The organism is Micromonospora sp. NPDC047740 (assembly GCF_043204735.1).
Lineage (GTDB): Bacteria > Actinomycetota > Actinomycetes > Mycobacteriales > Micromonosporaceae > Micromonospora.
On record NZ_JBIDCT010000014.1, the window covers coordinates 1 to 55759 of the forward strand.

Consider the following 55759-nt stretch of genomic DNA (forward strand, 5'->3'; position numbering starts at 1 on the left):
CACACAACCGTCCATGATCGACGGTGGCTGCCCTCGTTCCCGCGCCGCATCACGCCACAGCTCAGCCAAGGTCAACATCCCCGGCTGGAGTACTAGTTGTTGGAGAACGACCCCAACCAGTCGAGGCGATAATCAGTGGAGTCAATGCGATATCCACCGTAGACATGCTTCGCGGAGTCTTCCACCCAGTCAAAGTTGCACTCGGCCCACGTGCCGGCTCCGTGGGGGTTACGGCAATACCGGTCATTGACCGAGCCTGCCCCGGTGAAGACGTTCCCCAATGCCGAATGGCCGTCGCTGGCGCCGTCAAACACATAGACCTTGTCGCCGGTGAATTGGATGCAGACCCTGGTGTAGTGGCGGTCGGCAGGAGCCTCCTCGCACCAACTAAGCAGCAGGGGAGGGTCCACCTTGACTCCGGTCTGGCACGAGACGTCGGGCCGGGAGCACTTGTCGAGGTAGGTGCCGTCGGCCGCCCAGCTCGCTGACGGCAAGCCGAAGACCGCGGTGCCGACGGCAACAGCACCCACCGCGAAACGAGATACTGCGCTGCCTCCGGCGGCGGACGGGGTGAGCCATTGCTTCACGGACATGGTGCTCCTTCTCTTACTGCTCCGGCCTGGCCGTTGTGGCCAGGCGACTACTTCCGAGGGAATTCAGCTCTCCCTCGGTCGGCCATATCGGATAGGTCAGCCGATCTCGGCGAGCGGGACGGCGAAGACCGCGCGCCGGTCGATGAGGTTGCCGGCACCGTCGTACGCGTGCTCGGTCGCGGTCCAGAGCTTTCCGGCGCTGATCCCGGCGCCGTGCTCGTGGTAGAGGTCCTCGCCACCGATCGCCCAACTGTTGGCGACCACCGTCGAGCCGGGCAGCCCGGTATTCATGAAGCTGTGCTGGTACAGCGAGCTGCGCCCGAGGTAGTAGCGCCCCTGCCAGGTCTGCACGCCCTGGACGTTGCTCTTCGGCACGGTCACCGCGTCCCGTGGCACCGCCTTACCGGACGTGAGCACCAGCTTGCGGGTGTCCGACACGACGTCGTAGCGCACCACCCGGCCCCCGTCGATCGCCGGGTCCGTGCTGCGGCCGTCGCGGTACTCGCCGACGACCAAGGTGTCCGGCGTGGTGCTGCGGTCCAGTGAGATCGACGAGAAGCACAGCTGGTCCGGCTGCGGGGTACACGGCGAGTTCCGGACGGCCTGCTGATACGACGCCACCTGCGGGACCACGTACTGGTACGTGTGCGCGTAGTAGGTACCACTGTGCCGGCCGATCAGGTCCTGGCTCGCGTCGACTTCGAGGATTCGATCCATGTCGAACACTCGGAGGCCCTTCGCCGAGTCCGCCACGTACAGGTAGTGGCCGAGCCAAGCGAGGCCACCGGCGTGGATCGGCACCGCCGTGTAGTTCGGCGTCACCGTCCGCGTCGGCTCGACCAACAACACGTGCCGGTACTTGCCGGTGGTCAAGTCGACGAGCGTCACCCGGACGCCCTTGTCCACGGTGGTGCCGGCGACGGACTTGTCGTAGTGCCAGCTCACGGCGAGGAACCGCTTGGTGCCCCAGAGCCCGTCGTCGTCCGCGTCGGACGACCCGGTCACCCCCTGCGGCATCCAGTACGTCGCCTTGCTGTCGCCGGGGTCCCAGCAGAACGATTCGGTGCTGCGCAGGATCTGGTCCGGGGAGAGCGGGTAGTCAGTGCGGGCGTAGTACTCCGGTAACGCGCCGCGCTGGCTCGCGTTGCACGCCGCCGTGGACCGGTTCGCGGCGTCGAGCACCGCGGTCACCGACCGGCGGGTGCCCAACTCGTTCTGCAGTGCCACCGCGTACGCCTCGAGGCTCCAGTCCGAAGTGAGGGTGAACGCGGTGGTGCTGCGGGGGTTGATCTGGTCGTCCGCCGCGCTCGCTGGCGAGGACACCGCCATCGCCGCGGCGAGCGCCGCGATCAGTGCGATCGCCGACCGTACGCATCTCGTCATACGGGCTCCCATGAAGTCGATACCTGAATGCGTCAAGGTGTACCGGCCAAGGGATTGCGACGGGTTATGCCATCGCCTCCGGTGGAAACGATTTTGCCGATCGCCGAATGCCCGTCGGATTGGTTTTCCTTGACGGAGACGTATTCGCCGTCGCCTTTGACGCGGACCTGTGTACGGTGGGAGTCGTCATGTCTTTCAAGGACCGCATCCTCTCTGGATCTGGTGCGATCTCATCCGCACACGAAGCACGCTATGGCCCGGCATCTTGCCGGAGCTACCGTGCACGATGCTCAATTTCCTCATCAGGTTGTGCACGGTGCCCGCTCACGGCGCGGAGGGCGTGGACGAGGTCGTTGATGCCCGACCCGGTCGTCAGCAGGTCGCGGTTGAGCGAACGCTCGGCGACGCGCAGGTGCGCCCGGACGGTGTTGCGGCTCAGGCCCAGCTGCGCGGCGGTCTGCTGGGCGTCGGTGTTGGCCTCGATCCAGGACCGCACGGTGCGGTGCACGCCACGATGCTCGGCGTCGCGCAGGGGCCGGAGGAAGGTTTCCGCCCACGTCGTCGCGGGCCGGCTGCCGAGCAGTTCACCCAGGCTCGGCGTGGCCTGCTGGGTGGCTGGCGGGTCGGGCTGGAGGCCGCTGTGGAGACTGCTGAGCGACAGCGCCAGGTCGAGCGTGGCGCGGGCCTGGACGTCACTGAGGTCGAGCCCCAGCGCCTCCTCCGCCCGCCGGCAGTGCGCGGCGACGGTGTTACGGCCGATGTTCAGCAAACGTGCCACTGCCGAGCGCGGGAACGTCAGAGCCAGGCGGGTGATGTCCAGGGTGAGCTTCGGGACGGCATGCAGGGGCGCCACATACGTGCGGGCCCACACGACCGCTGCCTGGCGGGGCAGCAGGTGCACCAGCGAGGGCTGGCCGCGGTAGGCGGCCATGCGTTTCGGGGAGTTACGCGCGACGGCCAAGGCGTGCAGGGCCTCGCCATAGGCGGCGGCCGTGGCGTCAAGCGGGTGGAGCCTGCTGGCCCCGAGCGCGTACGACGAGTTCTCCCTGACTAGGCGCCGTAGCACCGAATCCAGGTCGAGGTGCCCGTCGGCGCCGGAGTTCTCGGCGATCGGGCAGATCAGGTGCTCCCTGAATGACGGGCAGTGCACCATCAGGCCCGGGCCGTGGTAACCGGAGGTGTCCTGGTAGGCGCGGGCGAGCCGGTCACGGTCGGCGGGAGGGCAGTGCAGCAGGTACACCCGCACCCGCTCGTCACCCAGCAGCGGGGGCACGTCACTGGCGGTCATCCGCCTGGCGAGGGCGACATCCCCCGCCATCAACGCGCTCAGCACGGCGAACCGCAGCTGCCGCGCTTTCTCCTCGTACCCGCGCAAGCTGTCGTCGGCGGCCAGTGCCCGCCCCAGAAGCTCCACCAGCCCCCCGGCCCGCGACGCCAACGCCGCAGCCTCACGCGACAGCTCCACGCCGCTGACCGTGACCAGGACCGGACGAGGCACCCGCTCCCCGAATGCCTCGAGATGCACGTGCGCTCCGCCGACCTGCGTCGTGACCGCGGCCAACCGCCCCACGGCCAAGCGCCGCAACTGCTCATCGAGCGCGGCGAGGATCGTCCGGCGGAACCCGGCGGTCGCCGCCTCGACCGTGGACGTGCCACCGACCCAGGCAACCTCTGCCCCGATCCGCCGCCCCAGCCAGTGCAGGACCTCCCCCAGCGACCCCTGCCGCCGCACCACCCGCAAGAGCTCATCAAGCTCCTCGACCCACCCCAAAGGCCCCACGATCCGACCTCCCGATCCAAGCCGACAACGTCAGCATTCTGGTGGGTATGGGATCTAACGGTGTTTCCGGCCTGACCCAGTGGACGTTGTGCCTGGTGAGGAGTGCCGTGATGACCACGACAATGAACGATGCGACCAACCGGAAGGCCAGGGCCGACCAGTAGGCGGAAACGAAGGCCGGCGCCGGCCGTACCGAAGCGATACGGCCGGCGCCGCAGGGCGAGTGGTCAAATTGTGGCGGGCTTCCCGCCGCCGCGCACCCCCGCTACGCCTCCGCCACGGTCACCGGCTCCGGTGCAGCGTGCCGGCCGCGCGTCGGCCGCTGGTCGCCGTGGCCCGGCCACCACGCCTTGTGTCCGATCAGCGCGGTGAGGGCGGGGACGAAGAACATGGACATGACGAACGCCGACAGCACGATGCCGATCGCCACCGCGAAGCCCATCTGCTGCAGGAACGAGATCGGCGCGAGCATCAGCACCCCGAACGTCCCGGCGAGGATCAGGCCCGCCGCGGCGACCGTCGGGCCGGCGTGTTCCACGCCGATGGCGGCGGCCTCGTGTGGTTCGTTGCCCTCTCGCGCCTCCTCACGTAGTCGAGCGATCATCAAAATGTTGTAGTCGGTGCCGATCGCCACCACGAAGAGGTAGAGGATGATCGGCAGTTGGAACGTGACCCCGGGCTTGTCCTGCAGGCCTTGGAAGAGGTAGACCGTGGCGCCCAGGGTGGCGGCGAAGTTGAGCAGCACCGCGATCACGAGGTAGATCGGCGCGACGAGGCTGCGCAGCAGCAGGGCGAGGATGAGCGCGATCAGGCCGGCCGCCACCGGCAGGATCACCGACAGGTCCCGGTTGTTCGCCGAGTTGATGTCCGCGAAGATCGCGGTGGTGCCGCCGACCAGCGCCCGGGTGCCGGGCGGGGCCGCCTTGTGCACGGCGTCACGCAGGTCGTCACGGACCAGGGTGATCGCCTTGTTGGAGACCGGGTTCTCATTAAGCAGCAGGTTGACCCGGGCCACGCTCGGGTCGCTGCTGCGCTCCGGCGGCTGCACCCGGCCAACTCCCGGGGCGCCCGCCGCGGCCGCCGCGAAGTCGCTGATCTGTTGCTCGGTCAGCGGCGACCCGTTGCCGGTGGTCAGGTAGACCTCGGTGGGGGCGAGCGCACCAGCGGCGAACCCGCGCTGCAGGTCCGCGGCGGCCTTCGCCGACTCGGTGTCCTGCGGGAAGCCGGCGCTGAAGTCGTAGTCGGCCTTGTAGCCGAGCACGCCTGCGGCGAGCGCGACCAGCAACGCGCCGGACGCTGCCGCGACGAGCGCCGGCCGGCGTCCGATCGCGGTCCCGAGTCGGTGGGACATGGTGGCCTTGGGGGCACGCTGCCAGGCCTTGGACGGCCAGAAGACGTACCGGCCGAGCAGCGACACGACGGCCGGAATGAGGGTGAGGGAGGTGACCAGCATGACGCCGACGGCGATCGCGAGCGCCGGGCCGAGCGACCCGAAGAAGCCCAGGGAGGCCAGGAGCAGCACGAGGAACGCGACGATGACCGCTCCCGCGGCCGAGGTGATGACCTCACCGACCCGCTCGACGGAAACGACCATGGCGGTGCGCTTGTCGTCACCGGCACGTAGCCGCTCGCGGTAGCGGAAGAGCAGGAACAGGATGTAGTCGGTGCCGATGCCAAACAGCACGATCAGCAGCACCGTCTGCAGATCCTGACTCACATTTAGATCGAACGCCTTGCCCGCCGCGGCGACGAGCCCGCTCGTGACGGCCATGACCCCACTGATGACCACCACGGGCAGCAGCGCGGCGATGGGGCTGCGGAAGATGATCAGGATCAGTCCGATGATCAGGATGATCGTCGCGACGCCGACCACGGCGAAGGCCTTGTTGAAGGTGTCCTGGTTGTCGACGAAGCTCGCCACGTCGCCGGCCACCCCCGCGCTCAGCCCACTGCCCGCCAGCTCCGGGCCGATGGCCGCCCGCAGGTCGCGTACGGCGTCGAGCAGCGCCGGGTCGTCCGGGGCGACCGACGTGAGGCCGACGTTCACCACCTGCACCGACTTGTCCGGCGCCACGGCCGGCGGGCCGGTCAGGTAGCCGGTGGTGTGCGCGATGTTCCGGGCCTTGAGCGACTGGGCGAGCTGGCCCACCTTCGCCTCGTCGGCCGGCGTGAGCGGCTGCCCGTCGGCGCGTTTGACCACGATGATCGCCGTCGCGGTGGCCTGCTGCGGAAACGCCTTCTTCCCGAGTTCGGTGGCCTGCACCGACTCGTACGAGTGCGGCAGGAAGCTTTCCTGATCGGCGGAGGTGATGTCGCTCAGCGACGGTGTGGTGAAGACGATGGCGGCTGCCGCGAGCAGCCAGCCGCCGATCACCCACCACGCTCTGCGTACGACGAATCTGCCCAGCCGCTCGAACATGATTACCCCCGTTTGTGTGGCATCACCGATGCCTGAGGCCTGGGGCGCTCTTGTGCGCCCGCCCGTCACCCGCCGGACAGCCTCGACTACCCCCTGTCACACCATAGCGCTGGCTGTCACTCCTTTCGGATGGCGCGACGGGCAGGATCAGGCCTTTTGAGTTTTCTTCGAGAGGTATCCGGAGTCGGGCGCCCGATCCGGCCGCGTCCATGCTTGCCGAGCGCCACCCGCTCCCGCGCCGTGCGCCGCTCCGCCTCGACCAAGCCGCTGACCTGGCGATTATTTCTCCGAATAGTCCACTGGAAGATCACTGGACGAAGATCGCTTGGTGCCGGCCCGCGCCGCCTGGCAGCGTCATTCGCGGCAATCCACAGTAGAAAGGGAACTTCGTGCGCATTTCGAAGAAGATCGCCGCGCTGGGACTCACGGCAGCCGCCGCGACGGCGGGAGCCCTGGTCAACGCCTCACCCGCCTACGCCGCGCTCTACGGCGGGCAGTGCGGCTCCGGCTACGGCGTGGTCAACCTGATCGACCTTCCCGACCTCCGCGGCACGGTGTACCTGACCTACAGCTCCTCCACCGGGAAGAACTGCGTCGTCACCATCCGGGAGAAGCCGGGGACCGCCACGCTCATGGAGGCGTACCTCCGCCGTTCCGGCACCTCCACCTGGCAGAAGGACAGCGGCAACTACACGACCTACGCGGGACCGGTCTACGTGTCGGCGGCCGGCTCGTGCGTCGACTGGGGCGGCACCATCGGGACGGCCTCCAAGACCCGCACCGGCACCAACTGCGGCTGACCCGACCACCAGCAAGCACCGGAGGACAGTGCAATGAAGCTCGTCAAGACCACCGCCGCAACCGTCGCCCTGACCGCCACCGCGATGGCCGGAGCCCTGGCCGCAGCGACCCCGGCGTACGCAGCCACCTACGCGGGCGAGTGCGGGTCCGGCTACAGCGTCGTGAACTCCGCCCCGATCGGCACCAAGGGAACGGTGTTCCTCACCTACAGCTCGTCCACGGGCAAGAACTGCGCGATCGCCAAGCGGAACACCGCCGGCTCGGCCGTGCTCATCGAGGTGGGCCTGGGCATCAACCCGGTCGGCAGCCACTGGCCGGCATACGAGGGCAACTACTTCACGTCCTACGCCGGCCCGGTCTACCTGTCGGCGGCGGGCAAGTGCGTGGACTGGATGGGCCGCATCAGCGGCACCGAGGGCGGCAAGCGCGGTACCAACTGCGGCTGACCCATCCGGACGGGGACGCGGAGCCCTGCCGGTGCGATGCGGCACCGGCAGGGCTTCGCCGCCTCACCGTGCGGTTCGTGGCTGACTGGACCGATGGGGTGAGAAGGAAGCCGTGCAGGTCGGCGCGGAACCTACGAGCCGCCGACCCGTACGTCCAGGAAGACCGGACGCTTGAGCGGGAAATACATTCGCCCGTCCTCGTCGGCCATCTTCCAGTAGATCTTGCAGCTTCCGGGCTCGCCGGGGGTCCGGACGGATACCGCGATGTCCACGGTCTCTCCCGGCATTGTCTGCGGGATGGCGACCGCCACCGGCGCCTGGCACGGTGTTTCGTTGACCCGCGCCAGAGAGCGGTTGGCCCAGACCACCGTCCCCGTGTTGCGGATCCGCCAGATCTTCGTGAACGACGTGTTCGGCGGCACCAGAGTCCCGTCGGGATAGGTGATGTCGCCCTCGAACCGAGAGTCGTCATGGTCGGGTGGAGCGACGACCGCGCGTGTCACGCTGCCGTCGCTCTCAACTCTCCGCCGATCTAGGACGACGAAGGTGACCCCGGCACCGGTGAGCGCAGCCATGGTCGCAGCCACGCCGGCGATGCCGATGTGCCGGCGGGCGCGCAACCGGGGTGGTGAAGGCTCGACGGCGGCCGGAGCCGCCCGTCCACGGCCGCGCTCGGCGTTGTCGCCGGTTCGGTCGGTCTCCCCGGTCCGCTCTGTCTCCTCGACCTCGCTGGTCTCGGGTTGCGGCGTCTCCTGGACGGCCGGGGGTGCCTCCGATGCCGCAGGCCGCTCCGGCACCGCGCCGGCCGTCGACGCGGTGCCCGCCGAATGCCCGGCAGCCTTGGCCTGCATCCAGCGCTCCCGCCACTCCTGCTCGGTGTCCACCGGGTCGTGGCCCAGCCGGTCGACGGCGAGCACTCGCACGAACTCCCATGTCATCTCCCAACTGGGAAGCCTCCGGCCCCGGGCCGCGGCGGCCAGCGACGACCTCGAGGCAGCCGCGCCCAGGCGCACCGACATCTCCTCGTACGAGGGATTGCCCGCCTCCTGCTTCAACCGCAACAGGCGGTCGGCGAAGGCGCCCACCAGGCCCGAATCCGGATCGGGACGTGTCGATCGTCGCCCCCGCCGTCGCGGTACCCGATGCTGACCTTGCGTTTCTCTTTCCATTCCCCCACCTCGTCAGAACCGACCACGCACGCGCGGCCGCGCATCCGGCGCATGGGGACCATATCCGCGTATATCTACTTACGGGCCGCCGACCCTCCCGCCGCCGGGGCCGTCCCGAGTTGACCGTTTGGGATAGCGTGTCGTCCGTCTCTGGGGGCGACCCCCAGAATCCTTCGGGGGAAAGAAGCTGTCACGTGTCACTGTGGAAGAAGACGACTGTTCTGGCGGTCTCCGCCCTGACGGCGCTCGCGGTGACTGCTTGCGCGAAGCCGGGCTCCCCGAACGCGCCGAAGCAGCCGAGCGTGCTGGAACTGCTCGCCAGTGATCTCAAGGGTTCGTTGCAGAAGACGATTGAGACCACGGACAAGGCCGATTCCGTGGCCGTGACGGCGGAGGGCACGGCGGCGGGCCAGAAGGTCTCGATGCAGGGTGTCATGGACCTGGGCAACCCGGTCAAGCTCGAGATGTCGACAACGGGCCCCGATGGCACCCCGGTGATCGTCCGAATGATCGGCGCGGTGTGCTACGTCGAAGTGCCGGAGGCGCAACGCTCGGCCCTGGGTGGGAAGCGCTGGATGAAGCTGGACCTGTCCGCCATGGGCGCCCAAGCGGGGATGGACTTCTCCAAGCAGTTCGAGGACATGGACCCGACCAAGCAGGTCAAGACGCTGCTCGCCACCGAGGGAGTCACCGTCGTCGGTGAGGAAACGGTAAACGGGGCGAGGACGGTCCACTACACCCTCACCACTCCGGTGGCGACCTACCTCGGGCAACTCGACGCCGAGACGCGGGCAAGTGTCGAGGAGCAAATGGCCAAGCAGGGCGTCAAGGAGATCACGATCGAGCTCTGGGTCGACGAGCAGTACCAGCCGCGCCGGGTGCACATGATCATGGGCGTGATGTACGACCTGACGGTCAACTACACCGACTACGGCAAGCCGGTGAACATCGAGACGCCGCCCGCGGCGGAGACCGGCGACCTCGCCGAGATGCTGAAGGGCCTGCCCATCGGCAACTGACCAGAGCCAGGAAGCTGCCCGGCCGGTGACCTCATCACCGGGTAGCGCCGCCTCAGGGACCTGCTTCCTACTCGTTGCTCATTGCTGAGTGGTTCGGATGTTTCGCTCTCGGCCCAGCGGTGGCTGGGCTGGAGTCCTGGACCGGCAGTCTGGTCCGGTGGCGATCGATCCGGTCCTGCAGGATCTGCTTCACCACCTGGTGTGGGGTGCGCAGGGCGACGTCGGGGTCGCCGGCTCGGTGCAGGATGTTGATCGCGGCGTTCACGTCAGCCTGCCACACCACCCCGCACCGGGTGCAGTAAGACCTGTCCCCGCTACGGCGGCCGAAGACGCCGCAGCGGTGGCAGGTTTGTGAGATGTAGGCGGCGTTGACAGGAACATGCGCAGAACCTCTACGCTCCGACACGCTTTTCAGCGCCTCCGCGGTGACCCCTTTGGTCCACGCCGCGAGACGCGAGGACCACCGCGTTGGTGACCATCTTCCACTCCCACCGGTGGGTGGAGCCTGCTACCGAGAGGCGGTCAGGCTCAGTCGGCGCCAGAATTCGTCCTCGCCGATCGGTTCAAGCGCCCGCAGAGTCACCGGGATGTCGAACACGAGCAGGTGTGCGCGGTGCTCGCTGCGCTTGCGGTCGCGAGTGACGATGCCGCACAGGGCTCCGGCACCGGAAAGCCTCCAGGGCTTGATCGACCTCGGCGCCGTTGCGTGCGAAGGCGGTGTCTCTGATCATTACGGCACACCGGGGCCGGCGGCGGGCACCCGCCACCGGCCCCGGGGCGTGGCTACCGGTAGCTCCAGACCACCGGCCGGGCCTTGTAGATCGCCGCCCCGGAGAGGTAGCGGTTGCCGACGTAGGAACCGTTCAGCCGGTACAGCCAGACGTTGCCGTCGCCGTACGTGTCATCCTTGGTGTTCTTGCCCGTGACCCGGGTCGTAAAGACCAGTCCGCCGGAGTGGTTACCAACACTCTTGATCTTGTCTGTGTCGATATATCCGGGTGCCCGCTGGAATCGGTTGCGGTTGATGTCGTACCGGTAGACGTGGCTGGTGTTGCTCACCCACAGGTTGGCGGAGGTGCCGTAGACCGGTGACAGGTCGTGCACGTTCCCGGTGACCGTCCGGCAGGCAGCGTTGGTGAGTTTAGGAGCGGTGGCCGTGCCGCTCACCTTGTAGCTGCACAGCCGGGTGCCGCCGGCGGCCCAGAGGCGCTTGATGGCGCTGTCCCAGTAGACGGCATGCGCCTTGGCGAACGCCTTCGTGGCGGCCGGGCTCGTCCGGCCCTTGCCGTAGAGGGTGAGCTTGCCGGGGTCGGAGGAGGCGACTACGACAGCGCCGTTGGGCAGCAGCTCGATGGCGTGCGGGTTGCCGCCCGGCGTGACCTGGTACCGCACCTTGCGGGTAGCGTAGTCGACGATCCCGGCCCGGCCGCCGGAGGCGGCCACCAGGACCACGTACCGCGAGCCCTGCTTGCGGAACTTGACGTCGGAGAGGTTCTTCCAGCCGCTGCCGGCGGGTCGCTTCCACGACCACTGGGCCGACCCGGCTGTCCACCGGCTGGCGCCGGCGCTGAAGATCCTGACCCCGTACCGCTGGTCGACCACCGCGACCCGGTCGCTGGCCGCCTGCGCGCCGGTCGGCGCGACCAACACTCCCACCATGCCCACCGTCGCCGCGCCGAGGGTTGCGCCGACCAGGCGCCACCGCCGTCGCGTCTTGTCTGCCGATCGCATCATCGTCATAAACCTCCCGTGTGACGAGCCCCGTTGGGGGCGTTGACGGGTGCGGCCCACCTAATGCAGCCGATCCGCACCACGACTGATGGTGTTCGAACGTATGCGGTTGGTGACGATCTGGCAATGGGCGGCAGGCCGGAAGGTCAGGGCCCGGCAGCGCTCCCTCCAGCTGTGACTGACACGACGTGAGAGACCACTGCCGCCAGCCCAGCCCGGCCCACACGGTGGCGACGTGGTCGTCGCGGACCGCCCAGTAGTCCTCGAGTGCGGCGTCCTGGATCTGACGCCAGCCCCTGCCCATCAACGGCGGTGTTGTACTTGTCGGCGCGCACCACGATCTGATCATGCGTGCGGTTACGGCCCCGCTTCCAATGCTTGCGCATCTGCCGAGCCAGGAACGGATCCCCAGCCCATCGGTCGGCCTTCAACGCGGTGAACATCGGCTTGCGCTCGGCCGGATCGTTGGTGCGCCGAGAGATCGCCCGCCGGACGTCAACCTTGGCCGCCTCCATGTTCGCTCCGATGTCGGCCATGGCGTCGCGGACGGTTTCCTTCCACGCATTCGCCAACACACCAAACCGGGCGTGTGTGCCGTCGGCCAGCCACCGGTCCCGCACCTGCCGGTCCCGCAACCCAGACCCGACACCGAGAATCGAGCCGTAACGCTGCCACACCTCACTACGTACCCGACCCAACCGGCGGGCCAGCTCCACCAGAGCGGCGTACTTGCCAGGATTCAGTCGGGCCGAGTAGGCGATCCGGGTGACCTTCACCGGTCACCCTCCATGGCCAAGTCCGCCCTTTCCAACTCCTTCTCGTAGCGGCGCAGCCCGTACAGCCGGCACGAGAAGGAGCCGACGACGGCCAGGAAGTCCTCGACCATCTCCCGCTGCGGGGACAGCGACTCCTGGTTCGCGACGACGATCTCGCAGCCACCGCGCGCCGCCACATGCTCCACCAGGTCGAACCCGAACCGGGCCAACCGGTCCTGGTGCGCCACCACCAGCGTGGCGACCTCACCCCGGTCGACCGCGTCCATCAACGCCAGGAACTTCTCCCGGCGCAGATCCAACCCGCCGCCGACCTCGCTGACCCACTCATCCACGGCCAGACCGCGAGCGAGGCAGAACTGCTGCATCGCCGCCACCTGCGACGCCAAATCCGACTTCAGGCCCGGCGACGACACCCGGCAGTACACCACCACCTTCCGCCGCCCGGCGTCAAACCCGGCTGCAGCACCCGGCGCACATCCGAATCGTCGAAATACCGCTGCCCCGACGGCAAACGACGAGCCACCCACGACCGTCAATCGTGGACAGCTCTAGAAAGGAAAGCAACCACTAGTCGCTCCTCCTCCTGCCCCGCAACGCGGCTCCCGGGCATCACCCGGAGTCGTAGCATCGACAGGCGGTCGTTCGGTGGATCGGGAAACCCGCCCGGCGGGGGCAACCTTCTGGATCGACCCTCGGGTAGTAACCGGCGACCCACTAAAAAGGAGAGCCGGTGGCACCCAGCGACACGTTCGCGGAGTTCGTAACGGCCCGATCAGCTCGGCTTCTGCGTACCGCCTATCTGCTCACGCATGACTGGGCGCACGCGGAGGACCTGCTGCAGACGGCGCTGGTACGCGCGTGGGGCGCCTGGGGGCGGATCGACGCCGACCCGGAGCCGTACGTACGAAGAATCCTGGTCAACGTCTACGCCTCCTGGTGGCGGCGCAGGTGGCGCCAGGTCGAGCAGCCGACGTCACAGCTTCCGGAACGACCGACGGCCGACGAACTGTCGCACCTGGACCAGCGGGACCAGGTGTGGCAGGCGATCGGCAAGCTGCCCCGCCGCCAGCGGACGGTGCTGGTGCTGCGCTACTTCGAAGACATGACAGAGGCGCAGATCGCGGACGCGATGGGCATCTCGGTGGGCACCGTCAAGAGCCAGGCCACGAAGGCACTGGCCAAGCTGCGACTGGACGAGTCGCTGACGTTGGAGGCAGCGCACCGATGATCGACCTCAGGGAACTCATGGACCAGCGCTCGGCCCACGCCGTACCGTCTGGCGACCGCCTGGCAGAGGTCCGGCGAAGGATCGCCGTCCGTCGCCGCCGGCAAGCCGCGGCCGGGGGAGCGGGCGCCATGGCGCTGATCGCGGCCCTGGCGACCTACGTCGCCATTCCCGGTGGCGAACTGGCCCAGCCCCCGAAGGTCGCCGCCGGATCGGCGACCCCATCGGCGAGCCCGTCGGCTGCCCCAGAGCCGGTGGCGGGCCGCAAGGTCGGACCCTTTGCCGAATACGCCCGCGGCTACCGCGTCGTCGCCTTCGGCAAGGCGCACGTGAGATCGAAGAAGGTGGAGTTCACCTGGGCCGTCACCGCGACGGACGTGGCGTTCCTGACCTACTGCCCCGGCCTGCCGAAGGACACGTCGCTCGACCTCAAGTTGGCGATCAACGGCAGCGATGCCGGCTACACCACGACCTGCAACGCGGACCTGCACAACGACCCGACCCCATACGGCGGGTCCCAAGGTTACGGCTCAGAGCGGGGCCGGACAGCGCCTCGGGGAGCGAGCGTCGGCGACACGGTCACGGTCACGGTCGCGGTGAGCGGCGCCCAGCGCAACGGTTACCTGCCGACGATTCCCACCCAAGGCACGATGTATGTCGCGGTAGCCGAGAAGGTGCCGTTCACCCAGTACCCCTTCCCGGCCCGCCCGGCCAAGCTGGCACCGCCGACGCCTGACGGCATGGCCAGCGAGCCTGGCACCAAGGTCGTGCACAGCGACCCGGCGGACCCGAACAAGCCCGCCACTACCACGCTGACCTGGCACCGGGGTTTTGACTTCACGGTGGTTCCGCAGACGCCCGGCATCTACCGGGTCTCGGTCAACGGCGTGTCCGTAGTCGCCGGAGAGGTCTATGAGTACTCCGGTAACGGCCCGAACATCTCCTGCCAGGTGAAGCGGAAGGACAAGGGCCACTGCCTGCGCGAACTCGAATCCCTCAAGGACGGGGACACCGTCACCGTCACCGTCACCGCCCAGCACGCCACCGGCCCGTGGCTGGCCGAGCTGCGCTCGGAGTGGCAGGACCCGTCAGCGCGGGGCTGACCCACGGTCGCCCGCTACCCGGATCCGGATCTCCGTTCACGGAGGCCGTCCCGCTCGGGGCGGCCTCCGTCGTCATTCCGACTGGGCCACCCGATCGCCAGGGCGCGAACAGTCAGGCAGTCGGCTGGTCGCCCGCCTTGAGAGCGCCGACCTGCTGGAGCGCTACCTGTGCGACACGGACCGGCCGGGCGTCTAACGCAGATCACTCTGGCCGGGCGTGCCGTTCAAGCGGCCGCGACAACGTATGACGACGTGCTGCGCGGGGTGCTGTGAGCCCCGCTCGGGCACGCCAGTAGGCCGCCAGCGGGTGTCGGCCTCCCCATTCTTGGGGCCTCCCGACGTCGCGGCGGGGCCTGCCCGATCAGCCGTCTCCTCCAACAGCACCATGACCTGACCGTGCGCGGGCAGGCCGCCCAGGCGTGGCGTTGCGATCTCAGGAGCCGGGCGGCCGGATCGGCACCCGGAACCCGTACGGCGGCACCTGTGGCACGTGTGGCGCGCGACGCGCGGACCGTACCAGCGCCCAGAGCCAGAGCAGCCCCACCACCGCCACGAGCGCCAGCCCTCCCAGGTCCAGTACGGCGAAGAGCGCGACCTGCCCCGCGGTCGGCCGGACCAGCTGCCCGTGCGGCGTCGTGGTCCCTCCGGTCAGCAGCAGCGTCAGGAGCAGCGCGATCACGTGCATGGCGTCCCAGAGCGCGTGCAGCAGGGACACCCCGAGGTAGGCCAGGACGAGCCGCCCGGTGATCACGAAGTGCTCGCGGGTGCTGGACGAGAAGAGCACCCCGCCGAGGATCGCCGTCCACAGGCCGTGACCGAACGGTGTGACCACGCCGCGCAGCAGCTCGGTCTCCACCACCTGGGTCAGCGACAGCCCGTGGGCGGTGAACAGCGCGGTGAACGCGTACCCGGCGGTTTCCAGGGCCGCGAAGCCGAACCCGACCGAGGCGCCGAGGATGATGCCGTCACGGGTCGCTTTCACATGCATGTGCCGGGTCAGGAACGCCAGCACGCCGAGCTTCACGGCCTCCTCGATGAGGCCCACGCCGAGGAATAGCCACCACGACGGGCGCAGTAGGTAGGACTCGAGCAGCGACGCGGCCAGCACGCCGATCACACCACCGGCCAGGAACGTGCTGAGGATCAGGCCCGGGGTCAGCTCGCCGGTCTCCCGCCGCCCGAATGCCCACACCACGAACGTCACGGGCACCAGGAAGCTGCCGAGCAGCACCAGCGTCGGCACCAGGGCGGGGTTACCGGTCAGGAAGGTGACCACCACGGTGGCGAGCCACAGTGCCAGGCCGACCAGGAAGATCCGCAGCCACGGCCGCCGGCTCCTCGTCAGGGGCGGCGGCTGGGGATACGCCTGGACCACCGCCGCCTCCTCGGAACTCGTCCGCGGCCTCCGGCACCGCTCGACGCAGATGTGAGAGCTGAGAGTCCATCGTAAAAGGTGTGCAGCGCCTAAAAGGGGTGTTACGAGAGATCGGCCGGCGAGCCGCTGGCGACGCCGCCGACGCCGAGCCCGGCAGGGCTGCCGCGATCAACTCGACAACCAGGCGGCCGACCGCGCCCCCGCCGCGCGTGGCGCACCGGCCGGCCCGGCCGGTGGGCAACCCGTCAGATCGGCGGCGCCGGTGGCTCGGGCGGCTTGCCCCACGCCCGCCGCGCATCGGCGAGGGCCACCCCGGCCAGCACGACCCCGGCTGCGGCCAGCACGACCAGCGGCGACGCCCAGAGCAACGCAGGGAAGAGAAGGACCAGCGCACCGATGGCGACCAGCCGGGACGGCGATACTCGACCGAATACCTCGTGCTCGAAGCGGGACCGGCCCACCATATACACGGCCGGCCCAGCGAGGATCGCCGCGGTCCAAACGGCTGGGGCATGCCCGAGCGGACGGGCGATCGCCAGCTCGTAGCCGATCGCCATGGTGATGACACCGGCGATCATGATCATGTGGGAATCGGCGGCGGACCGCCCGATGCGTGCCGGAGCCGGGCTCGCCTGGACGGCCTCGGCGAGGATCTGGCCGGCGCGGTAGAAGTAGATCCGCCAGATCAGGATCGACTTTCCCACGGCGACCGCGAAGGCCACCGTCGACGCCAGGGAACGCCCCTCGCTCACGTAGGTCAGCCCGGTGACCAACACCACCTCGCCGAGAGCCACGAGGAAGAACTGCTGGTACCGCTCGGCCAAATGCGCGCCGGCGATGGACCATTGGGCGGGAGCCGAGCGACCGAGGCCGGGCACCGGCCAACCGAACCGGCCGGCCAGATACTCGATGGCCAAGGCTGGTCCCCAGAAGAACAGCCGAGTTCCGGACCACGCGAACAGAACGCCGAGGATCCACAGAACCGCCGTCGCCGAGTAGGTGATCAACATCCGCATCTTGAGTCGCTGCCGCTCGTCGCCGCGCAGCGCTATGACGAGCAGCAGCGGCCGGCTCACCTGAGCGATCACATACCCAGCCACGAAGGTGGCCGCGGCGTCGCGAAAGGCGCGCGGGATCCCCACTCCCATCACCATGCTGGCCACCAGGGCGATCAGCACGACGAGCTGGACCATCGGCTGGTACGGGTCGTACCGGCTGGTCGTCCAGGCGGTGCCCTGCCAGACCGCCCAGAGGGCAAGCAGCAGGAAAATCGCCTTGGCGGCGCTGACCACGTTGATGCCGAAGTCGTGCACGCCAGGAGCCACGGTGAGGCTCTCCACGCCCCGGGACACCACCTGGGTCAGCGCGAAGACGAAGGCCAGGTCGAAGAAGAGCTCCAGGAACGAGGCGCGTCCCGTCGCCTCACCCTTGGGCAGCAGCTTCGTCGGATCTCCCGGCATGATCCACCCGTCCGCGGGGTGCCGTCCCGCTCAGGCAGTCGTAGCGCACCTGGGGAACGAGGGTCGCCACAACCCGCAAAAGCCACTGCGGCTGGCAAGGAGGTGGTAGGCGGTTCACCCGAAGCACCCGGGGCGAACCGGCCGGCCCGCGTGTAGAACTTCAACAACAATACGAACCCCAGCCGCGTCGGCCCGCGCTTGCCGGAAATCAGCTCCTACTGGTCATCCAACAGCGTCCAGTGCTCGACAAGCTCATCCAGATCCAGCGATCGGGCCACGGCCGTACATCGTCGCCTACCGATGGCACGCACCGCAGCCCCGAGCCTCTGCCGGTGACAAGGTCGCGGAACCCGCTTCGGGCGGTCACGGGGCTTCGTAGCCTGGCAGATGAGAGCATGTCGGGGCAGCCGTCGGAGGGCATCGTGGCCAACGCGATCAGGGACGCTCTGCAGGGCGTCCGGGAGGTCGAGATCACCGTTACCGGCCGGAAGACCGGACGGCAGATCTCGCACCCGGTGTGGTTCGTCCAGGAGGAGGACAGCGTCTTCCTGGTCCCGGTCACCGGCTCGAACAGCGACTGGTACAAGAACGTCCGACGCACACCGATGATCCAGATCGCCGCCAACGGCACGGCGTTGAGTTCCAGCGCCACCCCGATCACCGACGCGGACCGGGTCGACCACGTCGTGGCGATGTTCCGCGACAAGTACGGCGCGGACCAGTTCGAGGCGTACTACCCCAACCACGACGTCGCCGTCCAGGTCCCGCTCGGGTAGCCGGGACCGCTTCCCGGGCAGCGGAGGTCAGCGGATCGTCACGCTGACCGGTAGGCCCTGCTGCACCTCGAGGACCGCCCGCTCGCCCAGGGGTCGGGCCAGCTCGACGGTGGCGCTGCGCCGCGCCCCGACGTCCCCGCACGACTCGGCGCTGGCGTGCCGGTGCTCGATGACGATTACGACGACGGCCTGGTCCGACTCGACTGCCTCGGCGCTGTAGTCGGCGCCGCATGGCTTGGTGCGCGGGCCAGGGGCTCCGGTGAAGGTGACGGCCAGCTCGCGGCTGGTGGTGGTTGTGGTCGCCGTCTCGATCTGCAGCCCGCCGGTCGGCTTGTCGGGGTCCCAGGGCGGCGGTGCCACCTGGACCGTGGACGAGGCGGCCACCGCCGGTCGGGTCAGCCGTACGGCGGTGCCGTCGAGGGTGTATTCCCAGGCCGGGACGGTCGCGGAGCCCCGGGTGGTGGAGATCGTCATCGTGGTCAGGCGGGCGCCGGTGACCTTCAGCGGCGCGCAGTCGACGCAGTCGCCGGTGCCGGCCTGGCGCAGCTGCGCCAACGTTTCATCCGCTGCGACCAACGGCAGGGACTGCTTGGTGCCGTCGGCCCAGACGAGGTTGCCGGTCGGCGTCGGCGCGGTGGGCAGCGCTGCCGTGGCCTCGACGCGGCCTGCCGCCAAGCTCTCCTTGTACGCGCCGTTCGCCAGTTCCCAGTCGCCGAGCTGCCGGGTCAGCTCTCCCACCGGTACGAACCGCGCGGTGTCGCCCGCGTCGCGTACCGCCTGGTCATAGCGGTCCAGGGCGGCGCGCGCCTGCTGGCGCAGCCCGTCGAGGTCGTCGCCGGCGGGGCTGCCGCCGGCGGCGGACCCGCAACCGCCGAGCAGCGCCACGGCGGTGATCCAGGGCAGCAGGGCCCGTATCCTCGTTGCCTCCATGTGGCCAGCCTCTGCCACGCCGGTCACGGTTACAGCTCACCGACCTATCGGCTTCGGCTCGAAGTGGACCGTGCGCAGCACGGTGATCGCGCGGCGCCGACGCACATGCGGCTCTTGCCGCAGAGAGTTGGCCGGCACGGCCGCTCTGCGGGCTGCCTGAAGCTGACGAGAAAAGTGATCCCACCGGAACTGCTGCTGGATGGCGGCCATCGCTTGCCGCGGTGGTGGCGAAACGGGGATGCGCCGTCGATCCGGAGTTGGCAACCTCAGCGGATGCAGACACCTGACGACCTCGCCGCCTTGCGCTATGTGCGGATGCGCTGGAACACGCCGTTGTCTGAGGAGCACGCTGCCCTGCTTCTGCAGCGGCTTGATATTCGGCCTGGCGCACAGGTGCTTGATCTCGGCTGCGGGTGGGGTGAGTTGCTGCTGAGGGCGGTTGCCGCCGGAGGAGTGAGCGGCGCAGCTGCGACGACGGGCGTCGGTGTTGACACGGATGATGCCGCTCTCGCGAGGGGGCGGGCACTGGCCGCTGACCGGTCGTTGGACAAGCACGTCACCTTCGTACAGGGGGACGCGGCGACCTCGCCGGAGACAGGCGATCGTGTCCTGTGCGTTGGCGCCTCGCATGCCTTCGGCGGGACAGCCGATGCCCTCATGGCACTCGCCGATTTCGTGCGGCCTGGTGGCCGGCTCCTGTTCGGCGACGCGTACTGGGAGCAGCCGCCAACGGCCGAGGCGGTCAAGATCTTCGGGGAGGAGACGGTGCCGCTCGCGGATCTCATCGAGCAGGCCCGTGGGCTGGGCTGGCGTGTTCTGCACTTCAGCACTGCCGACCAGCGAGAGTGGGACGACTTCGAGTCCACCTGGCGCGCGGGCCAGCAGGAGTGGCTGCTGGAACACCCGGAGGACCCTCGCGCAGCGAAGGTTCGCGAGGAACTCGATGCCCGGCTGCGGGAGTACGTCGGCATCTATCGCGGCCTGCTAGGTCTTGGGTATTTCGTCCTCGGTCGCTGACCTGTGGCAGCTCACCGTGCTCGCCGTTGTCAGGGTGGGGTGGGCTGTTCGTCGGGGTGGCGGTGTGAGCGTCTGGTGTCGGCGATGGCGATGGCGAGTAGCACGATGGCGGCGGCGCTGGAGACTGCCAGTGGTGGGACGAGGGGCAGCGGGACGGCCAGGGCCACGAGGGCGGCGATGCCGGCAAGGCGGGGCAGGGAGACGCGGGAGTAGACGACGTACTCCAGCGCGGAGCGGCCGACGAGGAAGATGGCAGGCCCAGCGAGGATGACCGACGACCAGGTGAGCGGGGTGTGCATGGAGGGGTGCTTCTCGACCAGGTCGTGCCCCACGCTGGACGTGATGATCCCGAGGATCATGGTCAGGTGGGCAGCACCGGCGACGCGCCCGGTGTGGGCCGGGTGCGAGGCGGCCAGGACCGCGTCGTCGACCAGTTGACCGGCGACGTGAAAGTACAGGCGCCACAGCAGCACGGTGGTCAGGAACGCGACGATCAGTGCGGTGATCCGGTACGGGCTGGCCGGTACCTGGGTGAAGGCGACGCCCACGGACAGCAGCGGCTCACCGAGAGAGATCATCAGCAGTTGTTGGTAGCGCTCGGCGAGGTATCGGGCGGCCGTCGCCCACAGGTTCGCCAGGCCGGCGCCGAGTCGGGGCACGGGCCAGCCGCGGGCGTTCGCGACGTACTCGACGAGCACCGCCAAGGCCCACAGGGCCGGGCGGATGGCCCCGTGGGACAACGCGCCGATCAGCCACGGGACGGAAACGACCGCGTACCAGCAGAAGTACCGCAGATAGGTGGTACGCACCTCGGCCACCGTGGCGAGGAGACTGATCGCCAGGGTTCGGCCGGCCTGCATGATGATGTAGGTGGAGGCGAACGCCACGGCGCGCCCGTCGAAGGCCCACGTCACGCTGATGCCGAAGATCAGCACACCGAACACGCTGGCGATGACGCCCCCCTGCACTGCGGGTCGTCGCGGATCGAATCGGGCGGTGATGTATGTCGTCACTGTCCAGACCCGCATCAGTGGCAGGAACAGCAGCAGGGTCTGCCCCAGCACCACCCAGCCTGGAGTGCCGGGTGACTCGGCCAGCACGTCGAACGCCAGTGCGACCAGCCGGCTGAGGATGAACACCATGGCCAGGTCGAAGAACAGTTCGACGAAGGTCGCCTGCTCCGCCTCACCCTTGCGGAGCAGGGAGCCCCGGTTCCAGCGCGGAACGTTCCTGGTCACCACCGGGGTAAACCCAGGCCTCGACTACGAAAACATCCCATGAAACGGCGGCCGACGAGGTGAGCCGAGTGCGGGGTCGCCAGCAAGCGGTGGGAACCAATGTTGTCGCACGCCAGGTCCAGCCAACGGCTCACTGACCGCGCCGCCATGGGTGCTGAGATTTCCTCGTACGCATACTGAGTATGCTTCCCGGCGTGCGACCTGGTCCTCGAATAGTGGCGCTCACCGCCGTGGTGGGTGGTTTCCTGCTCGGCTTCCTCGACTTCGTCTGGATCAAGTGGGTCCCGTACCCGTTTGCCGAACTCGGCAACTCCACCGCCACGTGGGCGGTTGCCGCCTTCGCCTTCGGATACTGGGCCAGGTCTGGCTGGTTGCGCTCGGCGGTGGGCGCCGCTGTGCTGCTCGTGGTCGCGGTGCCCAGCTACTACCTCGCGGCGGCCCTCATCCAGGGCGACGACCTGGCCGTGGTGTGGGCGCCGACGTCGCTGCTCTGGATGGTGTTCGGTGTCGTCGCCGGGGTGGTCTTCGGCATCGGCGGTGACTGGGCGCGCGGGGCGGGCTGGCGGCAGGTCCTCGGGACCGCACTGCCGGCTGCGGTGTTCTTCGAGGAAGCGGCTCGGTTCGCCCGCAGGGCCGACGATCCCAGCTACCCGTCGGGCTCGGCGTGGAATGTCGCCATCGACGTCGCGCTCGGTGTCCTGGCCGTCGTGCTGATCGGCAGATCGGCCCGTCAGCGGGCGCTCGCGTTGGCCGTGGCCGTGCCACTGGCCGTGATCATCTTCGTCGGATTCGCGCTGGCCGGCGGCTGAATTCTGCGTGCTTCGCTCGCCTCAGTCCGCACAACCTGACGTCGGCGCTGAGTCACGCGGAAATGGGCGGCCGGACGGGATGACCCGTCCGGCCGCGGACCTCGGTGAAACCTGATGTTCGTGGGTCTGCCGGGGTTCACTCGTTGCGGGCGGTCTCCGGGCCGGTGATGCGGCGCAGCAGCGGCAGTGTGGAGGCGATGATGCCCAGCGACACTGCCAGCCCGCCGGCGACCATGAGGTAGAACGACAGGTGCGGTGCCAGCAGCGTGTAGCCCAACTGCGCCCGCAGGAACAGGTGCGCCGCCAGGAACCCCATCCCGATCGCCACCGCCGCGACGAGCAGCAACGGTACGACGGTCTCCAACGCCACCACCCGGCGCAGGGTGCGCAGCCGCACCCCGGTGAGCCGCAGCATGCTGAACGGCCGCTTCCGGTCGCTCAGCCCACCGGCCACGCTCACCGCCAGGCTGCACCCCGCGATCGGCAGGCTGGCCAGCATGACCACGTTGGCCAGCTGCTGGAACTGCACCATCTGCCGCGCGGAGTTCGCCTCCCACTCGCCGACGCTCGCCGGGAATCGTCCCAGCGGGAACGCGTTGATCAGCATCGTCCGGGCCTGCTCGAACGCGGACCGGCTGGTGGTGTTGACGACCACCGACAGGATCGGCTGCCGGTCGACGTCCGCGGCGGCGGTGCCGGCTGCCTCCCAGACGTACGTGTCGTTGGTCAGGTCCATCGCGCGCATGCCGATGAGGTCGCCAGGCACGGCGGCGACCTGCGCGCCGGCGGGGCAGCTGCCGTACACCGCCAGGCGGTCCAGCTCGGCGCACGTGATCAGGCCGTGCCAACCGTCCGGGTCAGGATTGCGGTGCAGCACGGAAACGCTGCGTACCCCGGGGATCGCCTGCAGCCCGGTGGGGATCTGGTCCGCAGCCGGCGCGGGACCGTCCTCGGGCCAGAACGTCTTGCTCACTGAGGTGGCGGCCACCGAGTCGGTGCGCGGTGCGCCGCGGTTGGCGACGTACGTGGTGATCGTGCCGGTCGCCACGCTGGTCACGAACAGCGCCACGATCAGCCCGCTGACGGACCGGAAGCCGGCCTGCGGGTTGTCCGCGAGGCGCCGCCCAGCGATGAGCGTGGCCGGCCGGCTCGCCCGCCCCGCCAGCACCCGGGCACCGAACATGGTCAGCCAGGGCCCGGCCAGCACCAGCCCGATCAGGATCAGCACGAACCCGGACAGGTACGCGGCGATCTGGCCGTTGGTCGTGGCGGGCCGCCGCCCGATGAACCAGGTCAGCTCGGCGAGCCCGGCGACCAGCGGGATCAGCCGCCAGACGCGCGGCGGTTTCGGGGTCACCCGCCGGCTCACGCCCAGCGGCGTGATCTGCACCCGACGCAGCGCCAGCACGGACGCCACGACCGCGCCGAGCGGGATGCCGAGCGCGACCGCCAGGACGTTGATCACGGTAAGCGACAGGTCGGCGGCGAAGAACGGTTCGCCGGAGAACGGGATCCTGGCGAGCCCCGGCCGGCACGCGAAGAACAGGCCGAACCCGACAGCGGTACCCGCGACGGCCGCAACTGTCGACTCCACGGCCGAGATGACGGAGATCTGCCGTGGCGTGGCCCCGATCAGCCGCATCGCGGCGAACCGCTGCTCCCGGCGGCTCGCGGCCAGCCGGGTCGCGGTGCCGATGAAGATGAGCACCGGGAACAGCAGCGCGGCCGCGACGACGGACAGCACGAGAGTCAGGCCAGAGCCGTTGATGCCGACGTAGCAGCCGTGGCTGCAGTCGCTCGGCGAGGTGGTCATGATCTGGGTGACCTTCGTGGCCCCCAACGGCTCCAGCTCGGCCGGGGTACGGCCGATGACGATCAGCAGCGAGTCGGGGGAGGGTAGCGCCGCCGGGCCGATCGTGCCGACCTCGTGGCCGGGGTAGCGGTCGCCGAGCTCCGCGGCCGGGGTGGTCCGCAGCAGCGTGCCGAGAGCCGGCGAGACGTAGTACTCCCCCGGCCCGGGCAGGTGCGGGATGCCCGGCGGGACGGGCGCGTCCGGGCCCAGCGCCGCGACCTCGACCCGGCCGATGGACGTGCCGTGGTAGTAGTCCTCCCGGACCAGCCACCACATCGGGTCGGCCGAAGCGTCGGAGGAGGCCGGCGCGACGGCGGTGTTGAGCCAGCCGTACCGCTGGTTCTGCGCGCCGACCGCGTTCATGCCGGCGATCGTGGTCAGGAGCATGCCGACGCCGAGCGCCACCGCGGCGGCGATGATGACGAGCCGGACGGCGGCTTCCCGCCCGCCGGCCACGGACAGCCGTAGCGCGAACCGGATCATGCGGCCACCAGCGCGTTCACCTTGCCGTCACGCACGATGACCTGCCGGTCGGCGTACGCGGCGACGCGGGCCTCGTGGGTGACGAGCACGACGGTGGTGCCCTGCTCGCGGGCCGAGGCGACCAGCAGGTCCATGACCTGCTCACCGGTGAGTGAGTCGAGCGCCCCGGTGGGCTCGTCGGCGAACAGCGCGCCGGGCCGGGCGACCAGGCCGCGGGCCAGCGCGACCCGTTGCGCCTGCCCGCCGGACAGCTCACCGGAGCGGCGCCGCTCCAGCCCGGCCAGGCCGAGCCGCTCGAACCAGGGCCGCGACTGCTCGAGCGCCGGGGCCCGCTTGACTCCGCTGAGCAGCAGCGGGAGTGCGACGTTCTCCTCTGCGGTCAGCTCGGGTACGAGCTGGCCGAACTGGAACACGAACCCGAATTGGTCCCGGCGCAGGACGCTGCGCTGGTGTTCGTTGAGGGTGTCGATCCGGCGGCCGTCGAAGTGGATCTCACCGGCGTCCGGCACCAGGATGCCGGCCAGGCAGTGCAGCAGAGTGGTCTTCCCGGAGCCGCTCGGGCCCATGATGGCGACGATCTCGCCGGGAGCCACCGCGACGCTGGCCCCGCGCAGCGCCGGGGTCTCGCCGAAGGACAGGTGCACCTCGCGCGCCTCGATGGCCTTCATCGCCGGACCACCTTCCGCAGGGCGTCGAGCCGGGCGATCGTGGTGTCGATCCAGTGCAGGTCGGCTTCCAGGTGGAACAGGCCGTGGTCGGCCAGCATGGTGTCGACCAGGTCGTCGCCGCGCCGGATGTCGGTGAGTTCTTTCATCCGCCGCAGGTGCGCGGCGCGCTGCCGGTCGAGGTACTCCTCGGCGGGGCGGTCGAGCATGAGCGCCAGCACGACCTTGGTGAACAGCACCGTCTGCAGGTGGGGTTCGGCCTCGACCGGCTCGGTCAGCCACGACTCGACCTCGGTCGCGCCGCGCTCGGTGATGACGTAGCGCTTGCGCTCGGGGCCGACGCCCGGCTCGACCTCGCCGATGACGATCTTGCCGTCGCGGGCGAGCCGGCCGAGGGTCGCGTAGACCTGACCGAACGGCAGCGGCTTGCCCCGGCTGAAGAAGGTGTCGTAGTCGCGCTTGAGGTCGTAGCCGTGGCTGGGCTCGCGTTCGAGCAGGCCAAGGAGGGTCATGGGAACGCTCATGCCGACACCATACTCCGAGGGTATACCTCGCGTATATACCCCCGGCGTATATCGACCATCGTTTGTTCGGTGGACCTGCAGGGGCCACCGGCGGCGCAGTCTCTGTCGAGAATGGAGACGTTCTCTACGACCGAGGAGCCCCGGGTGGATTTCGGACTGGACCAGGCGGACAAGATCGCCAGCGTGGTAGGCGCCGTCATTGCGGTGATCGCGCTGGTCTTCACCATCCGCGGGGCGAGAGGGCAGCATTCCGCCGGCTCTCCGACAGGCTCCGGCGCCAACGCGGCGATCTGGATTGCCGGCGGGTTGGCGGTCATCGTGCTCTGCAGTGTCGCGTCCTGGGGCCTCATCAACGCCACGTCGAAGCTCGCCGGTGGCGACTCCGGCGACAGCCCGTCGGGCGGGCCCGTGACGTCCACGGGAACCAGATCCGGCGCCCCCGCCTCGCCGACCAAACCCCCCGCCGCCGCTGTGCTGTGGAAGCAGGAGATGCGCCTCGACAGTACGCCGCGCGACTTCGACTACGAGCCGCCGGCGCTCGGGAATACCAGTACCGACCGCGAGTCGGACGGATATCTCAACGGCTCGGTGTACAACAGGTTCTGGGGAGAAGCGCTGGTGCTGTGGCCAGGGCAGGCTGACCCCTCCCGGAACGACTGTGCGGAACGCTTGCAGACCCACGGTGTGAAGGAGGTGAACATCGACGCGCGCAGCCGGATCTGCCTAAAGACCAACCAGGGCCGGATCGTGTTCATCAAGGTCCTGCGCCGGGACGGTGACAGCGGATACATCGCCCAGGTGACGCTGTGGAGTTCGAGCTGACGCCCAGTATCGAAGCCGCCCCGGAAGAACGCCTGAAGGCCGACCCGCGCCACAACCGCCACCCAACGACAAGAATGCCGGTGGGGCGGCCGAACCTGCCCCTCGTCGCGGCGTCTAGTGCGTGTTTCGGAAGTGTCGTAGGTGGCGGGCATGGTGTGGGGTTGTGGGGAGGTTTACCGCGTTCCGGTTCACGGTCGATCCGTCGCCTTCGCAGGTGGTGGTGTTGGCCCGTCATGCGGGGGCGGCTCGGTTCGCGTTCAACCAGTGCCTGGCTCTGGTGAAGGAAGCCCTGGATGCGAAGCGTCGGGGCGGGTCGGTGGTGGTGCCGTGGTCGGGTTTCGACCTGATCAACGCGTTCAACTCGTGGAAGTGCTCTGCTGCGGCGGGTCGCCGGTTCGTGGTCGATGCGGCCGGTTCGGTCGAGATCGTGGCGACGGGGTTGTCGTGGCGGGCTCAGGTGTGTCAGCAGGTGTGTCAGGAAGCCGCCGTCGACCTGGGCCGTGGCCTGACCGCCTGGACTGATTCCCGGCGGGGGACGCGGTCGGGCCGCCGGGTGGGGTTCCCCACCTTCAAACGCAAGAGCCGGACCCGGCCGTCGTTCCGGATCCGCTGCAAAACCAAGGCGGGTCGGGCGAGCATCCGGGTGGGGGATCCGGCGGCGGGACCGCGGAGTGTCTGTCTGCCGAGGATCGGGATCCTGAGGGTACGGGAGGACACCCGCCGACTCCGGCGGATGATCCGCGCAGGTCGAGCCCACATCCGGTACGCCACCGTCTCCTGCCGGGCCAGCCGATGGACCATCACCGTGACGGTGGAGGCGGCGGACCTGCATCCCGCCCGCCAGCACCCGTCCCGCCCCGACCCTGACGGCGGTGGTTGGGTAGGCGTCGACCGCGGCCTCGCCGCTCTCGTCGTGGCTGCCGACACCACCGGCCGACAGTGGCTGCGCGTCACTGACCCGCCGCGCCCGCTGCGGGCCGCCCTGCCGAGGCTACGGCGTCTAGCCCGCCAGGTCACCCGCAAACAGCGAGGCTCGCGCAACCGGGCCGAGGCTGTCGCCCGGCTGGCTCGTGCCCACCATCGTGTCGCGAATGTGCGTCGCCACTTTCTGCACAAGGTCGCCAACCGGCTGGTCAAGACCCACGACCGGCTGGCTCTGGAAGACCTGTACACCGCCGGCCTGCTGCACAACCGGCGTCTGGCCGCCGCCATCTCCGATGCGGGTTGGGCTGACCTGGCCCGCATCATCGGCTACAAACAACGCTGGCGAGGCGGGCAGGCCACCATGGCACCCCGCTGGTACCCGTCCACCAAAATGTGCAGCGCCTGCCGCACCATCGGCCCCGCCCCACCCCTGTCCATACGCATCTTCCGCTGCGACGAATGCAGGCACACGGCAGACCGGGACGTCAACGCGGCGGTCAACCTCGCCGTCTGGGCCGAACAACACCACGCCCAGACCCGGGACCCCGAAGCACGAGGCCCGGTCATCAACGCCTCCCGAGGGGACGGCTCTGGCCAGCGCCCACGCGCCGGTGAAACCAGCCCCGACGACGGAGGAACCCCGCCGCCACGAACACCCGCGACGGCAGGGACGCCCGAGAAGGGCGGTGTCTCATGACCCAACGGACTATTGAGACACGCTGTAGTGTGCGTGTCCCGTAGCAGGTCGCGGTTCACGGCCGCGGGCCTGAGGAGAAGGGTGGTGGCGCGGTGAGGACCAGTCGGCTGGAGGCGTTCAGCGATGGCGTGCTTGCCATCATCATCACGATCATGGTGCTGGAGCTGAAGGTGCCGCACGGCCACGACTTCTCCAACCTCGTCCACACGGCCGGCACCGGGCTGCTGACGTATCTCCTCAGCTTCGTTTATGTGGGCATCTACTGGAACAACCACCACCACATGTTCCATCTGGTGCAGCGGGTCAGGGGCGGGGTGCTGTGGGCGAACCTGGCGTTGCTGTTCTGCCTCTCGCTGTTCCCGTTCACGACGGCCTGGATGGACGACTCGAAGTTCGAGCGAACCCCGGTCGTCGTCTACGGCCTGAACCTGTTCAGCGCGGCCATCGCATACTTCGTGCTCCAGACGGTGATCATCCGCCAGCAGGGACCGGAATCGCCGCTGCGGCGGGCCATCGGCACCGACTTCAAGGGCAAGGTCTCCCCGGTCTTCTACATCACCGGGATCCTCAGCGCCCTGCTGATCGAAGGGCGTATCGGAGTGGGGATCGCCCTGGCGTGCTTCGTCGCCGTGGCGATCATGTGGGTCGTCCCCGACCGCCGCATCGACCGGGTGATCCGCCAGTCCGAGACCCCGGGCTGAGGGACGCCAGGCCCATCATCGCCGCTCGTCGCGCCTCAACAACTGGTCGGCTACCGCACCCGGCGACGCCAACGTCCTACGCCCGGCTCCGCTGTGCAGGATTGCGTTCCAGCGACGCAATCCGCGGGGTTTCAGCGCCCGTCGGCGCAACCGGGCTCAGCTCGAAATGCACCGTACGGCCGGTCTTCGCCCGCCCGAGCCGGTGCATCAACGGCACCAGCACCCCGTGCAGCATCGGGTGCTTCCGTGCCAGCGCGCGGCTGGCCGCCCGGTACTCCGCCCCGGTCAACCGCCGCGCCACTGCCTCCACGGCCGCCCCGGTCGGCTTGCCCAGTGCCGTCGACGGCGCCAGGGTCACTCGCGGGTTGTTGCGGATCCGCCTGGTCTTCCACGCCTTCTCGAAGCTGCGCACGTACGCCCGCTCCCCGACCACGGCCACGCTCAGCGCCGTCGGCACGGCGGTCCCGTCCCGCTTGAAGGTCGTCAGCACAAGCGTCTTCTGCCGCACCAGCGGCGCCCAGGCAGGGGCCGGGGCGGGGTCGACGTAACCGACCACCCAGCCGAGCTGCCGCAGCCGGGCGACCAGCGCGGCCAGGGCCAGGACGGCCGACACCCCGACCACCCAGGTCTGCGCCGCGCTGCCGCCGATGTGCGCGTCGATCACGTGCGACAGCGTGTGCGCCGCCCCGCCGACGACGTATCCGGCCAGCGCGACCGCCAGGGCGTCGGACCAGATCAGCGCCAGCAGCAGGGTCGCGCCGATGCCGAGCTGGAACGCCCCCACGTCGTGGACGAAGTGCTGGTGCGGCGGGAACCCGACCGCCGAGCTGAACGAGTCCGGACGCGTGAGCGCCCACACCCCGACCACCACCGCCGCCGCGCCGAGCAGCGCGGCCACCGCCCGTACCAGTGCTCTCATGCTGGTGGGACGGGCCCGCGGCCACCAATGTGACCGGCGGCCGCCCGGGGTGCGCGCAGGAAGGGCGGGCGGTACCCGCCGGTACCGCCCGCCCCCCCGATCAGGCCTGACCCGGGCCCTCGTTGACCCGGCGGACGTCGACCTCGACGTCGATCCCGTGGTCGATGAAGACATTGATGAAGCGCTTACCCCACTCCACCGCCTCCTCCTTCGACCGCACCTCCAGCAGCGCGAACCCGGCGATCAGCTCCTTGGTCTCGGTGAACGGCCCATCGGTGATGGTCGTCTTGCCCTTGGTGGCGGTGATCCGCGCCGCGTCCTCCTTGCTGCTCTTGCACAGCCCCTCGGCGGCGAGCAGGATCCCGGCCTTGGCCACCTCCTCGATGAAGGCGCCCATCTGGATCATGAACTCCGGGCTCGGGTCGAACGCGCCAGGAGTCTTCTCGTCCAGCTTGTGCATCAACATGTAGCGCATTGCAGAGTTTCCTCTCAGGACAGGTCCGCGCGGATACGGGCGGACACGGCGGTGAGCCAACCGAAGATGAAGACCGAGCCCAGGGCCAACCGGACGCTGATGCTGCCCTGGTCGGGCCAGGCCATGACGATCACGGTCGCCAGCGCGCACAGCACCGAGAACAGCGCCCAGCCCCGCGCGCCGAGCCGCAGGAAGCGGCGGGCGAACACCAGACACGCGGCCGTGAGCGACCCGAACGCCAGCATCGCCCCGACACCATGGCCGGCGGAGTGCCAGCTCATCGTCTCCGGGCTGCCCTCGGGCGCGCCGGCCGGCCAGCCCATGCTCGGGTCGGCCCGCAGCACCCCGGCGACGATCATTCCGACACCGAACACGGCCACCAGCACCGGCCCCCACGTCCCGGCCGCGCCGCCCCGCAGCGCCCGGCGCAGCCCGGCCGCGCCGGCGAGGGCCAGCAGCCCGGAGACCACGAAGTTGGCGATCTGGATCCAGCCGTACTCGCCGAGAGCGAGCAGGCTGAGCGGCTGCCGGCTCAGGTCGAAGCCGTCCCGGGTGAGCACCTGCGCGGCGGCCACCACCGCGAACAGCGGCCCGACGGCGATCCCCCCGGCGAGCAGGGTGGCGGCCGGAACCGCCCGGGTCGCCCGGGCCTGCCTCAGCGTCGTACTGGTCATCTCTCGATCTCCTCGTCATCGGCTCTCACTGACGCGTCGATCCGGCCGACCGGGATCCGACATCCCGTTTCAAGATTTTTTCGGGCCGCATGCGGCGGCCCGGTCGAGCAGCAGCGCCCGCTCCCGGGCATTGCCCGTCAGCGCCGCCGCCCGCTCGAACTCCCGCCTGGCCTCGTCGTGCCGCCCCAGCTTGGCGAGCAGGTCACCGAGCACGCTGGGCAGCAGGTGGTAGCCGGCCAGCGCCGGCTCGTCCGTCAGCGCCCGGGCCAGCTCCAGGCCGGCGGCCGGGCCGTCGGCGTAGGCGACGGCGACCGCCCGGTTCAGCTCCACCACCGGTGACGGCACCAGCCGCGCCAGCTCCGCGTAGAGAGAGGCGATCCGCGCCCAGTCGGTCTCCTCGGGGGTACGCGCCCGCGCGTGACAGGCCGCGATCTCGGCCTGCAGGGTGTACGGGCCGACCTGGCCGGTGCGGGCCCGGTCGAGAGCGGCGAGACCCCGGCGGATGAGCAACTGGTCCCAACGGCTGCGATCCTGATCGTTGAGCAGGATGGGCTGGCCGTCGGGGCCGGTACGGGCGTGGGTACGCGACGCCTGCATCTCCAGCAGCGCGGTCAGGCCGTGCACCTCGGACTCGTCGGGCATCAGCCCCTGCAGCAGCCGCGCCAGCCGCAGCGCCTCCTGACAGAGGGCCGGCCGCATCCAGTCGTCCCCGGCGGTGGCCGAGTACCCCTCGTTGAAGATCAGGTAGACGACCTCCAGCACCGAGTCGAGGCGCTCGGCCCGCTCGGCCGGGCCGGGCACCTCGAACGGCACGTGGGCGGCGGCGAGGGTCTGCTTGGCACGGGTGATCCGCTGGCCGACCGTCGGCTCGGTGGTGAGGAACGCGCGGGCGATCTCACCGGTGGTCAGGCCACCAAGCAGCCGCAGCGTCAGCGCCGCCCGGGCGATCGGCGACAGCACCGGGTGGCAGGAGACGAAGATCAGCCGCAGCAGATCATCCTCGATGCGGTCCTCGACCGCGGCATCGAAGTCCGGAGTGACCTGCTCGTCGAGGTCGCGGCCGAGCTCGGCGAGCGTACGCTGCTGGGTCTGCCGGCGGCGCAACGCGTCGAGCGCCCGGCGCTTGCCGACGGTCATCAGCCACGCGCCCGGGTTGGCCGGTACGCCGTCACGCGGCCACTGCTCGAGCGCGGCGACGAGGGCGTCCTGGCCCAGTTCCTCGGCCTGGCCGACGTCGCGGACGATCGCGGCGATGCCGGCGACGACCCGCCCGGCCTCAATCCGCCACACCGCCTCGACGGTGCGCCGTGCCTCCGACTCCTTCATGAGCTGTTGACCTTAGCAACGTGCGGGCAACGAGAGGCCACGGAACAGCAGGTGGTGGGTGGCGGACTGGCAGCCGATGGGCGGGCAGCGACCGCCTGCCGCCGCCCGCCCAGGTTCGGTCAGTCGTGGGTTGCCGTGCCGAGGAAGTCGGTGATGAGGGCCGCCAGTTCCTGCGGGCGTTCGGCGACCATCGCGTGGCTGGCGCCGGCCAGGTGCAGCACCCGCAGCGACGGATTGTCCAGCGCGGCGAGCCGCTCGGCGGTGGCCCGTCGGTAGGCGACGTACACCTCGTGGAACGCCTGCTGCTCGGGCAGGTCCTCGGTGGCGAGGACGAGCAGCGTGGGGCAGCGGATGTCCCGGTAGGTGGGGATCAGGTCGAGGGACTCCATCGCTTCCCGTAGCTGCCCGGTCAGCTCCGGGCCAGGGCGCAGCCGGCTACGGCCGTCGTCGCACAGCACGAGGTTGCGCTCGAAGGCCGCCACCCAGACTTCCGGCGCGGCGCCATACCGCTCGGCCATCGCCCGCTGCCCAGCCAGCGCGGCGGCCAGCTGTTCGGCGGTGAGCGGCTCGGCCAGCATCGCGGCCATCCCGTCGAAGGCGGCCCGCAGCTTGGCGAGTGCCGTCGCCGCCTGCTCCGGGTCCATCCCGGCGAGCTGCTCCGGGCGGCCGAGCGTCGGGTTGCCGTCCAGGCTGACGACGCCGGGGCACTCCGGGTGGCGCTGCGCCCACAGCGCGGCCAGCATCCCGCCGAGGGAGACACCGACCACCGCGGGACGGTCGAGGCCGAGGCCGTCGGCGACCGCGGCCAGGTCGGCCAGCACGTCGTTCCAGCGCCACGGGCCCTCCCCGGACCGTCCGTGTCCACGCAGGTCGACGGTGACCACCCGGTGCGCGGGGCGTAGCTGCTCGGCCAGCGTGGTCATCTGGGCGAGGTTGCCGCCGGCGCCGTGCAGGAGCAGCAGCGGGCGGCCGGAGCCGCCGAAGTCGCGGTAGGCGATCGGCACGGCCCCGGAGTCGATGAAGGTGTCAGGCACGTCGGGTTCCCTCCTTGAGCAGTCGGTCACGGACGGCGGCGGACAGCACGCCGCCGGCGGGGTGACGGGCGAGCTTGCCGCGGCTGGCCAGGTCGTGGACGCCCTGGCGGGTGATGCCGAGCATGGCGCCGGCCACCGCGTACGACACCGACTCGGCGGTGGGGTGACCCACCCGCCGCGCGACGATCTGGCCAAGCGGGCTTCGCCACCAGTCGAGGGGCGGGTCGAACGGACCGTCGCCGGGATAGAGCGTGGAGATGGCTCGGATGATCACCCCGTAGGCCGCCCGGTCGTCGCCGCTGACCATCGTGGTGGCCCAGGATCGTGCGCGCTCCCGGACAACGGTGCGCAGCGGCTCGATCGCGTCGTGGCCGTCGACCAGGATTTCGAGCGGGTCGAGCAGCCGGATGTCAATCAGCCTGACGAGCTGCTCGACCAGTTCCTCTTCGCCCGGTGGCATGCCGCCTCCCCTCGCTACTTGACGCCTATCGTCAAGCACTTGACGAGTGATGTCAAGCGATTGCGAATGGCACCGGAATGTCGCATTCGCCCCATAAGCTTGGCGTGGTCATCACGGATCGCAGGGAGACAAGATGCTCGACCACCTCTCCGTCCTGGTGCGCGACCTGCCGGCCAGCGCCGCGTTCTACGACACGGTGCTGGCCCCGCTGGGCGGTCGCCGGATCCTGGAGCCCGGCCCGATCGGCTACGGCGTCGACTTCCCCGACTTCTGGCTGGCGCCCGCACCGGCCGGGACCGCGCCGCTGGAAGCGCACATCGCCTTCACCGCCCCCGACCGGGCCGCCGTGCAGGCGTTCCACGACGCCGCGGTCGCGGCCGGCGCGGAAGTGCTGCACGCGCCCCGCCTCTGGCCGGAATACCACCCGACCTACTTCGGGGCGTTCGTCCGGGACCCGGACGGCAACAACGTCGAGGCGGTATGCCACCGACCCGAGTAGACGACGGGGGCGGGCGGTCAGCGCAACGGGTCGTGGGTGCCGCGCGGCACGTGCGGCTTGCAGCGGCGTACCCGGTCGGCGGCCATCCGCCCGCCGACCGCGAGACCGTACTTCTCTACCGCCGCGAGCCCGTACGCACTGCACGTCGGCGTGTAACGGCACTGGCCGGGCCAGCGGTGCGACAGCCAGCGACGGTAGCCGACGATGGCGGCCCGGCCGGCCCGGTCCACGGCGGGCGTACGGGTGGCGGTGGCGGCCACCGAGCCGAGCGTCAGCAGGAACGAGAACAGCCCGAAGTCGCAGCAGTCCGGGCCGTCGCAGTCGCAGGTGTCGCAGCCGGAACCGCGCCCCTTCTTGTGGTGCCGCTTGCGCTTCAGCTTGATCACGCCGCCATGATGCGCCACCCGCGCCACCACGCCCTCACGTCAGCGTCACCCGGCGTCGGAGGCGGCAACGACGCGCTTGGGATCCTTATTGCGCCAGACTTACTCGGGCCGGGCGACGACGTGATTCACCAGCGCCTGCATGCGTGTCCGGTCGGCCCGCGTCACGGACACCTGAGCAAGGCCGGTCGCGCCGGGTGCCCCGAAGAAGCGGTGCAGTATCTGGGCGGCTGCCCGGCCCGTGGCGCTGGTCGGCCAGGTTTCCGCCGTCAGCCCTATGGCGTAGGCGGCGTGGAGAAGGCGCCAGAGGTCGACCGCGTCCTTGGCGGCGAAGCGGCCCCGGTATGCGAGCGCCTTCAGGCAGAGCGCCGAGGACACGTCAGGCAGAGCGACCTGTAGCGCCAGCTTGTCGGCACTCGTCAGGCGGACTTCCAGCTGAAGCAAGCGGGCGGGGCGGTGGAGCGCGAGAATCAGTCCTGGCACCTCATCCACGATGAGATCACCGTGGCGTTGGTTCGGCACCAGTTTGCTCTCGAACGACGGGGCAAGGATGTCAACGACGAGATCCAGTGGCCCGTGGTTGTCCTGATAGCGGCGGACGAACCGGTTGGCCGCCTCCCCGCGTCGATAGCCGCGCTCGGCCAGGGCCCGAGGGAGTCGAGGATCTGCGACGACCGCGGGCAGTGCGGCGAAGTCGGCGTCAAGGGTCTCCCGCATCGGTACCTGGCCGGCGACGCCGTGGACTGCGGTGAGGAGGGTGACCATGTGCCCGCCGACGATCCGGTGATCCAACTCCAGTGCCGCGGCGATCGCCGAAAGGTCGGCGAGTGTCCGGAAGCCGGCATCGGCCGCCCGGCTGGTGGAGATCAGCGTCAGCACGTCGGACGGAGTCGCACCAGGTGATACGGGTCGGGTCACGCTGCCCAACTCCCACTTGCTCGGCGGCGGTCCCGCAGCGTTCGTCGCAGGTGCCGCACTGCCTCATCGGTGTCGGGACCTGGGGCGCGCGCCACGTCCCACAGGATCTGCAACGGGTCCGCCAGTGGCACGCTCCCCGATGCCTCGTCAGCCGTCGGGCGCGGCCAGACTCCGGGATCCTTGGGCACGATGAGTTCCACCGTCGCGTCCCCTTCGTCGGCGGGTGTGAGGCCAGCACTGGTCAGGTCCACGCCGGTTTGGGCGTAGACCACTACCCGACGCGGGGCTCGCCATGGGGCGACGCGGTCGGCTGCGACATCACCGGAGATCGCCATCCGTCCGGAGTCGCCGCTCGTCAGCAGGCTGACGGCGGCCTCTGCCTGCTGCACCGGCGGTTCCAGGCCGTACCAGAGGGTTCTCAGGCCGCCCGGTCCCGGGTACGAGTTCAGCCACCAGTCGAAGACCGCATCGATGTCGGCGACGTCCCAGCCGGCCGGCGTCCGGTGCGCGAGACCTTGTTCGGCCAATGCGGCGAGCGCCTGTGAGACGCGAGGCTGGGACACTCCGGTGACCGCCGCCAACTGCTGCTGCCCGGCCCAGGGCCGCTCGGCCAACCGCCGTACCAGGGTGAAGGTGCCCCAGGGGACGCGACCCGGCCGGGTCCGTGAGGGCGGGGTCTCGACGTCCCTCGTCTCGACGGACACCCGCTGGCCCGCCAGCTGAAGGAGGCCTGTGACCTGCCTCCTGTTGTCGACCAACCAGGACCAGCCGGCCGCCTCGACCGCGGATCGGACACCGGACGTGGCTGACGGCACGACGAGCAGGACCTGATCCCGATGTCGACTCTTCAGGTGGGCGATGTCGCTGGGATTGAGCACAGCTGGCGAGGTCACGACTCTCAGGACCCCCCGGTGAGGGCCACTCCACAGCTCGACGTGATCGGCGTCGAGCGGTACGACCGAGACTCCGGCATCAACCAGAGCCCCCCACGCCGCCGCCGATATAAGCATTTTCCGACCTCCTCAGATAATACTTATAACACGGCGGCCATGTGCAGGGCCGGGTCCGGCCGGTGACGCGGCCGGTGGGGTAGCACCGGCCGCGCCGAACTCGGCCGAAGGCAGGCCCGACCCATCCGAGTCGCAACTGCGCGCTCAGCTGGCCGCGGCGCCGAACCACCTGGGCAGCTGGCTGAGCAGATCCTGCTGATCTTCACCGACCCACGCCACGTGCCCGTCCGGCCGCAGCAGTACGGCGGGCACGTCCAGTTCCTCGCTGACGTCGACGACGTGGTCGACCCGATCTGCCCAGCCCGCCACCGAGAGCCGGCCGGTCTGGTCGAGCAGCAGCCCGCGTCCGCCGTGCATCCGCTCGTAGAGGCGCCCCCGCTTCAGCTCCACGTCCCGCATCCGGCGGCCGAGCAGGTCATGCCCCTCGCCGAAGTCGTAGCGGACCCCGACCGCGGTGATCTTCTCGATCAGGTACCGGTTCACTTCCTCGAACTCCGCCAGTTCCGCCAGCAGCCGGCGCACTGCCTGGGCACCCGGCTCGAGGGACATCAGCTCCATCTGCGCGCGGGTGTTGTCGAGCACGTCGGCGGCCACCGGGCGCCGTTCGGTGTGGTAGCTGTCCAGCAGCCCCGGCGGGGCCCAGCCGTTGACCTCGGCGGCCAGTTTCCAGCCGAGGTTGAACGCGTCCTGGATGCCGAGGTTGAGGCCCTGCCCGCCGGTCGGCGGGTGGATGTGCGCCGCGTCGCCGGCGAGCAGCGCCCGGCCGGTCCGGTAGCGCTCGGCCAGGCGAGTGGCGTCGCCGAAGCGGGACAGCCAGCGGGGTGAGTGCACGCCGAAGTCGGTGCCGGCGAACACCCGCAGCTGCTGCTTGACCTCTTCAAGGGTCGGCGGGACCGTACGGTCCTCGGCCACCCCCTCGGCGGGCACGACGACGCGGTAGACCCCGTCTCCGAGCGGTACGGCGCCGAACCGCACCTGGGTCTTGCGGACCTCGGCCACCACCTCGGCGAGGGCCTCCGGCGGCACGGCCACCTCCATCTCGCCCAACAGCGTCTCGACCCTGCTGGGTTCGCCGGGGAAGCCGACGCCGAGCAGCTTGCGCACGGTGCTGCGACCGCCGTCGCAGCCGACGAGGTAGCGCGAGCGCAGCTGCGTGCCGTCGGCCAGCTCGGCGGTCACCCCGTGTTCGTCCTGGCTGAGCCCGACCAGTTCGCAACCGCGCCGGATCTCGGCGCCGAGTTCGGTGGCGCGCTCGGCCAGCAGGCGGTCGGTGATGGTCTGCGGGATGCCCAGGACATACGAATGTGCGGTGTCCAGCCGGTCGGGCCAGGATTTGCCGATGCCGGCGAAGAAGCCACCGACCGTGAACTGCTGGCCGAGTGGGAGGAACCGCTCCAGCAGACCGCGCTGGTCCATCACCTCGATGCTGCGCACGTGCAGGCCGAGCGCCCGGACCACCCTGGTCGGCTCCGCCTCCTTCTCCAGCACGAGCACGTGCACGCCGTGCAGCCGCAGCTCGCTGGCCAGCATCAAGCCGGTCGGTCCGCCGCCGGCAACGATCACGTCAAACATGAACCCCCCAATGTTTCGGCCAGCTGCCGCGCGCGGTCCGTCGGCACGCCCACCTGCACCTCCGCGTCGGATGCCCGCAACCACCCCGCGAGCTCACCGGCGGTTCGACGAGCCCGCGAGACCGATAGGTCAACAAAAGCGCGCGTACTTCGCGAATCCCTGATTTCCGCAGGTTCTGGCTTCGACGGGAGATTCTGCGGCACGACCCGGGTCTTGCCGCAAGACCCCCAGTGCGATATATGTTGAGAGTGGCAGGGAGTCGCTCCTTGCCCTTTTTTGTCCGCGGTGGACGGACAAGCTCCTCCCACGGCAGTGACGCGCCGCGTTTGTGGTCCAGCAGGACCTCCCACGGGCTCGCGGATTCAGCCGCAGGACGGAGATTTCGCAGGTGCCGGTGGCGGCGGACGGTTCGGCGACCGACGCGGCGGGTCTGACCCCGGCCCGCGCCGTCAGTCCCGGGCGGCCTCGGCGGCGGCCCGTTTCAGGCAGGCCGGCACATCACCCGCGTGGTACAGATGTTCGCTCGGTTCGATGCCGGCAAGGAACATCGCGTACACGGCGGCCATCCGCAGCGGGGCGACCGGGCGGAGCAGGTCGACGGCCCGGTGCGGGTCGCTGCCGGGCACGTCGGCCCGCCAGCGGGCGGCCCAAGCGCTGAGCAGCGGCGCGGCGGCGGCCGGGTCGAGGGTTTCGGTGAGGCGCAGGATGTCGAAGGCGGGGTGCCCGACGAACGCGTCGCCCCAGTCGATCATCACCCGCCGCACGCCGTCGCCGCGCACGTTGCCGGGGTGCAGGTCGCCGTGGACGAGCGTGTCGGGCAGCCCGCAGCGGCGTACCTCATCGAGCCGGTCGTCGAGGTCGGCGAGCAGGTCGGCGGCGACGGGCAGGTCGTGCGGGGCGAGTCGGTCGCGAATCCAGGCGGCCAGCGCCGGCCCCCGCAGATCGGGTACGCCGGCGGCGAGCAGCGCGTCGACGTCGCCGGCGGCGCGGAGTTGGACGGTGTGGTGGTCGGCGGCGATCGTGGCGCGTTCGGTGTCGTCGGCGGCGTAGCGGTCCTCGCCGGGCGCGTGGTCGAGCAGGATGCGGCCGGTGTCGTCGGCGGCGAGCAGGGTGGGGGCGGTGCCGGGCGCGGCGGCGGCGAGCCAGCGCAGCACGGCGGCCTCGTGCCGGAAGAAGGCGGGCACCTGCTTGAGCCAGGCGCTGCCGTGGTCGCCGTCGAGCCGCCAGATCGCGGACAGGTTCCAGGTGCGGTGCTGTTCGACCGCGGTCACCGGCCGGCCGAGGCGGTGCAGTTCGGCGGTGGCCCAGGCGAGGCTGCGGGCCGGGCCGCCGGGTTCGGCCCAGGGGGCGCGCAGCGGGTGCGGCGACAGATCCACCGCCACCGGGTCGAGCGGCACCGCCGGGGGCGTGGTGACCTGGCCGAGGTAGGTGAGGTGGCCGCCGGGCGGTTCGGGGCGGTCGGCGGCGAGCAGCCGCAGCACGGCCACGTCGATGCCGTAGCGGCGGCGGGCCTCGTCGACGATCGCGCCGACCTGCTGCCACCACGGCTCCGGCACGTCGTACGCGGGGAGGGCGCCGAGTGGCCGGCCGGCCTGGTCGACGAGCACGAGGGTCACTGTGCGGGACACGTGCGGACGGTAATGCCCGGCCAGGCGCGGGCGCGACCGGTTAACCCGGAGACCGACCCGGGGCCGGTTCCGGGGCGGATACGGGTCCGACCCCGATGTCCCCGACCCAGGCCCCTGACACGCTGGGGCAATGACGACGACCAATTCCCGGGTCTCCTCGTACCCCTGGTTGCGGCCGGTGGCGGTGGCCGCGCCGCTGCTGCTGCTCGGCTACGGCATCCTGCGCCTGGTCGACGGCTTGGACGGGCACCGCGACAAGTCGGCATGGCCGTGGATGGCCGGGCACACCCTGTTCCTGCTGGGCATCGTCGCGTTCGGGGCGGTGATCGTCGGGCTGCACGGGCGGCTGCGTACCGCCTCGTCCCGGCTGCGGACGGTGGACGACGTGGCCGCGCTGGCCGGCCTGGTCGGTGCGGCCGGCTTCGTGTGGGTGATCCTCGGCGACCTGTTCCCGCGCTTCGCCGACGCGGTGGCCACGCCGGAGGTGGTGCTGCTCGGCGGGCCGGCGCTGTTCGAGCTGGGCCTGCTGGTGCTGCTGGTCCGGGCCGCCGTGCTGCGGCTGCTGCCGGCCTCGGGACCGGTGCTGGTGCTGGCCGGCTTCGTCGCGATCGCGGTTAACCTGGACCTGCTGCCGGTCGGTGCCGCGCTGGTCTTCGGTGGGCTGTTGCCGCTCGGGAAGCCCGCCGTCCGGTCCGGGCGCAGTGGTCAGGCGTAGACGGGGCGGCGAGTGCCGTCGTGGCCCGAGCACGGCCCTCGCTGCATGCCGGTCCTACTGATCAACCCGTCCTCGCACTGCACCAGGTAGCCCTTGCCGGACCAGAGGTTCTCGACACAGTCGAACCAGGCGCACACGTCCGGGGCGGGATCGTAGATGTAGGAGCCGCCGCAGTAGTTGTAGCCATATGGGTTGGCCGGCGCGCCGCAGCGGTCCACCTCGGTCGGGCTGGGCGAGGTGGACGGCGCCGGCGGGGAGCTGGTGGTCCCGGTGGGCTGCGGTGAGGCTGGGACGGGTGACGGGTCGGCGGTCGGGGTCGCAGTCGCGGAGGTGGCCGCGGTGGTGACGGGTGCGGCACCTGGGAGCCGATCGGGCGTCGTGCCGGTGGTGCGGGGAGCGGCGGAGCGGGCCGGTGTGCCGAGACCGGTGGACGGGGACGGGAGACTCGGGTCGGTCGGGTCCACTCGGGCTCCCCGGTCCAGGTCCATCCCGATCACCGGTCGGTCCGGCATGGATCCGTGGACCACGCTCACGACCGCGGCGATGGCCAGCGCCACCGCTACGGCGGCGACCAGCGTCGGCCGGACGAGCCGGGCGGTCAGCGGGGCATCGGCGGGCGTGGCCGGCGATGGGATCGGTGGCCGGTCATGCCAGTGCGCCATCACCGCGTCGTCGAGCCGGTCCAGCAGCGCCGCTCGCGCCCCCGTCGCGTCGGCGTACGCGACGGTGAGGAGCAGTCGGAAGGCGGACGCGGCGGCCCGGGGCACCCGTACCCCCCGGATCCTGCCCGGGCCGTACGGGTGCAGCAGGGTGAACGGCTCCCCGGGGTGGTGCGCCACACCGGCGAGCCGCGCGTACGGCCACTCCTGCTGCTCGTCGCGGCCCACGACGATCAGCCGCCGGTCGGTCACCACCGCCATGCCGGCGTCGACCACCCTGGCGCACCTCGACCGCCGGCGCGACCGCCGGGTGTCCTCGACGGGCACGACTGCCAGCTCTGGGGTAGGTAGATCCGGGGTGTGCCGCGCCGTCGCCTCGACGATTTCCGCCGCGGGCTGCACCGCCAGCACGACCTCGTCGTCGTCGAGGCGCACGGGCAGCCCCGCCGGCGTTTCCGCCGGCCGGACGGGCTCCTCGGCCGCGCGGTAGAGCTGGCGCAGTTCCTCGTCGCGCCGGCGCCAGGCCTGCAGCGCGGCGTCGTATGCCGTGCGTCGCCGCTCGTTCTCCCGGCCGACCCACCGGGGCCGCCAGCCGTGGGCGGCCTCGTCCCCGCTCACCGTCACCGGATCGCCTCTCATCGTGAAGGGCTTCCGTGTCCACCCGATACAACCGCGCGTGTCCGTGATGGACACGCTCAGACATCGAGGGGTTTCGGCTCGTTCCGGATGGCCGATCGGTGGATGCGACATCGAACCAGGTGCCACCCCGCCGGCGGCAGCGACGGTACGGTCCGGGAATGGAGCAACGCGTCAACATCGTCACCCTCGGCGTGGCCGACCTGGCCCGGGCCCGCACGTTCTACGAACGGCTCGGCTGGCGCGGCCAGGAGGTGCAGGAGACCGTCTTCTTCCAGGCCGGCGCGCTGGTGGTGGTGCTGTGGGGGCGCGACAAGCTGGCCGAGGACGCGGGGCTGACCGACCGGGGCGCGGACGGCTTCGGCGGGCTGGGTCTGGCGCAGAACGTGCGCAGCCGCGCGGAGGTCGACGAGATCCTGCACCAGGCAGCCGAGGCGGGGGCGACGGTCACCCGCCCGGCTCGGGAGACGTTCTACGGAGGGTACGCGGGCTACTTCACCGACGCCGACGGCCACGCGTGGGAGATCGCCTGGAATCCGGGGTTCGCACTCGGCCCGGACGGTTCGCTGACCGTGCCCGACTTCGGCTGAGCGGTCAGCTCCAGACGGTCCGGCGGAAGCCCAGATGGCCGGCGCACGCGTTCCGCTGCCCGCCGGACAGGCTGACCGTGCCGTCGCGGCACTGCACCAGCCAGCCCGTTCCGGACCAGAAACGGGGGACACAGTCGAACCAGTCGCAGACGCCCCGGGCCGGCTTGCGGATCCGGGAGCCGCCGCAGAAGTCGTACCCGAAGGGGTTGACCGGGGCGCCGCAGCGCCGCTCGGCCGGCTTCGGCACCCGCGACGGTGTCGGTGTGGGTTTGGTGCGGCTGTGGCGGGGTTCCGGCGCGGCGGTCGGCGAGATCCGCACCGCGGGTGCGATCACCGGGGGCATGGGTGTGGGTGTGGGGGTGGCCGCCGAGGTGGCCGCGGAGGCCATCTCCGTGCCGGCACGTCCCGGCGGGTTGGACCTGAACAGCATCGCCGGCACGATCAGCGCGACGGCCACGCCGACCGCGACGGCACGCGGGCCGACCAGCGCGGCGATCCGGGCCTGCCCGGGCGTGGCGATGGCGGGCCGGACCGGCCGGGCCGCCGCATGTTCTCCGATCAGTTCGTCGAGTTGGGCGACAACGGCGGCCCGCTGCTCGATCGCGTCGGCGAAGGCCAGGGTCAGCTTGAACCGGAAGTCGGGCACCGCGCCGGTGGGCAGCATCAGGCCGGAGGTGCGCCGCCGGTCCAGGACCTGGATCAGCGTCACCGGCGCGCCCGGATCGTGGGACAGCCCCGTCATCCTCCCGTACGCCCAGTCGCGCCGGCCGCGCCCGCCGAGCAGCACCAGCCGTCGGTTGGTCAGCACGGCGAGCCCGGCGTCGACGGCCCGGACCCCCTCGGGGCGGCGGGGACGCAGCTCGGGCGGGTCGGGCTCGACGGTCAGCTCGGGGGCCGGCAGCACGGCGGTGTGCCGTACCTCGACCAGTTGCGCGGCCGGCAGCGTCCAGAAGACCACCTCACCGGGGGCCAGCTCCATGGGCAGACCGGTGCCCGCGTCGGCGGAGCCGTGGAAGGACGCGGCGAGGCTACGCAGCCGGCGCAACTCCTCGTCGCGCCGTCGCCACGCCTCGTCGGCCGCGTGAAAGAGCCGCAGCCGCCGTTCGTTCTGCCGGTGCGCCCACCGGTACCGCCACGTGGAACCCGTCGAATTAGTCATCGCCACGCCGACTCCTCCGCCGCGCGAGCCCACCGGGGTGTCACTCATGTCAACTGCCGCAGAGGGGCATCAAGACACGCGCAAGTTGCAAATCCAGCCGATCGGGTGATTGACCAGCACGTTAGGCCGAAGCTCCACCGTCGGCTCCCCCCGGTCTCGGCTGCCCCGCTTCGCCCTACGAGGGGATCGCACCGTCGGTAACGTCAGCCGCAACGGGCCGTGAGGCGACGGCGAGGAGGTGAACCGGTGGGCGAACCGACCGTCGTGGTGGCCGTGGACATCGGCACCACCAGCACCAAGGCGGTCGCCTACGACACCGGCGGACGGCAACTCGTCGCCCACTCCCACAGCTACCACCTCAACGAGCCGCACCCCGGCTACGCCGAGCAGGACCCACAGGTGATCTTCGACGCGGTGGTGCAGTCGATCCGGGCCGTGGTCGCCGAACTGCCCGGACCGGTCGCCGGGCTGTCCTTCAGCAGCGCGATGCACAGCCTGATCGGGCTGGACCCCGACGGCACCCCGCTCACCCCGTCGATCACCTGGGCCGACTCCCGAGCCAGCAGCCAGGCCGAACGGCTACGCGCCGTACCCTCCGGCCTGACCATCCACCGGCGCACCGGCACACCGATCCACCCGATGGCACCGCTGCCGAAGCTGGTCTGGTTCGCCGAGCAGGAACCGAAACTGTTCGAACAGGTCGCACACTGGGTCGGCATCAAGGACTTCGTGCTGCGGTGGCTGGCCGAGGCACTGGTCACCGACCACTCGCTCGCCTCCGCCACCGGCCTGATGGACATCCAACAGCTGGCCTGGGACGCCGAAGCGCTCGGCATCGCCGGCATCACCGAGGAGCAACTCCCCCAACTCGTACCGACCACCCACGTGCTGCCCGGACTGACCGCCGAGGCGGCCGCCGCCACCGGCCTGCCCGCCGACACCCCGATCGTGGTGGGCGCCGGCGACGGACCACTGGCCAACCTGGGCCTCGGCGCGGTCCACCCCGGCGAGGTGGCCTGCTCCATCGGCACCAGCGGCGCCATGCGGGTGATGGTCGAACGCCCCGGCGTCGACCCCCTCGGCGGCGTCTTCTGCTACGCCCTCACCGAGAACCGCTGGGTGGTCGGCGGCGCCATCAACAACGGCGGCATCGTCCTGCAGTGGGCCGGCGAAGCACTCGCCCCCGAACTCGGCGAACACGCCGAGGAAAAACTGCTGGAACTGGCCGCCCAGGCACCGGTCGGCTCCGGCGGGCTGATCATGCTGCCGTACCTGCTCAGCGAACGCGCACCGCACTGGAGCGCGGTGCCCCGCGGCACGTACGTCGGGCTCACCCACGGCCACCGGCGCGAACACCTCGTCCGAGCCGCGCTGGAAGGGGTCTGCCAGCAACTCGCCCTGGTCCTCACCTCGGTCCGGGCCGCCGGCAACGAGGTACGCGAGGTCCGCGCCAGCGGCGGCTTCGCCCGCAGCCCGCTGTGGCGGCAGATCCTCGCCGACGCCCTCGGCATGCCGGTACGCTTCCCCGCCGGCCACCAGGGATCCAGCTTCGGCGCCGCGCTGCTCGGCATGCAGGCACTCGGCCTCATCGAATCGATCGACGTCGCCGCCGACCTGGTCAAGATCCAAGAAACCGTACACCCCGAACCGACCGCCGCCGCCACCTACGCCACCCTCCTGCCGCTCTTCTCCGAGCTGTACGACGCGCTGGTGCCGACATTCTCGTCGCTGCGGCGACTGGCCCCGAGCCTGCCACCGGAACCACCACCCGCCGCACTTCCAAGCTGAGCCGGGGCACGGACGACTACCGAAGGCCGTGATAGCCGTGGTCGCGCTGCTCGCCGCACCGGCACCACTCACGAACGCCGAATCCTGGCGGCGCTGGGATCACGTGTGGCCTCCCTGACCACGAGCTGTCGCAGAAAGGCAAGTTCGCGTCGCACCGTCGAGACGTAGCCGGCGACCCAGTCACCTCCCGCGCCGCACTCCACCGTCAATGCCATCAGCGACCAGACCACCCGGTAGAGGGACAGGATCCGTTCGTCCGGCGGAAACGGCCCGCCGTAGCCCCGTAGGAGGAGCAGCGACTAGTAGTTGCTTTCCCGTGCCAGCCCGCCGGGCGAAGGCTCGCCGGCACTACGTCACCGCCGTGCCGTGCGCGCCCGGCTCAGGGCGCCTCGACCCCCGCGATGCGGAACTTGTGCACCTCGGCGCCCCGGATCGCCGCCACCTGCTCCTCGGCCGGGCCGGACCCCCGGAAGGCGAGCAGTTGCTCGTCGGACTCCCACCGCTCGTACACGTTGATCCGGCCCGGCTCGACGAGGTCGGCGCTGACCGCGAAGTCGATGCAGCCGGGCGCCGAGCGGGCCGCCTGGACGGCCGCCACGCAGGAGGCCAGGTAGGCGTCCCGCTCGGCGGGATCGACGTAGAGGGTTCCGGCGACGATGATCAACAGGACCTCCCGTGGGTGAGCCGTCCGGCCCATCCTGGCACCCGGGCCGGGTCAGGCCCGGTTGATCGCATTCGCGTGAATGGCCTCGTTCAGGTACGCGGCCATTCCCGGCCGGATCTTCTCGAAGTACGCGGTGAACCGCGGGTCGCTGACGTACATGTCCGCCAGCCCGGTGTGGATTTCGTAGGTGCAGTCGTAGAACCAGCGGGTGATGAGCTGCCGGTGTTCCTCGGCCAGCGCCATCGCCTCCGGGCTGTCGGCCGGGGCACCCGAGGCCATGAGGTCTGCGAGCCGCCGCCCCCAGTCCGCGTTCTCGGCCTTGTTCCGCAGCCAGTCCTCCTTCGCGTACCGGCTGACCCGCTCGCTCGACTGCCGGTACGCTTCCGTGCCGCCCCAGCGCCGCTCCGTCTCCTCGGCGTGCGCGTCCGGGTCGAAGTCCCCGAAGACCTCGAACCGCTCCTCCGGCGTCAGCTGGATCCTCAATGCTCTCGCCTCCATCGCGAGCTCGATCGCCGCGACCATCTCCCGCAGTTTCCCGATCCGCCCGGTGAGCAGCTCGTGCTGCCGGCGCAGGTGCGGCAGCGGGTCTCCGCCCGGGTCGTCGAGGATCTCGGCGATCTCCTCCAACGGGAACCCCAGCTCGCGGTAGGCCCGGATGACCTGCAACCGCTCCAGGTCCGCCTCTGAGTAGCGGCGGTAGCCGGCCGGGGTGCGCCCGCTCGGCGACAGCAGCCCGATCTCGTCGTAGTGGTGCAGCGTACGGACCGTGACCCGGGCCGCCCGCGCCACCTGACCCACCGTGTAAGCCATGGTTCCCTCCCTTCCACGGCCAAGGCTCCCGCCTACCGTTACGTGAGGGTCAAGCCAGATTCTGCGTCCCACCTCACCCCAGCGTGCCGGAAAAGCTGATCACCCCCGGCCTCATCAGGGAGACCGGGGGCGATCACGTCGGGGATCAGGCGGTGACGGGCTCCTTGGCCCGCTGCGGCGCGGCGAACGTCTCGCTGGCCGGAGTGCGGAACGCGTGCACCAGGCCGGCGATCGACAGCAGCAGGAGCAGCGCCGCACCCAGGTACATGGCCAGGGCGCCCTGCTCGGCCTTGCGGCCGAACTCGCTGAACCCGTACGAGGTCAGCAGCATGCCGCGCAGGCTCTCCCCCTTGAAGACGGTCTCCCGCTGGGCGGTGACCTCGGCGAGCTGCTTCTGCAGGTCGGCCAGGTTGGCGGCGTTGGTCTGCTCGGCCTGGGTCACCTGCTGCTTCAGCGCGGCCTCCGGCTTGCCCAGGTCCGCGTATGTCTGGCCGCCGGAAATCGACTTGAGGTGCAGGCCGATGAACTCGTTGGCGTAGCACTCGGCCTGCTTGCCGGTGGTGAGCTGCTGGCCGGCGTACTCGCGCAGGCAGTCCGACTTCTTCTCCTCGCCGGTCAGCTGATCGGCCGGCTTAAAGCTGATGTGCTGCGCGGCGAGCTGGTCGTGCACGTAGGTGTTGGCAAACTTGGCGTTCGTCGTCAGGACGATGCCCACGACGAGCAGCAGGACCGCGAGGCCCAGCCCGCCGATGCTGAACAGCAGATCCAAGGTCCGGCGCTTCATGACCGCTCCTGTGTGGCTGGTGACGGCTTCTCGATGTCCGTCTCATCGTCACCGCCGGCCCAGCCTCTGAAGCAGGGCCGAACCCCCTGTTCCACCCGGGACCTTCGACCTACCGTCAGCGGGTCAACATTCCTCGGCGCCTCGCCGGGCGAACTCCTCAAGGGTGAGTTCATGCAGGGACTCGGCCTTGTCCTGGTAGTCGGTGACCAGGACCGAACCGGGCTTCAGCCCCGCCAGGTCGGCGAGTCGGAAGCCCACCCGCTGCGAGGTGAAGGAGCTGTCGTCGGCGACGGCGTACATCGCGAAGTCGACCACGCCAACCGGAAGCTTTGCCGGCGGGAAGCCGGTCAGCGGCACCGTCGCCGGGGAGGTCGCCTCGTCCGGTACGCGGTATTCGCGCCCGGGCCAGTCCCACTCGGTGTGCCGAGGGTGCCGGTCGTCGGCCGTGGCGTCGAAGAGCAGCACGACGTCGGGCGGGCGCGCGGCGCACCAGGCCACCATCGCCACCGGCTGCCCGGACTCGTCCACGCTGATCCCGGTGGCCGCCTTGATTTCGGGGGTGCAGGCCGTCAGAGCGGGAACGGTGAGCAGCGCGGCGGCGGACGCGGCGACGGCGCGGCGGATGGCCATGGGGTCCACTGTCCCGGCACCGGGTCAACGTCCCCACCCGGGGCTGTAACGGGTCGGTGACGATCAGCGGGTGGCGTCGATCGGGGTGAGCATGGTGCGCAGCTCGGCCAGGGTGGCCGGCCGCCCGTACCGCCAGCCCTGGCCGTGCAGGCAGCCGATCGCGGTCACCGCCGCGTGCTGGGTGCCGGTCTCGACCCCCTCGGCCACCACGGCCAGGTCGAACGCGTCGGCCAGCCGGTTGACCATCTCGACGGTGGCGTACGCCCGGGTGTCCTCGGCATCCAGTCGGGACACGAAGGACCGGTCGATCTTCAGCTCGGTGGCCGGGATCCGGTGCAGGTAGCTGAGCGAGGAGTAGCCGGTGCCGAAGTCGTCGATGGCGATGCGGATGCCGAGGTCGCGGAGCTGACGCAGCCGCTCCAGCACGGTCTCGCTGCCCTCGATGAGCGCCGATTCGGTCAGTTCGAGGGTGAGCGCGCGGGGCGGCAGGCCGGCTCCGGCGGTGGCGGCGGCGACCGTGGCGATCAGGTCGGGGTGGCGCAGGTGGGCGGCGGCGATGTTGACCGCCACGGTGACCTCGGGCGCTTCTTCCCGCCAGGTCGCGGCGGCCCGGCACGCCTGGTGGATCACCCACCGGTCGATCGCCAGGATCAGCCCGGTCTCCTCGGCCAGCGGCAGGAACTTCGCCGGTGGGAGCACCCCGAGCCGGGGGTGCCGCCAGCGGACCAGCGCCTCGGCGCTGCGGACCGTCCCGGTGGCCAGGTCGACGATCGGCTGGAACTCCATGAGCAGTTGCCCCTCGTCGACCGCGCGGCGCAGGTCGGCGATCAGCTCGGCCCGGGTCACCGCCGACTCGCGCAGTTCCGGCGTGCAGGTCCGGTACGCGGACTTGCCGGCCGCTTTCGCCGCGTACATGGCGATGTCGGCGTCGCGGAGCAGGTCGGTGTGGGAGGTGTGCTGCGGGCCGTACTCGGCGATGCCGATGCTGGCCGACGGGTGCACGCCGAGGTCCTCCTCGCCGGGCAGCGGCTCGAGGGCGGCGAGCAGCCGCTCGGCGAGCCGCTCGGGCGACACCGGCCGGTCCCGGTCGACCAGCACCGCGAACTCGTCGCCGCCGAGCCGGGCGATCATCCCGTCGGCGCCGACGGCGTCGCGCATCCGGTCCGCGATGGTGGTCAGCAGCCGGTCCCCGGCGGCGTGCCCGAAGCGGTCGTTGACCTGCTTGAACCCGTCCAGGTCGAGGAGCAGCACGGCGACCGGGCCGCCGTCGCGCAGGGCCCGGCGCAGCCGCCGGGTGAAGGTCAGCCGGTTGGGCAGGCCGGTGAGCTGGTCGGAGTACGCGAGCCGGCGCAGCCAGCCGACCAGCCGCAGATTTTCGTTGGCGGCCAGCCCCTGCCGCAGCGCCAGCACCCCGAGCAGCGCCATCATGGCCACGAAGATCAGGTGTGGGCTCTGCCCGGTGGGCCGCCGGCCGAGCACCACGGCGACGATCGCCCCACCCACCGGCAGGTACGGCAGGGCGACCCGCCACCACGGGGGCAGCGGCGACTCGGTGCCGTCGTCGTCGCCGTCGTCGCCGGCCGGCGGGGGGCACCGGGTGGCGGCGCCGATCAGCAGGTAGCTCAGCGGCCAGCAGAGGTCGATCACGTGGCCGGGGGCGTAGGTGCCGTGTGCGACGAGGGAGACGTAGACGGTGTCGGCGATGGCCCGGGCGGCGAGGCTGACGCCGATCAGTGTGTGCGCCCGCCACATCGGACGGGCCGGGCCGGCGACCGCCACCAGGATGGTGAGCTGCATCAGGTCGAACATCGGGTAGAGCAGCCCGAAGGTGCGCAGCGGGTCGGCCAGGTCGGCGGCGGCGATGTCGCGGAAGACCACCAGCCAGGCGATCGGGATGAGGGCCAGCCCGACGATCACCCCGTCCAGCAGGGTGCGGGCCTGCCCGACGAGGCTGCGTGGGGCGGCCAGCGAGCAGAGCAGCGCGGCGGTGCCGGTGACGATGCCGGCGGTGAAGAGCCCGCCGACGAGCGCGGTGTGCGGCAGGTCCTGCCCGGCGAGCCGTTCGACCGTCCACACGATCCGGCCGGTCGCGGCGAGGGCCATGGTGACGGCCAGCAGCGTCCAGAATCGTTGCAGCGGCTCGGGGTGTCGCCGGGCCACCCCGGCGCAGGCCACCGCCGCCCAGCTCGCCACCGCGATCGCGCCGAGGTCGCTGGCCAGGGCCGCGCCGGGCAGCCCGGCCACCAGCCAGAGGGCTTCGGTGAGTACGACGAACGCGGCCGCGACGAGCCCGACGCGGCCGGAGATCGAGGGACGGGCCACGCCCGGGGCGGCGAGGCTCATGGCCTGCTGAGGTACAACGACTGCGCTCCGGCTCTCTGTGCGCGCACCCTCGACGTTGAGGACCGGTTGCGGACGGCGAACGCCGCCAGCCTAACTACCGCTCGGTACCGCCGCCAGAGCCGATCGGCGTCGGTCACCATGCTGGATCAGGTCGGTGACGGCGTGTCGTGGCGGCGGTAGAGGGCAACCAGGACCCCGTAGCGGGCCTGGTCCGGGGCGGCTTCCTCGGTGTCGCCGACGAGGTCGTCGAGGATGGCCCGCCAATAGACGACCAAGACGAGCGGGACACTCCAGCCACTGGCCTTCGCCTCGCCGGGCACACATCGCCGACATTTCAGCCGAACAATCGATCGACTCCAGTACCGGCCCGCGCTAACGTCGTGCCGTCCCTCCGGCGTTATCGAGGTGATCGGCGCACCATGGCGGACATCCTTATCAGATCCGGATGAGCGTCTTGCGACGGGCGCCGCCGTGGCGGCAACTGGTGCCGTCGGCGCCGGCCACGCACGGAGAGGCAGACTTGCCCACGAACGTGCCCGAGCTCAGCATCACATCGAACGGGTTCACCGAGGTGACGGCCGCCTCGACGACGACCTGTCCGCCGGCCTTTCCGCGCCCTCGGCGACGGCCCGTGCCAGGGCGTGCACGGTGCATGTGGAGCTGTAGGAAATGATTGCGGCGGCGTTTACGGGTTCCATGATCGGCTTGCTTCCTTTCCGGTTCTTTCCGGTGGTGCGGGCGGATGCCGCCGGAGTCGGGTGCAGCCGAACGCCGCGCTGGGTCAACCGGTGAAGGACAGGGGGCCGAAGCGGCCCCACGCCACGAAGACGGCCAGGGCGAGCAGCACCAGGGTCAGCACCGCTCCCTGAGCCTCGCGACGGCGGACGTGCGCGATGAACGCGCCGACCATCAGCACCACCAAACCGACGGCCGCCAGCGGCACCAGAACCGGCGTGATGTCGAGCACGGCGGGCAGGGTCAGGCCCACTGCAGCCAGAACCTCGAGGGCGCCGATGGCCTTGATGCCGCCGGCGCTGAAGTCCTCGACCCATCCCCAGCTGGAGGGCAGCTTCTCCTTCGGCTGGATCAGCTTCACCGCGCCGCTGGCCAGGAAAGCCACGGCCAGCATTCCCGCAATGATCCACAGAGCGATGTTCATAAAGGGTGCTCCTTAGGTTTTGAGCGACTTCGGCTCGATGTCGCAGGTGGCGATCAGCGATCCCACAGCGGATGGCCAGTCGGGGACGAGGGGGGAAACTGATCTGGTGAGCCAGCCTGGTGGTGCCCACGGTGTCCCGACGGGGCGACGGGGTGCCGTGCGATCGCACGGAGCTGGAGCGGCATGCCTTCGGCGCGGGCGAATAGATTGCTCTCGACGACGTCCGCCTCAGCGGCAGCGCGTACGACGGCACCAGGCGGCTGTTGGAGGGTGCTGCAGGAAGCGTGCACGCTGGCGGTGCAGTCGGTGCCGCCAGGAGTGGTCGGGTGCCGGCCAGGCGCGATCGCTGGGCGGATGAGCCGCTCATGATGTCGCTTAACTTCCTGTTCACTGGATGGTGTTCGTCTCAGCAGTACGACGACACAGCCCCTCGGAATGTGAGGCGACGCGCCCACCTCACAGTTCGGTGTGCTGTCTCGTCGAACTGATGAGGGAAATGCGACAAGGGGAGTAGCCGAGACCATGACCACGCGGTCCGAGCCAGAACCCGGTCGTTCCGATCCGAGCCTGAGCGCGATCACGGGCGAGCGGCGTCAGCTGATCAATCTGGCGTACCGGCTGCTGGGCTCCCTCGCCGAGGCCGAGGACGCGGTACAGGAGACCTACGTCCGCTGGTACGCCCTGTCCCGGCAACAGCAGAACGCCATCGAATTCCCCGGCGCCTGGCTGACGACCGTCGCCAGCCGGATCTGCCTCGACCTGCTCGGCTCGGCACGGGCCCGGCGAGAGCGCTACGTGGGCCAATGGATCCCCGAGCCGCTGCCCGAACGCAACGAGTGGGCCAACGGGCGGCCGGGCGACACCACGGCCGACCCGGCCGACCGGGTCACTCTCGACGAGTCAATCAACATGGCCTTCCTCGTTGTACTCGAGTCGATGACCCCGGCCGAACGCGTCGTGTTCATCCTGCATGATGTCTTCCGCTATCCCTTCGCCGAAGTAGCCGACATCGTCGGCCGCACCCCGGCGGCATGCCGCCAGCTGGCTTCCTCGGCCCGCCGTCGCATTCACGCGTCGCAGGCTCCTGCGACTACGACAGCCCGGCGGGCCGGCATTGTCAGAGACTTCAAGCAGGCATGGGAAGCCAAGGACATCGACGCCCTCATCGGCCTGCTCGACCCCGACGCCACGGCGACGGGCGACGGCGGCGGCCTCGTCAGCGCCCTGCTCAACCCGGTCGAAGGCGGCGAGAAGGTCGCGCACTTCTTCGTCGGCCTCGCCGACAGGGCAACCACCATGACATTGCTGGAGCGTACGGTCAACGGCCAGTGCGGTCTGGTCGCTCAGCAAGATGGCGTCACCGTGGCGGTGTTCGCATTCGACGTCACAGGCGACCGGATCAGGCACATCTGGGCGGTACTGAACCCCGAGAAGCTCCGGCCTTGGACGACGGGCTGACGCGGGTATGTAGCGTGGGAGGCTGGCGCGGTGGCGCTGGTTGGCGGTAGCTCCTGGGGCCTTCGCGGGCGTGACTACGTGCCGACGCAGATCAGCGACGAGGACTGCACCTGCGGAGGACCGGATCTGGCGTCACAACGGCCGGTGTCCCGACGTGGTCGTTCCGCAAGGGGGTCACGCCCTAGCAGACTTGATTGTCGGCACCCGCAACCACTGCGTACACCGCTGCGGCCGCTCAACCATGGCTCGGCCGGATCGTAGGTGCTCGATCTGCGCCTTGAGCTGCCGCTGACCGCGGATCGGTCGACCCGCGCCGGCGCGTACGACAGTCTCGGTATTGCCTGTCTCCTGTCCGGGCAAATGGCCTGCTAGGAGCATCGGCACCCCGAGTTTGACCATGGCCCGGCTGACGTGGGTACGGGCGGTCGCCGGGCTGATCACCAGACGCGCGGCAACCTCCTCGCCCGTCACCGTTTCTACGCAGGCGGGCGTAGGTGATTGGTCGCTTCTCGGAGGATGCCGGCGCGGCTGACACACCACAGCATTGCTGAAACAGCCGAAAACCGCGCCACCGCAAGGAGTATCCGTCATGTCCGATCGTCTGTTCCGCTTCGGCGTCGTCGCCGGCTTCGCACCGACCGCGCAGGCGTGGGCGGCGATGGCCCGCCGTGCCGAGAGTCTCGGGTACGCCACCTTTTTGATCCCCGACACCCAGGCGACGCTCTCCCCGTTTCCGGCGCTTGCGGCGGCGGCGACCGCGACGAGTTCACTGCGGGTCGGCACGTACGTCCTGAGCGCGCCCAACCGGACGCCCGCTGCGGTGGCCTGGGAGTCGGCCAGCCTTGACCTGCTCTCTGGCGGCCGCTTCGAGCTGGGCCTTGGTGCGGGGCGACCCGCCGCACAGCACGACGCTGCTCGGCTGGGTGTGCGGTTCGGCACCCCGGGGGAGCGGGTACAGCGCCTCGCCGACACCATCCGCGCGGTAGAGGAGCTGTGCGGCCGACCGAGCGACGGCGGACCCGTGCGGCCGGTTCAGCAGCCGCATCCGCCGATCCTGGTCGCCGGGCACGGGACGCAGGTGCTGCGACTGGCCGCTCAGCAGGCGGACATCGTCGCGCTGGGTTTACCGCCACAGACCTCAGAGGAGCAGCTTGCGGCGAAGGTCGACGAGCTGTCCGACCTTGCCGGAGCCCGCTTCGACGACGTCGAGCTGGCCCTCAACGTGGCGGCGGTCGCTGGCGAGCTTGAGGACCTGCCCGGCAACGGCTGGCTCGCCCGTCAGGTCGGCGGTGATCCTCGCGTTATGGCAGTGCTCGGCGGGACGGCCTTTCTCGTCGGTAAGCCCGCGCAGGTCGCCGACACCCTGCGTCGACGTCGGGACACGCTCGGGATCTCCTACATCACCGTGAGCGCGATGTTCCTCGAACAGCTCGCGCCGTTGGTGGAACAGCTCGCCGGTACCTGACCTCACTGCCCGGCGCGGGGAGGGACGCTGCGAATCCGGCCCCACGGCTTGAACACGGCCAACACCAAAGCAACGAGCAGGGCGGCCGGTGAGACGATCGGTGGATAGATCATGTTGCCCACCGAAGTTGTTGCGAGATGCCCGGCCGCAAGTTGCCGGCCCAGCTCGTTCAACCCCGACAGGCCCGGCCGCAATGCCAGCGGAACGAGCCCGGTGAGCAGAACGTTCAACGCCAGCTTCGTGGCGACCCACCAGTACCGCACCAGGCCGTACTTGCTGCCGAGTCCGAGCACGACTCCGCTGGCGAGGCAGATGGTGCCCGCGGTGAACAGCGGCCAGACCGCGAAGAGCTGGAGCGCCTGGTAACACAGGGCCCGGGTACCGGTGTCGTGTTTGAACACCGCCGTGAAGATGACCACAGCCATCGCGACGTCGACACCGAGCCACGCACCGGCGGATGCGATGTGGACCACCAAGACGCCTTTGCGGGTTCGCGCGCCCAGCCTGGGCAGCCGCGCGTCGTCTCGTGAAACGCTCATCGTGAGGAACCAGCATTCTGATCGACGGATGGCTGCATGCTGTGGTTCGCCATCTCGTGGTAACCGTCCATGACCGCCCAAATTTTGCGGGCGATGCGGCGTCCGGTCGTCCGCTCGCGAGCTGAATCCGGTGTACGTCAGCCTACGTAGTCGCGGCGGCCCGCCTACCCGGCCATGCGTAGCCCGTCCGGGGCCGAAGTCCCGGGCCGCTCCACCAAACACGTACCGCAGCCACGGCCTCACGACCTGATCGGAAACCAACCTTCGGCGTCGCCGCCGGGCGTATGTCCCCGCGGTGACGTAATCGATCTGACGTATCCGCCAATACGTTCGAAGGCGGACGTGCGTCCCGCCGAGGGCTGCCTACCGTGGGGTCGACCGGAACTACGACCAGGACAAAGGGAGTGCGTCATGCGCAAGGTGTACGTCGGGCTCAGCGCTCTGTTGCTGCTCGCCGTCCTCGCTCAGTTCTACTTCGCCGCGGTGGGCGCCTTCGCCAGACCGCAGCACGATGACTCGTTCGCCCTGCACGACGCCACCGGCATGATGGTCATCCCGTTGCTGTCGCTGCTGGCGACCATCGCCGCCGCGGTGGCCCGGGCACCGGGCAAGGTGGTCGGATTGACGATCCTGCCGCTCGGCCTGGTGCTCGTCCAGGTTCTGATCGTCACCCTCGGCCGTGCGGTCAGCGGCGGCGAGGACACCACCACGCCGGCGGGGTTGGCCATCCTCGGCCTGCACGCG

Annotated in this window: 54 protein-coding genes and 2 pseudogenes (1 of these 56 cut by a window edge); 18 read left to right on the forward strand and 38 right to left on the reverse strand. The window is 70.3% G+C overall.

What is annotated here, in order from left to right; all coding sequences use genetic code 11:
• Positions 1-92: 92 nt before the first annotated feature.
• From ACGF4F_RS24665 to ACGF4F_RS24680, 4 genes are all read right to left on the reverse strand, one after another.
• Positions 93-593, reverse strand: coding sequence for a hypothetical protein (locus tag ACGF4F_RS24665; RefSeq protein ID WP_393080616.1), 501 nt, complete (start codon positions 591-593; stop codon positions 93-95).
• 96 nt (positions 594-689) lie between these two features.
• Positions 690-1976: a hypothetical protein gene (locus tag ACGF4F_RS24670; protein WP_393080619.1), complete on the reverse strand. Its 1287-nt coding sequence runs from the start codon at positions 1974-1976 to the stop codon at positions 690-692.
• Positions 1977-2250: 274 nt separating this feature from the next.
• The gene (locus tag ACGF4F_RS24675) at positions 2251-3747 is read right to left on the reverse strand and encodes a helix-turn-helix domain-containing protein (protein ID WP_393080622.1); all 1497 of its coding nucleotides are present in this window, start codon (positions 3745-3747) and stop codon (positions 2251-2253) included.
• A 274-nt stretch (positions 3748-4021) separates the two neighbouring features.
• Positions 4022-6175 (reverse strand): MMPL family transporter, encoded by a 2154-nt coding sequence (locus tag ACGF4F_RS24680; protein ID WP_393080625.1) that lies wholly within the window; start codon positions 6173-6175, stop codon positions 4022-4024.
• Between the two features lie 389 nt (positions 6176-6564).
• Here ACGF4F_RS24680 and ACGF4F_RS24685 point away from each other — a divergent pair, with 389 nt between their 5' ends.
• On the forward strand, positions 6565-6975 hold the full coding sequence (locus ACGF4F_RS24685; RefSeq protein WP_073832998.1) for a spore-associated protein A: 411 nt from the start codon (positions 6565-6567) through the stop codon (positions 6973-6975).
• 33 nt (positions 6976-7008) lie between these two features.
• The gene (locus ACGF4F_RS24690; protein ID WP_073832997.1) at positions 7009-7422 is read left to right on the forward strand and encodes a spore-associated protein A; all 414 of its coding nucleotides are present in this window, start codon (positions 7009-7011) and stop codon (positions 7420-7422) included.
• A 131-nt stretch (positions 7423-7553) separates the two neighbouring features.
• Here the strand turns inward: ACGF4F_RS24690 and ACGF4F_RS24695 are convergent, their stop codons facing one another.
• Positions 7554-8507 carry an NBR1-Ig-like domain-containing protein gene (locus ACGF4F_RS24695; RefSeq protein ID WP_393080629.1) on the reverse strand — a complete coding sequence of 318 codons (954 nt, stop codon included), beginning with the start codon at positions 8505-8507 and terminating at the stop codon, positions 7554-7556.
• Positions 8508-8785: 278 nt separating this feature from the next.
• Here ACGF4F_RS24695 and ACGF4F_RS24700 point away from each other — a divergent pair, with 278 nt between their 5' ends.
• A complete protein-coding gene (locus ACGF4F_RS24700; RefSeq protein ID WP_393080632.1) occupies positions 8786-9610 on the forward strand; it encodes a hypothetical protein in 825 nt (274 codons plus the stop codon).
• Positions 9611-9677: 67 nt separating this feature from the next.
• Here ACGF4F_RS24700 and ACGF4F_RS24705 read toward each other — a convergent pair whose 3' ends face one another.
• From ACGF4F_RS24705 to ACGF4F_RS24720, 4 genes and pseudogenes are all read right to left on the reverse strand, one after another.
• Positions 9678-10016: a zinc ribbon domain-containing protein gene (locus ACGF4F_RS24705; RefSeq protein WP_393080635.1), complete on the reverse strand. Its 339-nt coding sequence runs from the start codon at positions 10014-10016 to the stop codon at positions 9678-9680.
• Between the two features lie 377 nt (positions 10017-10393).
• Positions 10394-11344: a DUF6528 family protein gene (locus ACGF4F_RS24710; RefSeq protein ID WP_393080638.1), complete on the reverse strand. Its 951-nt coding sequence runs from the start codon at positions 11342-11344 to the stop codon at positions 10394-10396.
• Positions 11345-11487: 143 nt separating this feature from the next.
• A complete protein-coding gene (locus ACGF4F_RS24715) occupies positions 11488-12117 on the reverse strand; it encodes a hypothetical protein (RefSeq protein WP_393080641.1) in 630 nt (209 codons plus the stop codon).
• A pseudogene (locus ACGF4F_RS24720) lies at positions 12114-12640 on the reverse strand (IS607 family transposase); the annotation flags it as partial. The gene ACGF4F_RS24715 and the pseudogene ACGF4F_RS24720, both read right to left, overlap by 4 nt.
• Positions 12641-12847: 207 nt before the next feature.
• On the opposite strand from ACGF4F_RS24720, the gene ACGF4F_RS24725 reads away from it, so the two are divergent.
• Positions 12848-13345, forward strand: coding sequence for a SigE family RNA polymerase sigma factor (locus tag ACGF4F_RS24725; protein ID WP_357436886.1), 498 nt, complete (start codon positions 12848-12850; stop codon positions 13343-13345).
• A gap of 128 nt (positions 13346-13473) precedes the next feature.
• A complete protein-coding gene (locus ACGF4F_RS24730; RefSeq protein WP_393080644.1) occupies positions 13474-14445 on the forward strand; it encodes a hypothetical protein in 972 nt (323 codons plus the stop codon).
• A gap of 433 nt (positions 14446-14878) precedes the next feature.
• On the opposite strand, the gene ACGF4F_RS24735 is transcribed toward ACGF4F_RS24730, so the two are convergent.
• Positions 14879-15820, reverse strand: a complete 942-nt coding sequence (locus ACGF4F_RS24735) for a PrsW family intramembrane metalloprotease (protein WP_393080646.1) — start codon at positions 15818-15820, stop codon at positions 14879-14881.
• 245 nt (positions 15821-16065) lie between these two features.
• Positions 16066-17280, reverse strand: a complete 1215-nt coding sequence (locus ACGF4F_RS24740; RefSeq protein WP_393080649.1) for a low temperature requirement protein A — start codon at positions 17278-17280, stop codon at positions 16066-16068.
• Between the two features lie 395 nt (positions 17281-17675).
• On the opposite strand from ACGF4F_RS24740, the gene ACGF4F_RS24745 reads away from it, so the two are divergent.
• Positions 17676-18056 (forward strand): nitroreductase/quinone reductase family protein, encoded by a 381-nt coding sequence (locus ACGF4F_RS24745; protein ID WP_393080652.1) that lies wholly within the window; start codon positions 17676-17678, stop codon positions 18054-18056.
• A 27-nt stretch (positions 18057-18083) separates the two neighbouring features.
• Here the strand turns inward: ACGF4F_RS24745 and ACGF4F_RS24750 are convergent, their stop codons facing one another.
• Complete coding sequence (locus tag ACGF4F_RS24750) at positions 18084-18986, reverse strand: hypothetical protein (protein WP_393080655.1); 903 nt, start codon at positions 18984-18986, stop codon at positions 18084-18086.
• On the opposite strand from ACGF4F_RS24750, the gene ACGF4F_RS24755 reads away from it, so the two are divergent.
• Complete coding sequence (locus tag ACGF4F_RS24755) at positions 18987-20003, forward strand: methyltransferase domain-containing protein (RefSeq protein ID WP_393080658.1); 1017 nt, start codon at positions 18987-18989, stop codon at positions 20001-20003.
• 29 nt (positions 20004-20032) lie between these two features.
• Here the strand turns inward: ACGF4F_RS24755 and ACGF4F_RS24760 are convergent, their stop codons facing one another.
• A complete protein-coding gene (locus tag ACGF4F_RS24760) occupies positions 20033-21241 on the reverse strand; it encodes a low temperature requirement protein A (protein ID WP_393080661.1) in 1209 nt (402 codons plus the stop codon).
• A gap of 194 nt (positions 21242-21435) precedes the next feature.
• On the opposite strand from ACGF4F_RS24760, the gene ACGF4F_RS24765 reads away from it, so the two are divergent.
• Complete coding sequence (locus tag ACGF4F_RS24765; protein ID WP_393080664.1) at positions 21436-22050, forward strand: DUF6518 family protein; 615 nt, start codon at positions 21436-21438, stop codon at positions 22048-22050.
• A 136-nt stretch (positions 22051-22186) separates the two neighbouring features.
• Here the strand turns inward: ACGF4F_RS24765 and ACGF4F_RS24770 are convergent, their stop codons facing one another.
• Genes ACGF4F_RS24770 through ACGF4F_RS24780 form a run of 3 tightly spaced genes read right to left on the reverse strand, consistent with a single transcriptional unit; the run spans position 22187 to position 25574 of the window.
• On the reverse strand, positions 22187-24385 hold the full coding sequence (locus ACGF4F_RS24770; RefSeq protein ID WP_393080667.1) for an FtsX-like permease family protein: 2199 nt from the start codon (positions 24383-24385) through the stop codon (positions 22187-22189).
• Positions 24382-25053, reverse strand: coding sequence for an ABC transporter ATP-binding protein (locus ACGF4F_RS24775; RefSeq protein ID WP_393080670.1), 672 nt, complete (start codon positions 25051-25053; stop codon positions 24382-24384). Before ACGF4F_RS24775 ends, ACGF4F_RS24770 begins: the two co-directional genes overlap by 4 nt.
• Positions 25050-25574, reverse strand: a complete 525-nt coding sequence (locus tag ACGF4F_RS24780; RefSeq protein ID WP_393080673.1) for a helix-turn-helix transcriptional regulator — start codon at positions 25572-25574, stop codon at positions 25050-25052. Before ACGF4F_RS24780 ends, ACGF4F_RS24775 begins: the two co-directional genes overlap by 4 nt.
• 144 nt (positions 25575-25718) lie before the next feature.
• Between ACGF4F_RS24780 and ACGF4F_RS24785 the strand changes: the two genes are divergently transcribed.
• The 3 genes from ACGF4F_RS24785 to ACGF4F_RS24795 all read left to right on the forward strand — a co-directional run bounded on the left by ACGF4F_RS24785 (position 25719) and on the right by ACGF4F_RS24795 (position 28718).
• The gene (locus ACGF4F_RS24785) at positions 25719-26396 is read left to right on the forward strand and encodes a hypothetical protein (RefSeq protein ID WP_393080676.1); all 678 of its coding nucleotides are present in this window, start codon (positions 25719-25721) and stop codon (positions 26394-26396) included.
• Between the two features lie 163 nt (positions 26397-26559).
• Positions 26560-28017, forward strand: a complete 1458-nt coding sequence (locus ACGF4F_RS24790) for an RNA-guided endonuclease InsQ/TnpB family protein (RefSeq protein WP_393080679.1) — start codon at positions 26560-26562, stop codon at positions 28015-28017.
• A 92-nt stretch (positions 28018-28109) separates the two neighbouring features.
• Positions 28110-28718 (forward strand): TMEM175 family protein, encoded by a 609-nt coding sequence (locus ACGF4F_RS24795; protein ID WP_393080682.1) that lies wholly within the window; start codon positions 28110-28112, stop codon positions 28716-28718.
• Positions 28719-28794: 76 nt separating this feature from the next.
• Here the strand turns inward: ACGF4F_RS24795 and ACGF4F_RS24800 are convergent, their stop codons facing one another.
• From ACGF4F_RS24800 to ACGF4F_RS24825, 6 genes are all read right to left on the reverse strand, one after another.
• Positions 28795-29637 carry a PPOX class F420-dependent oxidoreductase gene (locus tag ACGF4F_RS24800; RefSeq protein ID WP_393080685.1) on the reverse strand — a complete coding sequence of 281 codons (843 nt, stop codon included), beginning with the start codon at positions 29635-29637 and terminating at the stop codon, positions 28795-28797.
• A 100-nt stretch (positions 29638-29737) separates the two neighbouring features.
• Positions 29738-30112: a YciI family protein gene (locus ACGF4F_RS24805; protein ID WP_357436846.1), complete on the reverse strand. Its 375-nt coding sequence runs from the start codon at positions 30110-30112 to the stop codon at positions 29738-29740.
• Positions 30113-30126: 14 nt separating this feature from the next.
• Positions 30127-30786, reverse strand: coding sequence for a DUF998 domain-containing protein (locus tag ACGF4F_RS24810; protein WP_357436844.1), 660 nt, complete (start codon positions 30784-30786; stop codon positions 30127-30129).
• A gap of 69 nt (positions 30787-30855) precedes the next feature.
• Positions 30856-32112 (reverse strand): RNA polymerase sigma factor, encoded by a 1257-nt coding sequence (locus ACGF4F_RS24815; RefSeq protein WP_357436840.1) that lies wholly within the window; start codon positions 32110-32112, stop codon positions 30856-30858.
• 119 nt (positions 32113-32231) lie between these two features.
• Positions 32232-33146 (reverse strand): alpha/beta hydrolase, encoded by a 915-nt coding sequence (locus tag ACGF4F_RS24820; RefSeq protein WP_357436838.1) that lies wholly within the window; start codon positions 33144-33146, stop codon positions 32232-32234.
• Entirely contained in the window at positions 33139-33606 is a 468-nt protein-coding gene (locus tag ACGF4F_RS24825; RefSeq protein ID WP_357436836.1) for a hypothetical protein, read from the reverse strand. Before ACGF4F_RS24825 ends, ACGF4F_RS24820 begins: the two co-directional genes overlap by 8 nt.
• A 133-nt stretch (positions 33607-33739) precedes the next feature.
• On the opposite strand from ACGF4F_RS24825, the gene ACGF4F_RS24830 reads away from it, so the two are divergent.
• Positions 33740-34105, forward strand: a complete 366-nt coding sequence (locus ACGF4F_RS24830) for a VOC family protein (RefSeq protein ID WP_357436834.1) — start codon at positions 33740-33742, stop codon at positions 34103-34105.
• 17 nt (positions 34106-34122) lie between these two features.
• Here the strand turns inward: ACGF4F_RS24830 and yidD are convergent, their stop codons facing one another.
• From yidD to ACGF4F_RS24855, 5 genes are all read right to left on the reverse strand, one after another.
• A complete protein-coding gene (yidD, locus tag ACGF4F_RS24835; protein ID WP_357436832.1) occupies positions 34123-34491 on the reverse strand; it encodes a membrane protein insertion efficiency factor YidD in 369 nt (122 codons plus the stop codon).
• Between the two features lie 99 nt (positions 34492-34590).
• The gene (locus ACGF4F_RS24840; RefSeq protein WP_357436831.1) at positions 34591-35367 is read right to left on the reverse strand and encodes a hypothetical protein; all 777 of its coding nucleotides are present in this window, start codon (positions 35365-35367) and stop codon (positions 34591-34593) included.
• 35 nt (positions 35368-35402) lie between these two features.
• Positions 35403-36020 (reverse strand): helix-turn-helix domain-containing protein, encoded by a 618-nt coding sequence (locus ACGF4F_RS24845; RefSeq protein WP_357436829.1) that lies wholly within the window; start codon positions 36018-36020, stop codon positions 35403-35405.
• 540 nt (positions 36021-36560) lie between these two features.
• Positions 36561-37988, reverse strand: a complete 1428-nt coding sequence (gene rox / locus ACGF4F_RS24850) for a rifampin monooxygenase (RefSeq protein ID WP_357436827.1) — start codon at positions 37986-37988, stop codon at positions 36561-36563.
• 449 nt (positions 37989-38437) lie between these two features.
• Positions 38438-39616 carry a phosphotransferase gene (locus tag ACGF4F_RS24855; RefSeq protein WP_357436825.1) on the reverse strand — a complete coding sequence of 393 codons (1179 nt, stop codon included), beginning with the start codon at positions 39614-39616 and terminating at the stop codon, positions 38438-38440.
• A 130-nt stretch (positions 39617-39746) separates the two neighbouring features.
• Here ACGF4F_RS24855 and ACGF4F_RS24860 point away from each other — a divergent pair, with 130 nt between their 5' ends.
• Positions 39747-40331, forward strand: a complete 585-nt coding sequence (locus ACGF4F_RS24860; protein WP_357436822.1) for a hypothetical protein — start codon at positions 39747-39749, stop codon at positions 40329-40331.
• On the opposite strand, the gene ACGF4F_RS24865 is transcribed toward ACGF4F_RS24860, so the two are convergent.
• Positions 40322-41614, reverse strand: a complete 1293-nt coding sequence (locus tag ACGF4F_RS24865; RefSeq protein WP_393080694.1) for a hypothetical protein — start codon at positions 41612-41614, stop codon at positions 40322-40324. The genes ACGF4F_RS24860 and ACGF4F_RS24865 overlap by 10 nt on opposite strands.
• Before the next feature lie 173 nt (positions 41615-41787).
• Between ACGF4F_RS24865 and ACGF4F_RS24870 the strand changes: the two genes are divergently transcribed.
• On the forward strand, positions 41788-42216 hold the full coding sequence (locus ACGF4F_RS24870; RefSeq protein WP_393080697.1) for a VOC family protein: 429 nt from the start codon (positions 41788-41790) through the stop codon (positions 42214-42216).
• 4 nt (positions 42217-42220) lie between these two features.
• Here ACGF4F_RS24870 and ACGF4F_RS24875 read toward each other — a convergent pair whose 3' ends face one another.
• Entirely contained in the window at positions 42221-43381 is a 1161-nt protein-coding gene (locus ACGF4F_RS24875; protein WP_357437170.1) for a hypothetical protein, read from the reverse strand.
• Positions 43382-43621: 240 nt separating this feature from the next.
• On the opposite strand from ACGF4F_RS24875, the gene ACGF4F_RS24880 reads away from it, so the two are divergent.
• Positions 43622-45163 (forward strand): gluconokinase, encoded by a 1542-nt coding sequence (locus ACGF4F_RS24880; RefSeq protein WP_357436816.1) that lies wholly within the window; start codon positions 43622-43624, stop codon positions 45161-45163.
• Positions 45164-45542: 379 nt separating this feature from the next.
• On the opposite strand, the gene ACGF4F_RS24885 is transcribed toward ACGF4F_RS24880, so the two are convergent.
• The 7 genes from ACGF4F_RS24885 to ACGF4F_RS24915 form a co-directional block, all read right to left on the reverse strand.
• A complete protein-coding gene (locus tag ACGF4F_RS24885) occupies positions 45543-45827 on the reverse strand; it encodes a putative quinol monooxygenase (RefSeq protein WP_393080701.1) in 285 nt (94 codons plus the stop codon).
• A gap of 51 nt (positions 45828-45878) precedes the next feature.
• Positions 45879-46637: a MerR family transcriptional regulator gene (locus ACGF4F_RS24890; RefSeq protein ID WP_357436810.1), complete on the reverse strand. Its 759-nt coding sequence runs from the start codon at positions 46635-46637 to the stop codon at positions 45879-45881.
• Between the two features lie 145 nt (positions 46638-46782).
• Entirely contained in the window at positions 46783-47421 is a 639-nt protein-coding gene (locus tag ACGF4F_RS24895) for a hypothetical protein (protein ID WP_357436808.1), read from the reverse strand.
• A 123-nt stretch (positions 47422-47544) separates the two neighbouring features.
• The gene (locus ACGF4F_RS24900) at positions 47545-48051 is read right to left on the reverse strand and encodes a hypothetical protein (RefSeq protein WP_357436806.1); all 507 of its coding nucleotides are present in this window, start codon (positions 48049-48051) and stop codon (positions 47545-47547) included.
• 63 nt (positions 48052-48114) lie between these two features.
• Positions 48115-50394: an EAL domain-containing protein gene (locus tag ACGF4F_RS24905; RefSeq protein ID WP_357436803.1), complete on the reverse strand. Its 2280-nt coding sequence runs from the start codon at positions 50392-50394 to the stop codon at positions 48115-48117.
• 146 nt (positions 50395-50540) lie between these two features.
• Entirely contained in the window at positions 50541-50669 is a 129-nt protein-coding gene (locus ACGF4F_RS24910; RefSeq protein WP_357436801.1) for a hypothetical protein, read from the reverse strand.
• 506 nt (positions 50670-51175) lie between these two features.
• On the reverse strand, positions 51176-51553 hold the full coding sequence (locus ACGF4F_RS24915; protein WP_357436795.1) for a DoxX family protein: 378 nt from the start codon (positions 51551-51553) through the stop codon (positions 51176-51178).
• Positions 51554-52075: 522 nt separating this feature from the next.
• On the opposite strand from ACGF4F_RS24915, the gene sigJ reads away from it, so the two are divergent.
• Positions 52076-53011, forward strand: a complete 936-nt coding sequence (sigJ, locus tag ACGF4F_RS24920) for an RNA polymerase sigma factor SigJ (protein WP_357436792.1) — start codon at positions 52076-52078, stop codon at positions 53009-53011.
• 384 nt (positions 53012-53395) lie between these two features.
• On the opposite strand, the pseudogene ACGF4F_RS24925 reads toward sigJ, so the two are convergent.
• Positions 53396-53470, reverse strand: a pseudogene (locus ACGF4F_RS24925) (DNA-binding response regulator); the annotation flags it as partial.
• Positions 53471-53555: 85 nt separating this feature from the next.
• Between ACGF4F_RS24925 and ACGF4F_RS24930 the strand changes: the two are divergent.
• Positions 53556-54476 (forward strand): TIGR03621 family F420-dependent LLM class oxidoreductase, encoded by a 921-nt coding sequence (locus ACGF4F_RS24930; RefSeq protein ID WP_357436790.1) that lies wholly within the window; start codon positions 53556-53558, stop codon positions 54474-54476.
• Between the two features lie 2 nt (positions 54477-54478).
• Here the strand turns inward: ACGF4F_RS24930 and ACGF4F_RS24935 are convergent, their stop codons facing one another.
• On the reverse strand, positions 54479-55015 hold the full coding sequence (locus ACGF4F_RS24935; RefSeq protein ID WP_357436787.1) for a hypothetical protein: 537 nt from the start codon (positions 55013-55015) through the stop codon (positions 54479-54481).
• 411 nt (positions 55016-55426) lie between these two features.
• Here ACGF4F_RS24935 and ACGF4F_RS24940 point away from each other — a divergent pair, with 411 nt between their 5' ends.
• Positions 55427-55759 carry the 5' portion of a DUF6220 domain-containing protein gene (locus ACGF4F_RS24940; protein WP_357436784.1) on the forward strand. The gene runs 126 nt beyond the window's last position, so the window shows 333 of its 459 coding nt (coding positions 1-333); the start codon lies at positions 55427-55429; its stop codon lies off the right edge, out of view.

What these genes read in the sequence shown, in the direction of transcription:
- ACGF4F_RS24775 (WP_393080670.1), bottom strand. Translation starts at nt 25,053, where the DNA reads ATGAAGGCCATCGAGGCGCGCGAGGTGCACCTGTCCTTCGGCGAGACC.
- ACGF4F_RS24730 (WP_393080644.1), top strand. Translation starts at nt 13,474, where the DNA reads ATGGCGCTGATCGCGGCCCTGGCGACCTACGTCGCCATTCCCGGTGGC.
- ACGF4F_RS24670 (WP_393080619.1), bottom strand. Translation starts at nt 1,976, where the DNA reads ATGACGAGATGCGTACGGTCGGCGATCGCACTGATCGCGGCGCTCGCC.
- ACGF4F_RS24770 (WP_393080667.1), bottom strand. Translation starts at nt 24,385, where the DNA reads ATGATCCGGTTCGCGCTACGGCTGTCCGTGGCCGGCGGGCGGGAAGCC.
- ACGF4F_RS24690 (WP_073832997.1), top strand. Translation starts at nt 7,009, where the DNA reads ATGAAGCTCGTCAAGACCACCGCCGCAACCGTCGCCCTGACCGCCACC.
- ACGF4F_RS24830 (WP_357436834.1), top strand. Translation starts at nt 33,740, where the DNA reads ATGCTCGACCACCTCTCCGTCCTGGTGCGCGACCTGCCGGCCAGCGCC.
- ACGF4F_RS24890 (WP_357436810.1), bottom strand. Translation starts at nt 46,637, where the DNA reads ATGGCTTACACGGTGGGTCAGGTGGCGCGGGCGGCCCGGGTCACGGTC.
- ACGF4F_RS24680 (WP_393080625.1), bottom strand. Translation starts at nt 6,175, where the DNA reads ATGTTCGAGCGGCTGGGCAGATTCGTCGTACGCAGAGCGTGGTGGGTG.
- ACGF4F_RS24825 (WP_357436836.1), bottom strand. Translation starts at nt 33,606, where the DNA reads ATGCCACCGGGCGAAGAGGAACTGGTCGAGCAGCTCGTCAGGCTGATT.
- sigJ (WP_357436792.1), top strand. Translation starts at nt 52,076, where the DNA reads ATGACCACGCGGTCCGAGCCAGAACCCGGTCGTTCCGATCCGAGCCTG.
- ACGF4F_RS24800 (WP_393080685.1), bottom strand. Translation starts at nt 29,637, where the DNA reads ATGAGAGCACTGGTACGGGCGGTGGCCGCGCTGCTCGGCGCGGCGGCG.
- ACGF4F_RS24900 (WP_357436806.1), bottom strand. Translation starts at nt 48,051, where the DNA reads ATGGCCATCCGCCGCGCCGTCGCCGCGTCCGCCGCCGCGCTGCTCACC.
- ACGF4F_RS24815 (WP_357436840.1), bottom strand. Translation starts at nt 32,112, where the DNA reads ATGAAGGAGTCGGAGGCACGGCGCACCGTCGAGGCGGTGTGGCGGATT.
- ACGF4F_RS24805 (WP_357436846.1), bottom strand. Translation starts at nt 30,112, where the DNA reads ATGCGCTACATGTTGATGCACAAGCTGGACGAGAAGACTCCTGGCGCG.
- ACGF4F_RS24740 (WP_393080649.1), bottom strand. Translation starts at nt 17,280, where the DNA reads ATGCCGGGAGATCCGACGAAGCTGCTGCCCAAGGGTGAGGCGACGGGA.
- ACGF4F_RS24710 (WP_393080638.1), bottom strand. Translation starts at nt 11,344, where the DNA reads ATGATGCGATCGGCAGACAAGACGCGACGGCGGTGGCGCCTGGTCGGC.
- ACGF4F_RS24810 (WP_357436844.1), bottom strand. Translation starts at nt 30,786, where the DNA reads ATGACCAGTACGACGCTGAGGCAGGCCCGGGCGACCCGGGCGGTTCCG.
- ACGF4F_RS24750 (WP_393080655.1), bottom strand. Translation starts at nt 18,986, where the DNA reads ATGGAGGCAACGAGGATACGGGCCCTGCTGCCCTGGATCACCGCCGTG.
- ACGF4F_RS24915 (WP_357436795.1), bottom strand. Translation starts at nt 51,553, where the DNA reads ATGAACATCGCTCTGTGGATCATTGCGGGAATGCTGGCCGTGGCTTTC.
- ACGF4F_RS24860 (WP_357436822.1), top strand. Translation starts at nt 39,747, where the DNA reads ATGACGACGACCAATTCCCGGGTCTCCTCGTACCCCTGGTTGCGGCCG.
- ACGF4F_RS24935 (WP_357436787.1), bottom strand. Translation starts at nt 55,015, where the DNA reads ATGAGCGTTTCACGAGACGACGCGCGGCTGCCCAGGCTGGGCGCGCGA.
- ACGF4F_RS24745 (WP_393080652.1), top strand. Translation starts at nt 17,676, where the DNA reads ATGTCGGGGCAGCCGTCGGAGGGCATCGTGGCCAACGCGATCAGGGAC.
- ACGF4F_RS24905 (WP_357436803.1), bottom strand. Translation starts at nt 50,394, where the DNA reads ATGAGCCTCGCCGCCCCGGGCGTGGCCCGTCCCTCGATCTCCGGCCGC.
- ACGF4F_RS24780 (WP_393080673.1), bottom strand. Translation starts at nt 25,574, where the DNA reads ATGAGCGTTCCCATGACCCTCCTTGGCCTGCTCGAACGCGAGCCCAGC.
- ACGF4F_RS24895 (WP_357436808.1), bottom strand. Translation starts at nt 47,421, where the DNA reads ATGAAGCGCCGGACCTTGGATCTGCTGTTCAGCATCGGCGGGCTGGGC.
- ACGF4F_RS24870 (WP_393080697.1), top strand. Translation starts at nt 41,788, where the DNA reads ATGGAGCAACGCGTCAACATCGTCACCCTCGGCGTGGCCGACCTGGCC.
- rox (WP_357436827.1), bottom strand. Translation starts at nt 37,988, where the DNA reads ATGTTTGACGTGATCGTTGCCGGCGGCGGACCGACCGGCTTGATGCTG.
- ACGF4F_RS24665 (WP_393080616.1), bottom strand. Translation starts at nt 593, where the DNA reads ATGTCCGTGAAGCAATGGCTCACCCCGTCCGCCGCCGGAGGCAGCGCA.